General features: G+C 72.9%; 51 protein-coding genes and 1 riboswitch (2 of these 52 only partly in view). Of the genes, 26 read left to right on the forward strand and 25 right to left on the reverse strand.

Annotated elements, in window-relative coordinates:
- On the forward strand, positions 1-640 hold the 3' portion of the coding sequence (locus ACZ5WG_RS20685) for a hydroxysqualene dehydroxylase (protein ID WP_468724916.1). Its footprint begins 1,157 nt before the window's first position; the window shows 640 of its 1,797 coding nt (coding positions 1,158-1,797); its start codon lies beyond the left edge, outside the window; its stop codon occupies positions 638-640.
- A gap of 25 nt (positions 641-665) precedes the next feature.
- The gene (locus ACZ5WG_RS20690; RefSeq protein ID WP_468724917.1) at positions 666-1,457 is read left to right on the forward strand and encodes a helix-turn-helix domain-containing protein; all 792 of its coding nucleotides are present in this window, start codon (positions 666-668) and stop codon (positions 1,455-1,457) included.
- Here the strand turns inward: ACZ5WG_RS20690 and ACZ5WG_RS20695 are convergent.
- The gene (locus tag ACZ5WG_RS20695; RefSeq protein ID WP_468724918.1) at positions 1,443-1,865 is read right to left on the reverse strand and encodes a hypothetical protein; all 423 of its coding nucleotides are present in this window, start codon (positions 1,863-1,865) and stop codon (positions 1,443-1,445) included. The two genes, ACZ5WG_RS20690 and ACZ5WG_RS20695, sit on opposite strands and share 15 nt — an antisense overlap.
- Positions 1,866-2,176: 311 nt before the next feature.
- Here ACZ5WG_RS20695 and ACZ5WG_RS20700 point away from each other — a divergent pair, with 311 nt between their 5' ends.
- The 4 genes from ACZ5WG_RS20700 (at position 2,177) to ACZ5WG_RS20715 (ending at position 6,580) form a co-directional block, all read left to right on the forward strand.
- Complete coding sequence (locus ACZ5WG_RS20700) at positions 2,177-3,211, forward strand: hypothetical protein (protein ID WP_468724919.1); 1,035 nt, start codon at positions 2,177-2,179, stop codon at positions 3,209-3,211.
- Positions 3,208-3,771, forward strand: coding sequence for a toxin-antitoxin system, toxin component (locus tag ACZ5WG_RS20705; protein ID WP_365951578.1), 564 nt, complete (start codon positions 3,208-3,210; stop codon positions 3,769-3,771). Before ACZ5WG_RS20700 ends, ACZ5WG_RS20705 begins: the two co-directional genes overlap by 4 nt.
- 107 nt (positions 3,772-3,878) lie before the next feature.
- Positions 3,879-5,366, forward strand: coding sequence for an NAD(P)/FAD-dependent oxidoreductase (locus ACZ5WG_RS20710; protein WP_468724920.1), 1,488 nt, complete (start codon positions 3,879-3,881; stop codon positions 5,364-5,366).
- Positions 5,363-6,580: an MAB_1171c family putative transporter gene (locus tag ACZ5WG_RS20715; RefSeq protein WP_468724922.1), complete on the forward strand. Its 1,218-nt coding sequence runs from the start codon at positions 5,363-5,365 to the stop codon at positions 6,578-6,580. Before ACZ5WG_RS20710 ends, ACZ5WG_RS20715 begins: the two co-directional genes overlap by 4 nt.
- Positions 6,581-6,601: 21 nt before the next feature.
- On the opposite strand, the gene ACZ5WG_RS20720 is transcribed toward ACZ5WG_RS20715, so the two are convergent.
- The gene (locus ACZ5WG_RS20720) at positions 6,602-7,891 is read right to left on the reverse strand and encodes an NADH:flavin oxidoreductase/NADH oxidase family protein (RefSeq protein ID WP_468724923.1); all 1,290 of its coding nucleotides are present in this window, start codon (positions 7,889-7,891) and stop codon (positions 6,602-6,604) included.
- A 345-nt stretch (positions 7,892-8,236) separates the two neighbouring features.
- Positions 8,237-9,142 carry a bifunctional 5,10-methylenetetrahydrofolate dehydrogenase/5,10-methenyltetrahydrofolate cyclohydrolase gene (locus tag ACZ5WG_RS20725; protein WP_468724924.1) on the reverse strand — a complete coding sequence of 302 codons (906 nt, stop codon included), beginning with the start codon at positions 9,140-9,142 and terminating at the stop codon, positions 8,237-8,239.
- A gap of 28 nt (positions 9,143-9,170) precedes the next feature.
- A riboswitch (ZMP/ZTP riboswitch) is annotated at positions 9,171-9,286 on the reverse strand.
- Between the two features lie 107 nt (positions 9,287-9,393).
- Here ACZ5WG_RS20725 and ACZ5WG_RS20730 point away from each other — a divergent pair.
- Positions 9,394-10,155 (forward strand): methyltransferase domain-containing protein, encoded by a 762-nt coding sequence (locus ACZ5WG_RS20730; RefSeq protein WP_468724925.1) that lies wholly within the window; start codon positions 9,394-9,396, stop codon positions 10,153-10,155.
- Between the two features lie 226 nt (positions 10,156-10,381).
- Positions 10,382-11,971, forward strand: coding sequence for an RNA polymerase sigma factor (locus ACZ5WG_RS20735; RefSeq protein ID WP_468724927.1), 1,590 nt, complete (start codon positions 10,382-10,384; stop codon positions 11,969-11,971).
- Between the two features lie 14 nt (positions 11,972-11,985).
- Here ACZ5WG_RS20735 and ACZ5WG_RS20740 read toward each other — a convergent pair whose 3' ends face one another.
- The 6 genes from ACZ5WG_RS20740 to ACZ5WG_RS20765 all read right to left on the reverse strand — a co-directional run bounded on the left by ACZ5WG_RS20740 (position 11,986) and on the right by ACZ5WG_RS20765 (position 19,815).
- Entirely contained in the window at positions 11,986-13,788 is a 1,803-nt protein-coding gene (locus ACZ5WG_RS20740) for a vWA domain-containing protein (RefSeq protein WP_468724928.1), read from the reverse strand.
- 93 nt (positions 13,789-13,881) lie between these two features.
- Positions 13,882-14,943, reverse strand: a complete 1,062-nt coding sequence (locus ACZ5WG_RS20745; RefSeq protein WP_468724930.1) for an ATP-binding protein — start codon at positions 14,941-14,943, stop codon at positions 13,882-13,884.
- Between the two features lie 101 nt (positions 14,944-15,044).
- Complete coding sequence (locus ACZ5WG_RS20750) at positions 15,045-15,485, reverse strand: SRPBCC family protein (RefSeq protein WP_468724931.1); 441 nt, start codon at positions 15,483-15,485, stop codon at positions 15,045-15,047.
- Positions 15,486-15,549: 64 nt separating this feature from the next.
- Complete coding sequence (locus tag ACZ5WG_RS20755; RefSeq protein ID WP_468724932.1) at positions 15,550-16,941, reverse strand: amino acid permease; 1,392 nt, start codon at positions 16,939-16,941, stop codon at positions 15,550-15,552.
- A 76-nt stretch (positions 16,942-17,017) separates the two neighbouring features.
- Entirely contained in the window at positions 17,018-19,246 is a 2,229-nt protein-coding gene (locus ACZ5WG_RS20760) for a phage holin family protein (RefSeq protein ID WP_468724933.1), read from the reverse strand.
- A 164-nt stretch (positions 19,247-19,410) separates the two neighbouring features.
- Positions 19,411-19,815 carry a hypothetical protein gene (locus ACZ5WG_RS20765; protein ID WP_266634823.1) on the reverse strand — a complete coding sequence of 135 codons (405 nt, stop codon included), beginning with the start codon at positions 19,813-19,815 and terminating at the stop codon, positions 19,411-19,413.
- Positions 19,816-19,984: 169 nt separating this feature from the next.
- Here ACZ5WG_RS20765 and ACZ5WG_RS20770 point away from each other — a divergent pair, with 169 nt between their 5' ends.
- Both ACZ5WG_RS20770 and ACZ5WG_RS20775 read left to right on the forward strand, forming a co-directional pair.
- Complete coding sequence (locus tag ACZ5WG_RS20770) at positions 19,985-20,761, forward strand: MBL fold metallo-hydrolase (protein WP_468724934.1); 777 nt, start codon at positions 19,985-19,987, stop codon at positions 20,759-20,761.
- Positions 20,758-21,399 (forward strand): DedA family protein, encoded by a 642-nt coding sequence (locus ACZ5WG_RS20775; protein WP_468724935.1) that lies wholly within the window; start codon positions 20,758-20,760, stop codon positions 21,397-21,399. Before ACZ5WG_RS20770 ends, ACZ5WG_RS20775 begins: the two co-directional genes overlap by 4 nt.
- A gap of 25 nt (positions 21,400-21,424) precedes the next feature.
- Here ACZ5WG_RS20775 and ACZ5WG_RS20780 read toward each other — a convergent pair whose 3' ends face one another.
- The 3 genes from ACZ5WG_RS20780 to ACZ5WG_RS20790 form a co-directional block, all read right to left on the reverse strand.
- A complete protein-coding gene (locus ACZ5WG_RS20780) occupies positions 21,425-22,705 on the reverse strand; it encodes an MBL fold metallo-hydrolase (RefSeq protein WP_468724937.1) in 1,281 nt (426 codons plus the stop codon).
- A 56-nt stretch (positions 22,706-22,761) separates the two neighbouring features.
- Positions 22,762-23,979 carry an aminotransferase class I/II-fold pyridoxal phosphate-dependent enzyme gene (locus ACZ5WG_RS20785; RefSeq protein ID WP_468724938.1) on the reverse strand — a complete coding sequence of 406 codons (1,218 nt, stop codon included), beginning with the start codon at positions 23,977-23,979 and terminating at the stop codon, positions 22,762-22,764.
- 161 nt (positions 23,980-24,140) lie between these two features.
- Complete coding sequence (locus ACZ5WG_RS20790; protein WP_468724940.1) at positions 24,141-24,713, reverse strand: TIGR03086 family metal-binding protein; 573 nt, start codon at positions 24,711-24,713, stop codon at positions 24,141-24,143.
- A gap of 193 nt (positions 24,714-24,906) precedes the next feature.
- Between ACZ5WG_RS20790 and ACZ5WG_RS20795 the strand changes: the two genes are divergently transcribed.
- The gene (locus ACZ5WG_RS20795; protein ID WP_468724941.1) at positions 24,907-25,725 is read left to right on the forward strand and encodes a methyltransferase domain-containing protein; all 819 of its coding nucleotides are present in this window, start codon (positions 24,907-24,909) and stop codon (positions 25,723-25,725) included.
- A gap of 46 nt (positions 25,726-25,771) precedes the next feature.
- On the opposite strand, the gene ACZ5WG_RS20800 is transcribed toward ACZ5WG_RS20795, so the two are convergent.
- From ACZ5WG_RS20800 to ACZ5WG_RS20810, 3 genes are all read right to left on the reverse strand, one after another.
- Positions 25,772-27,748 (reverse strand): DUF5107 domain-containing protein, encoded by a 1,977-nt coding sequence (locus ACZ5WG_RS20800; RefSeq protein WP_468724943.1) that lies wholly within the window; start codon positions 27,746-27,748, stop codon positions 25,772-25,774.
- Positions 27,749-27,874: 126 nt separating this feature from the next.
- Entirely contained in the window at positions 27,875-28,774 is a 900-nt protein-coding gene (locus ACZ5WG_RS20805) for an arginase family protein (RefSeq protein ID WP_468724945.1), read from the reverse strand.
- A gap of 4 nt (positions 28,775-28,778) precedes the next feature.
- Entirely contained in the window at positions 28,779-29,357 is a 579-nt protein-coding gene (locus tag ACZ5WG_RS20810; protein WP_468724946.1) for a GNAT family N-acetyltransferase, read from the reverse strand.
- A gap of 35 nt (positions 29,358-29,392) precedes the next feature.
- Between ACZ5WG_RS20810 and ACZ5WG_RS20815 the strand changes: the two genes are divergently transcribed.
- Positions 29,393-30,100 (forward strand): hypothetical protein, encoded by a 708-nt coding sequence (locus ACZ5WG_RS20815; RefSeq protein ID WP_468724947.1) that lies wholly within the window; start codon positions 29,393-29,395, stop codon positions 30,098-30,100.
- Positions 30,101-30,109: 9 nt separating this feature from the next.
- Here the strand turns inward: ACZ5WG_RS20815 and ACZ5WG_RS20820 are convergent, their stop codons facing one another.
- The 4 genes from ACZ5WG_RS20820 to ACZ5WG_RS20835 all read right to left on the reverse strand — a co-directional run bounded on the left by ACZ5WG_RS20820 (position 30,110) and on the right by ACZ5WG_RS20835 (position 35,187).
- Positions 30,110-32,104 carry a prolyl oligopeptidase family serine peptidase gene (locus tag ACZ5WG_RS20820; RefSeq protein ID WP_468724948.1) on the reverse strand — a complete coding sequence of 665 codons (1,995 nt, stop codon included), beginning with the start codon at positions 32,102-32,104 and terminating at the stop codon, positions 30,110-30,112.
- A gap of 13 nt (positions 32,105-32,117) precedes the next feature.
- The gene (locus ACZ5WG_RS20825; protein ID WP_468724950.1) at positions 32,118-33,503 is read right to left on the reverse strand and encodes a M20/M25/M40 family metallo-hydrolase; all 1,386 of its coding nucleotides are present in this window, start codon (positions 33,501-33,503) and stop codon (positions 32,118-32,120) included.
- 1 nt (position 33,504) lies between these two features.
- On the reverse strand, positions 33,505-34,338 hold the full coding sequence (locus ACZ5WG_RS20830) for a M55 family metallopeptidase (RefSeq protein WP_468724951.1): 834 nt from the start codon (positions 34,336-34,338) through the stop codon (positions 33,505-33,507).
- Between the two features lie 405 nt (positions 34,339-34,743).
- Positions 34,744-35,187 carry an SRPBCC family protein gene (locus ACZ5WG_RS20835; RefSeq protein ID WP_468724953.1) on the reverse strand — a complete coding sequence of 148 codons (444 nt, stop codon included), beginning with the start codon at positions 35,185-35,187 and terminating at the stop codon, positions 34,744-34,746.
- Between the two features lie 203 nt (positions 35,188-35,390).
- On the opposite strand from ACZ5WG_RS20835, the gene ACZ5WG_RS20840 reads away from it, so the two are divergent.
- Both ACZ5WG_RS20840 and ACZ5WG_RS20845 read left to right on the forward strand, forming a co-directional pair.
- Positions 35,391-36,431: an Rv2578c family radical SAM protein gene (locus tag ACZ5WG_RS20840; protein WP_468724955.1), complete on the forward strand. Its 1,041-nt coding sequence runs from the start codon at positions 35,391-35,393 to the stop codon at positions 36,429-36,431.
- Between the two features lie 112 nt (positions 36,432-36,543).
- Entirely contained in the window at positions 36,544-38,148 is a 1,605-nt protein-coding gene (locus ACZ5WG_RS20845; RefSeq protein WP_468724956.1) for an alpha/beta hydrolase, read from the forward strand.
- 160 nt (positions 38,149-38,308) lie between these two features.
- Here the strand turns inward: ACZ5WG_RS20845 and ACZ5WG_RS20850 are convergent, their stop codons facing one another.
- Complete coding sequence (locus ACZ5WG_RS20850; RefSeq protein ID WP_468724958.1) at positions 38,309-38,482, reverse strand: hypothetical protein; 174 nt, start codon at positions 38,480-38,482, stop codon at positions 38,309-38,311.
- Between the two features lie 392 nt (positions 38,483-38,874).
- Here ACZ5WG_RS20850 and ACZ5WG_RS20855 point away from each other — a divergent pair, with 392 nt between their 5' ends.
- Positions 38,875-39,054 carry a hypothetical protein gene (locus ACZ5WG_RS20855; RefSeq protein ID WP_468724960.1) on the forward strand — a complete coding sequence of 60 codons (180 nt, stop codon included), beginning with the start codon at positions 38,875-38,877 and terminating at the stop codon, positions 39,052-39,054.
- A gap of 19 nt (positions 39,055-39,073) precedes the next feature.
- On the opposite strand, the gene ACZ5WG_RS20860 is transcribed toward ACZ5WG_RS20855, so the two are convergent.
- Both ACZ5WG_RS20860 and ACZ5WG_RS20865 read right to left on the reverse strand, forming a co-directional pair.
- Positions 39,074-39,499 carry a RidA family protein gene (locus ACZ5WG_RS20860; protein ID WP_468724961.1) on the reverse strand — a complete coding sequence of 142 codons (426 nt, stop codon included), beginning with the start codon at positions 39,497-39,499 and terminating at the stop codon, positions 39,074-39,076.
- A gap of 13 nt (positions 39,500-39,512) precedes the next feature.
- Positions 39,513-40,064 carry a HEAT repeat domain-containing protein gene (locus tag ACZ5WG_RS20865; RefSeq protein ID WP_468724962.1) on the reverse strand — a complete coding sequence of 184 codons (552 nt, stop codon included), beginning with the start codon at positions 40,062-40,064 and terminating at the stop codon, positions 39,513-39,515.
- Between the two features lie 392 nt (positions 40,065-40,456).
- Between ACZ5WG_RS20865 and ACZ5WG_RS20870 the strand changes: the two genes are divergently transcribed.
- The 11 genes from ACZ5WG_RS20870 to ACZ5WG_RS20920 all read left to right on the forward strand — a co-directional run bounded on the left by ACZ5WG_RS20870 (position 40,457) and on the right by ACZ5WG_RS20920 (position 54,327).
- Positions 40,457-42,259, forward strand: a complete 1,803-nt coding sequence (locus tag ACZ5WG_RS20870) for a 3-hydroxyacyl-CoA dehydrogenase family protein (RefSeq protein ID WP_468724963.1) — start codon at positions 40,457-40,459, stop codon at positions 42,257-42,259.
- 175 nt (positions 42,260-42,434) lie between these two features.
- Positions 42,435-43,256, forward strand: coding sequence for a TetR family transcriptional regulator (locus tag ACZ5WG_RS20875; protein ID WP_468724964.1), 822 nt, complete (start codon positions 42,435-42,437; stop codon positions 43,254-43,256).
- 416 nt (positions 43,257-43,672) lie between these two features.
- Entirely contained in the window at positions 43,673-45,010 is a 1,338-nt protein-coding gene (gene ccrA / locus ACZ5WG_RS20880) for a crotonyl-CoA carboxylase/reductase (protein WP_468724966.1), read from the forward strand.
- A 32-nt stretch (positions 45,011-45,042) separates the two neighbouring features.
- Positions 45,043-47,121, forward strand: a complete 2,079-nt coding sequence (locus ACZ5WG_RS20885; RefSeq protein ID WP_468724968.1) for a protein meaA — start codon at positions 45,043-45,045, stop codon at positions 47,119-47,121.
- Positions 47,118-48,092 (forward strand): HpcH/HpaI aldolase/citrate lyase family protein, encoded by a 975-nt coding sequence (locus ACZ5WG_RS20890; protein ID WP_327265232.1) that lies wholly within the window; start codon positions 47,118-47,120, stop codon positions 48,090-48,092. Before ACZ5WG_RS20885 ends, ACZ5WG_RS20890 begins: the two co-directional genes overlap by 4 nt.
- 5 nt (positions 48,093-48,097) lie before the next feature.
- A complete protein-coding gene (locus tag ACZ5WG_RS20895) occupies positions 48,098-48,610 on the forward strand; it encodes a MaoC family dehydratase (RefSeq protein ID WP_468724969.1) in 513 nt (170 codons plus the stop codon).
- Positions 48,611-48,612: 2 nt separating this feature from the next.
- Positions 48,613-49,818 (forward strand): acyl-CoA dehydrogenase family protein, encoded by a 1,206-nt coding sequence (locus tag ACZ5WG_RS20900; RefSeq protein WP_030868030.1) that lies wholly within the window; start codon positions 48,613-48,615, stop codon positions 49,816-49,818.
- Positions 49,819-50,004: 186 nt separating this feature from the next.
- Positions 50,005-50,661: a phosphatidylserine decarboxylase gene (locus tag ACZ5WG_RS20905; RefSeq protein ID WP_030868027.1), complete on the forward strand. Its 657-nt coding sequence runs from the start codon at positions 50,005-50,007 to the stop codon at positions 50,659-50,661.
- 34 nt (positions 50,662-50,695) lie between these two features.
- Positions 50,696-51,520, forward strand: a complete 825-nt coding sequence (gene pssA / locus ACZ5WG_RS20910; RefSeq protein ID WP_468724970.1) for a CDP-diacylglycerol--serine O-phosphatidyltransferase — start codon at positions 50,696-50,698, stop codon at positions 51,518-51,520.
- Between the two features lie 794 nt (positions 51,521-52,314).
- Entirely contained in the window at positions 52,315-53,796 is a 1,482-nt protein-coding gene (locus ACZ5WG_RS20915) for an AlkA N-terminal domain-containing protein (protein ID WP_468724972.1), read from the forward strand.
- Positions 53,797-53,811: 15 nt separating this feature from the next.
- Complete coding sequence (locus ACZ5WG_RS20920) at positions 53,812-54,327, forward strand: methylated-DNA--[protein]-cysteine S-methyltransferase (RefSeq protein WP_468724974.1); 516 nt, start codon at positions 53,812-53,814, stop codon at positions 54,325-54,327.
- 61 nt (positions 54,328-54,388) lie between these two features.
- Here ACZ5WG_RS20920 and ACZ5WG_RS20925 read toward each other — a convergent pair whose 3' ends face one another.
- The 3 genes in view from ACZ5WG_RS20925 to ACZ5WG_RS20935 are tightly spaced (at most 35 nt apart) and all read right to left on the reverse strand, a layout consistent with a single transcriptional unit that may run on beyond the window.
- On the reverse strand, positions 54,389-54,817 hold the full coding sequence (locus tag ACZ5WG_RS20925) for a hypothetical protein (protein WP_468724975.1): 429 nt from the start codon (positions 54,815-54,817) through the stop codon (positions 54,389-54,391).
- A 35-nt stretch (positions 54,818-54,852) separates the two neighbouring features.
- Entirely contained in the window at positions 54,853-55,353 is a 501-nt protein-coding gene (locus tag ACZ5WG_RS20930; protein WP_468724976.1) for an NUDIX domain-containing protein, read from the reverse strand.
- Positions 55,354-55,388: 35 nt separating this feature from the next.
- Positions 55,389-55,551, reverse strand: partial view of a BCCT family transporter gene (locus tag ACZ5WG_RS20935; RefSeq protein WP_468724977.1) — the 3' portion only. Its footprint extends 1,535 nt past the window's final position; the window shows 163 of its 1,698 coding nt (coding positions 1,536-1,698); the start codon falls outside the window, past its right edge — the gene reads right to left on this strand; its stop codon occupies positions 55,389-55,391.

Raw genomic sequence — 55,551 nt, forward strand, 5'->3', positions numbered from 1 at the left:
ACCCCTCGTCCACGGGCACCTCAACTGCATCGACTCGCCCTGGTCGTTGACGGCGATCCAGCAGGCCGAGCACTGGCCGGCCCGCGACTTCCCGGCCGACTACGGCGACGGGGTCGCGGTGGACTGCCTGTCGGTGGACATCTCGGACTGGGACAAGCCGGGGATCCTGTACGGGAAGACGGCCAAGCAGTGCACCCGCGAGGAGGTCGCCCGCGAGGTGTGGGCGCAGCTGAAGGCCTCCCTCAACGACACCGGGAAGACGCTGCTGACGGACCGCACCCTGCACTCCTGGTTCCTGGACCCGGGGGTGGACGGGCTCGGCACCCCGAACCCGACCAACCAGGACCAGCTGCTGATCCACCCCACCGGCACCTTCCACAACCGGCCGAGCGCGGACACCCAGGTCCCCAACTTCTTCCTGAGCGGGGACTACGTGGCCGTCGACATCGACCTGGCGACGATGGAGGGCGCGAACGCCTCGGCCCGCGCCGCCGTCAACGCCCTGCTGGACAGGGACGGTTCGAAGACCGAACGGTGTGCGGTCCTGCCGATGTACCGGGCTCCGGAGGTGGAGTCCTTCAAGCGGCACGACCTGTGGCGCTACCGGCTCGGCCTGCGCAACGTCTTCGACCTGGGCTGACCCCCTCTGGGCTACCGTCGTGGGCATGACCTCCATCCCGTCCGTCGGAGCCCTGCTGCGCACCTGGCGGGAGCGGCGCGGCATCAGCCAGCTGGAGCTGGCGGGCCGCGCCGACTCCTCCTCCCGCCACATCAGCTTCATCGAGACCGGCCGGTCCCGGCCGAGCGAGGAGATGCTCCTGCGCCTCGCGGACCGCCTCGACGTACCGGTGCGCGAGCGCAACGCCCTGCTCCTCGCGGCCGGTTACGCCCCGCGCTACGCGCAGACCCCGCTGGACGACCCCTCCATGGAGGCGCTGCGCGAGGGCCTGGAGCGGCTGCTGACCGGCTACGAGCCGTATCCGGCGCTGGTCGTGGACGCCACGTACCAGGTCGTCGCCGCCAACCGCGGCATCGCGATGCTGCTCGACGGTCTGCCGGAACACCTGCTGGTCCCGCCGCTGAACGCCATGCGGATCACCCTGCACCCGGAGGGCCTGGCTCCGAAGATCCGCAATTTCGCGCAGTGGCGCGGGCATCTGCTGGCCCAGATGGAGCGGCAGATCGCACTGGCCCGTTCCGCGCCGCTGCGCGCGCTGTACGAGGAGGTGTCCGCCTATCCGGTCGCCGACCGGCCGGGGGACGCAGGACCCGAGGAGGCCGTCCCGTACATCGCGCTGCCGCTGGTGATCGAGCACGACGGGCACCTGCTCTCCTTCGTGTCCTCGATCGCGACGTTCAACACGCCGATGGACGTGACCGTCGCCGAGCTGGCCGTCGAGACCCTCCTGCCGGCCGACGCGGCGACGGTGAAGTACCTGCGCTCACTGGGGCCCTGAGGCGGAACGCACCGCCAGCTGCTGGAGGAAGGCGAAGGCCGCGACGGCGAGGGCCTGCACCGGGATCCACACCAGGCCGGCGGTGGTGGGCGCGTCCCAGAGGAGGAGCGAGAGCAGACTGAGGACCGCCCAGGCGCAGTTGGCCCCGATGACGCCCTTCACCGCAGGGACCGGCGGCCGGCGGCGCGAGGCCAGCCAGCCGACGCCGGCCCCGTAGAGGGTCAGGAACAGGCCGAGTTCGAGCAGGGTGGCCTGGCCGACGCCGAGGAACCGGCCGAGCGGGGCGGAGAAGGCGGCGTACGCGAGGCCGTTCCCGGTGGTGACCACGGAGTCGAGGGCGAGGAAGCGGCGCAGCGCGGTCTGCGGGACGGTGGTGCGGGCGACGCTGCCGAGCAGGGTTGCGGACATGGCGGATCAGCCTCCGTCGAAGGTCGGGTCGGGGCACGGCCGGACGGCCACGCGCTCGAATGCGCTGGTGGGGAGGGGTTCCGAGGCCGAGTGCGCGGACTCGGAACCCGATGGCTCCACTGTGCCCACCGCTGCGCGCCGGGGTCGATTACCTCGGGGGTCATGCCGGTTCCGTCGGCGCTCGTGCCAACCTTCTTTGACTCACATCGCAAGAAAGGTGGGGGATCGCCTGTTTCGCAGGGGGGCTGCGGGCTACGCTGCGCGGAGCTGAAGCTCTCGAACGTCCTCTCGGCATTACGGAGAACCTCACGGTGTTATCCGGCGCCCGACCCGACCTGGCCTCGGCCTGGGCCCGCGTCGCGGCGTCGGCGGAGCGGAGCGGCCGGGACCCGGCCGAGGTGCTGTCCCCGGAGCGGCTGAGCCGCCTCTGCGGGGTCGAACCCGCGCTCGTCCCCGAGGTCGTTGCCGGGACCGCGCCCGAAGTGCCGCTGTGCAGGCGGGTGCACCGGCGCTTCCTGCGGCTGCGCGCCACTCGCCGCGACAAGCACGGCCGGGAGTGGTCCCTCGCCGCCATCGCGGAGGACTTCCAGGCGCCCGGCGCCTCCCTCGGACCCCTCAACGCGGGCACCGGGATGCCCCGGCTGGGCCACGCGGCGGGCGTGCAGCGGTTCTTCGGGGTCTACGCCGGCTTCCTCCTCGCCGACAGCCAGTGCGCGGTGGAACACGCCCTCGCCGGCCCGGCCGCCGGCGTCGCGGACGACCTCGAGCACCTCTCGTACCTGACGGGCATGCCCCCGCACGACATCCGGCTCACCCTCGACGGCGCACCGCCCCGGCTCCCGCTGAAGGAGCAGGTGCACCAGCGGTTCGAGCACCTGCGCCGCACCAGGCTGCGCGCGGACGGCCAGGCCCACTCCCTCGCGGCCATCGCCCATTCCTTCGACGCTTCGGGGCAGTCGCTGACCCGTCTCGCACGCGGTGAGGGCCTGCCCAACCTCGCGGCGGCCGCCGGGATCCAGCGCTTCTACGGGGTCGACGGCGGCTTCCTGCTGGCCGACGACACCGAGGCGCTCGCCAGCGCGCTCTCCGCGATCGAGCACGAGCTGGAAACCGCCGGAAGGAACGCCGAAAACCCGATGCTCGCCGTGCTGCGGGCGCACGATGTACGGAGCATCGTCACGCGGGCCGGACGGCTCTCTCCGGCGGGCTGGAAGTCGCTGGCCGACCACCTCGACGACCTGCTGGCCCGCGAGGGCCGGCTGGGGCGCCCGGGCGCGGAAAGCGAACGCCCGCTCCACGCGGCGGTGCCCGACGACCGTAAGGCTGCCGAGGGGGGAACGCCATGAGGACCACACGGACCATGCGGAAACTCGGCGGAGATCTGCTGGCGGATGCGCGCCTGGCGCAGCCGGCCGATGCCGCCGAGATCATCGGGAGCCTGTGCGCCGCGTACGGCCGTCGGCGCGGCGGCCGGCCGGTGGAGTTCCGGTTCGCCGGATTCCCGCCCGACACGGCCAGCGGACTGTGGCTGGAGATGGAAGAGCGCGACCTGCTCGTCATCGAGGAGCGGACCCGGCCCGAGCACCAGCTCGTCATCGCCTGCCACGAGTTATGGCACTTGGAGGAAGGCACCTGTGACAGCCACGGCCCGGGCATGGCCGTGGCGGCCCGGCTCACGGGGCACCGGGGCGATCTCGCCGAACTGCTGCACTCGGAGGCCGGACTGGGCAGCGTGGTCCGGCAGGCGGCCGCCCGGGCGGACCGGGAGGATCCGGCGGAGATCCGGGCCGAGACCTTCGGGCTGTACCTCGGTCAGGTCCTGAAGGCGTACCTGCCGGGGCCCCGCGAGGAACGGTTCCCCGAGGCGATCGAACGCATCAAGACCTCGCTCGGCTGGGGTCGTTGAGTGCACGTCCCCGCGGCGTACCGATGACGCCCCGGTGACCACCGCCTTCCCCGCCGACGCACCTCACGTGCCGCTGCCCTCGCACGGCCCCGACAGAGAGCACCACGATGACCCAGTCTTCCCCGCCCCGCCACGCCGTCGTCATCGGCGGCAGCATGGCCGGCCTGCTCGCTGCGGCCGTGCTCGCCGAGCACGCGACGGTCACGATCATCGACGCCGACACACTGCCCGACAGCCCTGCGCCGCGGCGCGGACTGCCGCAGGCCCGGCACGTACACGTCATGTGGTCGGGCGGGGCCCGCGCCATCGAGAAGATACTCCCGGGCATCACCGACGACTGGACGGCGGCGGGCGCGATCCGCCGCAGCCTGCCCACCGACCTGGTCACCAAGACCGCCCAGGGCTGGATCCCGCGCTGCGGGGAGAAGCAGTTCAACATCTCGTGCAGCCGCGACCTCCTCGACTCGGTGGTCCGCGCCCGGGTGACCGGCCTGCGCGGCGTCACCACGCTCCAGCAGAGCCGCGTACAGGCCCTGGAGGGGACGGCGGCCCGCGTCACCGGCGTCCGCGTCGACACCCCCGGCGAGGCGGGCCGGCTGCTGACCGCCGACCTCGTGGTGGACGCGAGCGGGCGCGGCTCCCGGGCCCGGGCCTGGCTGCGCGAACTCGGGGTCGGCGGGATCAGACAGGCCCAGGTCGACTCCGGCCTGGTGTACGCGACGCGGATCTTCGAAGCCCCTGCGGGAGCCCACGAGATGGGCTTCCCGATCGTCAACGTGCAGTCCGATCCACGGGTGTACGTACCCGGGCAGACGGCGACGATCGTGCCCATCGAGGACGGCCAGTGGCAGGCCACCCTGTCCGGCACCCGGGGCGGCCAGCCCACCGGCGACCCCGAGCAGTTCATCCCGTTCGCCAAGGGCATCCGCGATCCCGTCGTCGGCGAGCTCCTCGAGGGCAGGAAGCCCCTCAGCGACGTCGCCGTCACCCAGGGCACCGCCAACCGCAGGGTCTACTTCGAGAAGGCGGACCTGCCCGACGGCTTCTTCGCCGTCGGCGACTCCGTCGCCACCTTCAACCCGCTGTACGGACAGGGCATGACGGTCGCCGCCCAGGGCCTGCTGGCCGTACGCGCCCTGCTGCGCGCCAGGGGCCTCGCGCATCCCGGCTTCGGGCGCGAGGCGCAGCGCGCGCTGGTCCCGCAGGTGGCCACCGCCTGGGAGCTCGCCACCTCGCAGGACATCCTGTATCCCGGGGCCACCGGTATGAAGCCGCGGGCCGGCGCCGGGCTGCTCAACGCGTACGTCAGCCGGCTGATGACCGGGGCCACCACGCGGGAGGCGCTGACCGCCGCGTTCCTCCAGGTCATCACCATGAGCAGCCCGCCCACGTACTGGCTGCGCCCCTCGGTGGTCTGGCACGTGCTGCGCGCCTCGGACCGGGGCGCGCTGAAGGCGCCGCCGCTGACCGCGGCCGAGCGGGCCGTCGCGGGGCTCGACCAGGGGTCCGGCCCCGTCGGCCCGGTCGGCCCCGTGGACCCGGTCGACCCCGTGGACCCGGTCGGCCCGGTCGGTCCCGTCGGCCAGGCGCGATGACCGACGGTCTCATCCTGTACGTACCGGGGTCGGTGATGATCCTGGCGCTGCTGATCAAGGCGCCGACCCTGCGCCGGGGCTGGGACCAGCCGCTCATGCGGGCCGTGTGCACCCTGCTCGTCGTCGGCTGCATGGTCATGTTCCTGGCGGCTCCGCCGACGATCTCCGCGGTCAACCGGCTCACCGGCGTCGTCAACTTCTCCGCCCCGCTGGTGTACAGCGTGCTCACCGCGTTCTCGGGGTCGTGCATCGTGCTGGTCCTGCAGTGGGGCGGCGGCCCGCCCGCCGTCGTGCGGCGGGCGACCCGGCTGACGGTGGCCGCGTTCGGCGCCGTCACGCTGCTCATCGTCGTCCTCTTCGCGATCGGCGACGCGCCGGTGGAGCGGCTGCGCGACCTGGACACGTACTACGCCAACACGCCCTGGCTGCGCGAGATGATCGTCTGCTACCTGCTCGCGCACACCGTGGGCAGTTCGACGCTCACCGTGCTGTGCTGGAAGTGGCTGCTGCGCGTGCGCCCCTCGCTGCGTCCGCTGCGCACCGGACTGGCCCTGATCGTGCTCGGCGGGGTGCTGGACCTCGGCTACCTCGTCACGAAGTGGGCGGCGGTGGGCGCCCGCTGGACGGGCCGCGACTGGGACGGCCTGTCGACGTACGTGGCCCCGCCGTTCGCCTCCGCGGCGGCCCTGATGGTGGGGTCGGGGTTCATCGTGCCGCTGGTCGGCGGCTCGGCCGCCTGGCGGGACTTCAGCCGGTACCGGCGGCTGCACCCGCTGTGGAAGGCGCTGCGCGGGTTCGCCGCGTCGAGCGTGACGATCGTGCCGCTGACCTGGTGGTCGCCGATCGGGATCCGGCTGATCCACCGCGAGTCGGTGATCGACGACGGGATCCTGGCGCTGGGCCGCTGGTTCGACCCGGCCGTACGGAGCGCCGCGTACGAGGCCGCGCTCGGCCAGGGCATGTGCGAGTCGCAGGCCTCGGTCGTGGCCGACGCGGCCATGCTCGCCGCGGCCTGCCGGCGCCGGGAGGCAGCCGAGGCCGCCGAAGCTCTCGGCCCGGCGGACGCGGACGACGCCGGGGAGCACTCCGCCGAGGCCGATGAGGGGCTGCCCGAGCCGTACCGGCTGGACTCACGGCCGCTCGCGGCACTGGCCCGCGAGTTCCGCGCCTCCCCCATCGTGGCGGCCGTACGGCGGGACCCGGCGAGCCTGTGAGCGGCCCGCGCGGGGTCGGCGTCAGCCGGCGAGGGCGTCCTCGGGCTCGGGATTGCGGGCGAGCCAGGCCCCGTACGCCCGCACCTTGCGCCAGTGCTGGAGCTGGTCGAGGGCGAACGTCGCCCGCGGGGAGGCCTCCGGGCGCGGTTCCAGGCCGCGGGCCAGCCGGTGCATCTGGAAGCGCACGAAGGCCAGCAGCCCGGCGCCGGCCAGGTCCCGGTCCTTCCAGCGCAGCCGCTCCACCGTCACCCGTACGTCCTCCCCGGCGCGCCAGCGGGCCGGCAGGTCGGGGCGGAACGCCAGGGCCGAGGCGAGCCCCACGACGGACACACCGCGCTCCAGGACCTTCTGCGCGGTCTCCTGGCGGCCTATCCCTCCGGTCAGCATCAGCGGCATCGTGGCCGAGCCCAGGAACTGCTCGGCGAAGGAGAGGAAGTACGCCTCGCGTTCGAGGGTCCGCAGATCGGCGGTGCGGCCCAGGGTCGCGGGGCTCTCGACGCTGCCGCCGGACAGTTCGACCAGGTCGACGCCGAGACCGCCGAGGACCGCGAGGACCTGCGCCGCCTCCTCGGTGTCGAAGCCGCCGCGCTGGAAGTCGGCGGTGTTGAGCTTGACCCCGACCGCGAAGCCGGGGCCCACCTGCGCGCGGACGGCGCCGACGACCTCGGTGAGCAGCCGGACCCGGTTCTCCAGGCTGCCGCCCCAGCGGTCGGTGCGCCGGTTGACGAGCGGGGAGAGGAACTGGCTGAGGAGGTAGCCGTGGGCGGCGTGGATCTGCACCCCGTCGAAGCCGGCCTCCTCGGCCCGCCGGGCCGTGACCGCGAAGCGGCCGACGGTGGCCTCTATGTCGGCCTCGGTCATCGCGGTGGGGCGGGCGAAGCGCTTGGTGTGCCTGCCGAGGCTCACCCCTATGTCGGAGGGCGCCCAGGCCGTGCCGGGCATCTCCGAGCCGACCTGCCGGCCGGGATGGTTGATCTGCATCCAGACCCGGCCGCCGCCGCAGGACGCGGCTTCGGCCCAGCGGCGGAAGGGGTCGAGCGGGGAGCGGGCGTCGAGGACGATCGTCCCCGGCGCGGTCAGCGCCCGGCGGTCGACCATGACGTTCCCCGTGATCAGCAGCCCGGCGCCGCCGCGGGCCCAGCGGTGGTAGAGCCGTTCGATGCGCTCGTCCGGCAGCTGGCCGGCCCCGGCGAGGCCCTCCTCCATGGCCGCCTTCGCCAGGCGGTTCGGCAGGGCCGTCCCGTTGGGCAGCTCCAGTGGCGTGAACAGGTCCATCAGCAGTTCCCCCAGGAAACGTGTTGCACGTGTCATCTCGCGCCCCGGCGCAAACATACCGCTCCCTCCCCGGCCCCCGTCAGGCTGCTGCACCAACCGGTTCGCAGGCCCCTCGGCCGGGTGCTGCGCACCCGTGGGTCCCTTGAGGCGCTTGGTGAGGAAGGCCGGGGAAGGCCTCCGCCGCACCGCCGCGACGAGCTGGCCGGCCGCCTCGGGACGTCGGGGCTCCGGCCGGTCACCGCGCCGGTCATCGCGCCCGGCGGGACGGCTGCACACCGGTCGCCCCACCGGTGGCGGGCGTACGAAACCGGACACCCGGGGATGCGGAACGCCCCGGACCGAAGGGCCCGGGGCGTTCACCGTGCGCGGGTGCGGGGCGGATCAGAGCTCCGCGAGCGCCAGTCCGGCCTGGGCGGCGGCCGCCTGGACGGTCTGCTCCAGCAGGACGGCGATGGTCATCGGGCCGACGCCGCCGGGGACCGGGGTGATCAGCGAGGCGCGGGCGGCGGCGGACTCGAAGTGGACGTCGCCGACGTTGCCCTCGTTGTAGCCGGCGTCCAGGACCACGGCGCCCGGCTTGATGTCCTCGCCGCGGATGAACTCGGCCTTGCCGACCGCGGCGACCAGCACGTCGGCCTGGCGCACGATCGAGGGCAGGTCCACGGTGCGGGAGTGGCAGTAGGTGACGGTGGCGTTCTGCTCCAGCAGGAGCATGCCGGCCGGCTTGCCCAGGATCGCGCTGCGGCCGACGACGACGGCGTGCTTGCCGGTCAGGTCCACGTCGTACTCCGCGAGGAGCCGCATGATCCCGCCGGGGGTGCAGGAGACGAAGCCCGGCAGCCCGAAGCCCATGGCGGCGAAGGAGTGCATGGTGACGCCGTCGACGTCCTTGCCGGGCGCGATGGCCTCGAAGGCGGCGCGCTCGTCGATGTGGTGCGGGACCGGGTGCTGCAGCAGGATGCCGCTGATCTCCGGGTCCTCGGAGAGGGCCGTGAGGGCGGCGACGAGCTCCTCGGTGGTGGTCTCGGCCGGCAGCTCCACGTGGCGGGAGGTGATCCCGGCCTTGGCGCAACGGTTCTGCTTCATCCGTACGTACGTGACGGACGCCGGGTCCTCACCGACCAGCACGGTCGCGAGGCAGGGAGCGGTGCCGGTGCGCTCGGTGATCTTCGCCGCGAGGACGGCGGTCTGCTCCGAGATGCGGCGGGCGAGGGCGGTGCCGTCCATGAGCCGGGCAGCCTGCGCCGGCCGGGCGGTCTGGGCAGTCGTCGTCTGGGCAGTCGTCATGGGGTCTCCTGAGCGTCGCTGCGGGATCGCGGTTCGCCCAGGCGCGCGGCAAGTCGGCGTACCCGCGGTACGCCGGGCGCACGGGAGGTGCGCCGGGCCGCTCCCCGGTGGTGATCCACCCGAACGCCAGTCACGGCCCGCCCCCACTCTAATGGACCTCGTCGGCGCGTCCGGAGTGCACGGCGGCCCCGGGGCGCCGGGATCCGGTCAAACCGGTGGATCACCGGCGCCCGGCCTGGGACGATCGAGACATGACGCGCACCTTCGACCATCTCGTAGCCGAGGCCGAGTCCGTCTCCGTCGACGGCTGGGACTTCTCCTGGCTCGACGGCCGGGCCACCGAGCAGCGCCCCTCCTGGGGCTACCAGAGACTCATGGGCGAGCGGCTGGCCCGGGTCGACGCCGCCCTCGACATCCAGACCGGCGGCGGAGAGGTGCTCGCGGGGGCGGGGACCCTGCCCCGGCTGATGGCCGCCACCGAGTCCTGGCCGCCGAACATCACGAAGGCGACCCGGCTGCTGCACCCGCTGGGCGCGGTGGTGGTGGCGGACGCCGACGAGCCGCCGCTGCCGTTCGGCGACGAGGCCTTCGAGCTGGTCACGAGCCGGCACCCGGTCACCATCTGGTGGGAGGAGATCGCCCGGGTCCTGCGTCCGGGCGGAACGTACCTCTCGCAGCAGGTCGGGCCGGCGAGCGTCTTCGAGCTCGTCGAGTACTTCCTCGGGCCCCAGCCGGAGGAGGTCCGGCGCGGCCGGCACCCCGACGATGCGGTCGCCGATGCCGGCAAGGCCGGTCTCGAGGTCGTCGATCTGCGCTCCGAAAGACTGAGCACGGAGTTCCACGACATCGGAGCCGTGATCTACTTTCTCCGGAAGGTGATCTGGATGGTGCCCGGCTTCACGGTCGGGCAGTACCGGGACCGGCTGCGCGAGCTCCACGAACAGATCGAACGCAACGGTCCGTTCGTGGCGCACACCGCCCGTTTCCTCATCGAAGCCCGCAAAACGGGCTGACGGGAAAGGGGGCGGAGGCGCGGACGGATCCACGGCCGATCGGTTGCGCGCCCACAGCGTGGCGCAGGTCACTCAATTCAGCGCGTAACGAATCGACTCGGGCATGCGATGAACCGACAGGTGTCCTCGCGCGGCCCCGGAATACAGACCCCCCTCGGGTCTGTTTCCCGAGTCCGCGCGATGATGTCCCGCCCACTCCCTATCTGTTCGCAACGAGAGGCTCCTTGTGTCGCTCAGCCCGTCCCGTACGTTCCCTCCGGAGATCGCCGAATCGGAGGCCCTCGTCGCGCTCGTAGAGCGCGGCCGCGAGCAGGGTCACATCAACGGTGACGACGTGCGCCAGGCCTTCGAGGCCGGCCGCATCCCGGTGGACCAGTGGAAGCGGGTCCTGCGCAGCCTGAACCAGGTCCTGGACGAGGAGGGTGTCGCGCTGCACGTCAGCGCCGCCCCCGCCACGAAGGCTGCCGCGAAGAAGCCCCGCAAGGCGGCCGCCGCGCCTGCCCGCACCGTGACCAAGAAGGCGGCCGCCGCGCCGCGCCCCATCGGTGCGCGCAAGGCCTCGGCCACCAGCCCGGCCACCGCCACCGCGGCGGCGATATCCGCTTCGCCGGCCGCGGCCACCGAGGACGAGGTGACGGCCGACACCGCCGCCGAGCCGAAGAAGCGGACGGTCAAGAAGACCGCCGCGAAGAAGACCGCGGTGAAGAAGACCGCCGCGGCCAAGAAGACCAGCGCCAAGGACGCCGACGAGGGCGAGACCCCGGCCGCCGAGGGCGAGGACTGGGCCGCCGAGGACCTCGTCGACGACGTCGAGGAGGAGGCCCCCAAGGCCGGCGGCGCCCAGGGCTTCGTCCTGTCCGACGACGACGAGGACGACGCCCCGGCGCAGACGGTCATGGTGGCCGGCGCCACCGCCGACCCCGTCAAGGACTACCTCAAGCTCATCGGCAAGGTGCCGCTCCTCAACGCCGAGCAGGAGGTCGAGCTCGCCAAGCGCATCGAGGCGGGCCTCTTCTCCGAGTACAAGCTCGAAGAGGAGGAGGACCACAAGCCCGCCTTCAAGCGCGAGCTGGAGATCCTGGTCGAGGACGGCCGCCGCGCCAAGAACCACCTGCTGGAGGCCAACCTCCGCCTCGTGGTCTCGCTGGCCAAGCGCTACACCGGCCGCGGCATGCTCTTCCTGGACCTGATCCAGGAGGGCAACGTCGGCCTGATCCGCGCCGTGGAGAAGTTCGACTACACCAAGGGCTTCAAGTTCTCCACGTACGCGACCTGGTGGATCCGCCAGGCGATCACGCGCGCCATGGCCGACCAGTCGCGCACCATCCGCATCCCCGTCCACATGGTCGAGATCATCAACAAGCTGGCGCGCGTCCAGCGCCAGATGCTCCAGGACCTCGGCCGGGAGCCCACTCCGGAGGAGCTGGGCAAGGAACTCGACATGACCCCCGAGAAGGTCATCGAGGTCCAGAAGTACGGCCGCGAGCCGATCTCCCTGCACACCCCCCTGGGTGAGGAGGGCGACAGCGAGTTCGGTGACCTGATCGAGGACTCCGAGGCGGTCGTCCCGGCCGACGCGGTGAGCTTCACCTTCCTCCAGGAGCAGCTGCAGTCGATCCTGGGCACGCTCTCCGAGCGTGAGGCGGGTGTCGTCTCGATGCGTTACGGCCTGAACGACGGCCAGCCGAAGACCCTGGACGAGATCGGCCGCGTGTACGGGGTCACCCGTGAGCGCATCCGCCAGATCGAGTCCAAGACCATGTCGAAGCTGCGCCACCCGTCGCGTTCGCAGGTGCTGCGCGACTACCTGGACTAGGCAGGCCCGCGCCCTCAGGCCAGTCGGAAGACCGGCCCACGGGGCGTGAACGGCAGGGAAGCACCCTGCGGAACCAGATAGGCGTGCTCGCGCCGGATCCGCAGGGTGTCGCACCACCCGTCCGTGATCACCAGCACCGGGGCCTGCGGAGGGAAGTCCTCCGCGCGCTGGAGCAGGTCGATCGCGGGCTGGAGCACGGTCCCGCCCCGCCCGCGCACCCTTACTCGCCCCGCGATCTCGGTCGGGGGCAGATAGCCCGCGTCGTACGGCGCCGCGTCGCAGAACACGACGCGTGCCGCCGGTACGTCGCGGGCTTCCGCGTACGAGGCGATCGCGCCGAGCGCCTTGCCGAGCAGGGCGGCGGGCATCGACCCCGAGGTGTCGAGGACCACGCCGAAGGTGCAGCGGGCGATCTCCTCGGGCGGGAAGTACCGGCCCGCGCGGGGGATGTCCGGAGTGGAGGCCTGGCGGCGTGCCGGGCGCGCGTAGGAGCGTACGGGCTCGGGCCTGGGGACGTACTCGTCGAACCAGCGGGCGAGCTGCGCGTCCCAGGGCACGGGCGGGTGGGCCAGCGCCCGGATCTCCTGGACCAGCCCGGCGGGCAGCATCCCTCGCTCCCCGTAGGTGTGCAGGTCGAAGCCCTGGACGAGGCCACGCCGGTAGAAATCGTCCAGATCGGTGTACGGGAGGCTGCCCGCATGCGGCAGCGCCTCGCCCAGGACGTCCCCGAGGCCCTTGCCGCGCAAGGTCGACAGTCGGCGCAGTCGGCGCAGGTCGGTGGCGATGCGGTCGTAGACCTCCTCGACGGAGAGGTCCTTCAGCTCCGGGTCGTACAGCAGCCCCTCGGGCATCTCGCCGACGCCCATCTCCACGAGCCAGCCGTTGACCACGTAGTCGGCGGCCACGTTGTGCAGGTACGGATCGCGGGCGCCGCAGCGCTCGCCGTGGCGCAGGGCGGCGTGCAGCATCTCGTGGGCCAGAACGAAGCGCCACTCCGCGTCGGTGAACGTACGCAGCGGGTTGACGTAGATCTCCCCGGCGCTCGCGCTGACCGCGGCGACGGCTATGTCCTGGGCGCGGGCGAGCTCGGCGTCGGCGACGATTCGCAGGCCGGCGGCGAGCCCGCCGAGCAGCGGGTACGAGGAGACGAACCAGTTCAGGGCCCGGTCCCAGGGGTGCTGCCGGAGCCGCTCCCCGGTGATCCGGTCGCGGCGGCCGCCGGCCACGTCCATGGCGGCGGAGACGCTGCGGGTCAGGGCGTGCGAGAACGAGGTCTCCCAGTCGGGGACCTCCGTCGTCAGGGTGCGCCAGCCGGCCAGGACCTGGTCGGGGTGCTCGCCGGAGGTGCCGCAGTGCTCGTACGCGGCGGGAACGCCGTCGCGGTGCCAACGGGCGGCGAGCTGCTCTTCGTCCCCGCCGGGGTACTCGGCGGGGAGGTGGTCGGGGGCGCGGCCGACGGGGAAGGTCAGCAGGAAGCGGTTGACGACGACGCAGCGGGCGGCGAGCTGGGCGGGGGCGGGCTGCGGGCGGTCCTCCTCCTTGGCGGCGGGTACGTGGCCGAAGCCGAGGTGGAGCAGGCAGTGGGCCAGCGCCCAGGCCCACTCCTGCGGTTCGGCACGGCGGGTGGGGTGCGCGTGGATCACCCCGTTGGAGGTGACGAGGGCGAGCCCGGCGCAGGTGCACGAGGCGCACCGGGGGTCGCGGCAGTGGGTGGCGGAGAGGGCGCCCAGGGCCGGGTTCTGCCGGATCGCGGCCCGCCCGGCCTCGTAGGCGAGGGTGGCAGGGTCCGGGGCGGCGGGCTTCTTCTTGCGGGTCACGGGTGGCTCACTTCCGGCTTGCTTGCGGCTCACGGGCAGGGCTCCGGCGGGGCGGGCGCGCAGGGGTGCCCGGGACGGGCCGGCCCGTACGGCTCACCGGCGCGCCGCGACCAGCCTCGGCATGTCGCGGGCGGCCTCCACCAGGAACCAGGCCGGCAGCACCGGCAGGCCGTCGGCGTCGTCGGCGATGACCGTCTGGGCGACCTCGACGGAGATCTCGGCGAGCTGCACCAGCAGGGACTTCGCGCGGTACGCGGTCTGCCGGACGGCGGGCGAGACGTGCTCCTTGCGTTCCGGGAGCTCCTTGACCAGGCGTCCGCGGAAGGCCTCGGCGAGGTAGTAGAGCAGATCTCGGTCGGCGGGGCGGGTGGGCCAGGAGGCATCGCCCTTGATGATCGCCTCGATGCCGAAGGTGTGGCGGACGATCTTGGCGTAGCCGCAGAAGGAGACGGCGTGCGCCGGGGTGAGGGTGCCGTGCGCGACGATCTTGAGGGTCTGCTCGTCCAGGCCGGTCCCGAAGGAGTGCAGGGCGTCGGAGAGCATGTGCCAGGAGCGCGGGGTGGAGAAGGGCTCCTCGGTCTTGGGCGGCGCGGACCACAGGTGGTCGGGGCGGTCGGTGAGGTAGTCGGTGATCCACGGGTGGATGCCGTTCTCCCCGGCCCAGACCAGCCAGTCCTGTGCGGAGGCCTGCAGATGTACGTGGGTCAGCCGGTTGACCAGCGCGGAGGCGATGGGCCGGGCCAGCGCGTTGTCGGTGGCCCGGTTGCCCGCGCCGATCACGATGGAGCCGGCCGGGAGCTCGTAACTGCCGATCCGGCGGTCCAGGATGAGCGAGTAGAAGGCCTTCTGGACGTCCGGGGTCGCGGCGTTGAGCTCGTCGAGGAACAGGCAGTACGGCTCGTCGCGGGCGATGGCCTCGGGCGGGCAGAAGACCGACCGGCCGTCACGGATCTGAGGTACCCCGATCAGGTCCTCCGGCGCGAGCTGCGTGCCGAGCAGGCTGACGCACTCCAGGCCCAGGGAGTCGGCGAACTTCCGTACCAGCGAGGACTTGCCGATCCCGGGTGCCCCCCAGAGGAACACGGGCCGCACGGTGGCGAGGCCCAGCAGCAGTTCGGGGATCTGGGCGGGGGTGACGGTGACGGCAGCCTGCACGAGAAGCGGTCCTCAGGGGTGGGGTACGTGGCGCGCCCAGTGTGGGTGCACCACGTACCCCGAGGCATCCGGTTTTCCGCCGCGGGCGGTTGCCGGGTGTTTCAGTGCTCCAGCAGGTGCTTGAGCTTCTCCTCGTTGCGCGGCATCTCCTTGCGGGCGTACGGCTTGACCACGAGCGGTGCGATGACCCTGCCGATGCCGTGGCCCTCGAATTCGAGGTCGAGGGTCACGCGCGAGCGCTTCCCGCCGTCGAGGGGTTCGATGGTCCCGCGCACATCGCCCCGTACGGGTCCGTCGAGCCCGTGGAGGCGCCAGCTGCGCGGTGGGTCGAGCTCCTTGACCTCCATGGTCATCGGGAACTCCCGCTTGCCCATGCGCCGGGTGACCTTGACCTTCGAACCGACGTGGAGGGGTGCGCCGTCGAGCGGGCGGGCGGAGACGGCGCTGTCCTGCCACTCCGGCAGATGCGTGGGGTCCGTCACGTAGTCGAAGACGTCTTCGGGACTGCGGGAGATGTCGATGCTTTCTCTGATCGCGGACATGGCGACCTCTTTACTGCCCCCTGCTTGTCCTCTCTCTTCCTCTCGTTCCAAACTACCGCGCAGGTCAGGCGGTCGCGCGGTGCTTTCGCGCGGACATCGCGGCGTAGACGAGGACGCCCGCGAAGAGGAACAGGACGCCCTGGTAGACGGCCGCGTAGCCGGAGCCGGCGACGAGCCACATCGAGAAGCCGAAGGCCAGGCCGGCGAGGACGCCGTCGCGGACCAGGCGGCCGCGGTGGACGCGCCCGGACTGCCCGGAGAGCAGGAAGTAGATCTGCGCGGCGGTGGAGAGCAGGTAGGGGACGGTCGCCGTGAAGGTGGTGACCAGGACGAGGACCTCGAAGACCCCGTCCGAGCCGGCGGTGTAGTTGTAGACGGTCAGGCCGGAGGCGAGGGCGACGGTGACGAGCACGCCGATCACCGGGACTCCCCGCTTCTTCGTCTCGAAGACCTTAGGGAAGAGCCCGTCGCGGGCGGCGGCGTACGGGGTCTGCGCGCTGAGCAGGGTCCAGCCGTTGAGGGCGCCGAGCATCGAGATCACGGCCGCGCAGGCGACGAGGGTGCCGCCCCAGGTGCCGCCGGCCCCTCCGTCGACGGAGAACATGGCGTTGACGGCGTCGGTGAACGGGGCCTCGGAGGCGACCAGCTTCTCGTGGGGGACCAGGCCGAAGACGGAGAGGGTGCTCAGCAGGTAGACGGCGGCCGCACCGGCGGTGCCCAGGATCGTGGCCCGGCCGACGTTGCGGGCCGGGTCGCGGACCTCGCCCGCGCTGACGGCGGCCGATTCGACGCCGAGGTAGCTGAAGAGCAGGATCGCCGCAGCGGCGGAGACCGCGCCGACGGGGCTCTGGCCGGTGGCCTGGAAGGGGCCGAGGTTCGCCGGGTCGAAGAAGAACAGCCCGCCCACCGCGACCAGCAGGAGCGGGGCGAACTTCAGTACGGTGGCGACCAGTTGGACGGCGCCGACGTAGCGGGTGCCGGCCAGGTTGGCGAGCGCCGGGAGCCACTGCACGGCGAGGGCGGCCAGGCACATCGCCGCCTTGTGCTCCCCGATGGCCGGGAAGAGCACGGTGATGTAGCCGACGGCCGCCACGGCGAGGGCCGCGTTCGAGACCCAGGCGGTGATCCAGTAGCTCCAGGCCGCGAGGAAGCCGGCGAAGTCGCCGAACGCGGCGCGGGCGTAGACGTAGGGGCCGCCGGTCTGCGGGAGCCGCTGCGAGAGCCGGCCGAAGACGAGGGCGAGGGCGATCGCACCGGCGGTGAGCACGCCGAAGGCAACCAGGCTGATCGTGCCGAAGGGCGCCACCGAGGCGGGCAGCAGGAAGATCCCGCCGCCGATGATGTTGCCCATGACCAGGCAGGTCGCGATCGGCAGGCCGAATCGCCGGGCGTGGGGGCCCGAGCCCTGCCCGGGGGGTGCGGCGGCCTCGGCGGGCAGGGTTGCGGTGCTGGTCATCGGTGGTGCGCCTCTGGATGTCTCACATGCTGGGCAGGGTCAACACATGGTTGACCAGCGCGGAGGTGCCACAAAATCAGCGGATTTCGTCCCGCGCGGGCACCCCTGCGGAAGGAAGGCTTCCGCCATTTGCGCCCCCGGGCCGGGGTTCCTCCACCGGCTGTCCCGCGGGCCTCGCCGCGGGCTGCCCCGCGGGGTGCCCTTCGGGGTGCCCCTCGGCCCGGACCGCAGGCCGCCCCGCGGGGTCCGCCACCGACCCGCCCACCGCCGACCCGCCCACCGGCGGAGCCACCGGCACCTGGGGCCCGTCCGCCTCCCGCAGCCAGCGCCGCAGCACCTCGTGCACCGCCTCCGCACCCACCAGGTCGGCGGCCGGCTCCGACAGCTGCGTCGGCCACATCAGGAACGGGTGCCCCTGCTCCCCGCCCAGGCCGCCGTGCGAGCCGATCTGCTCCTCGAAGGCGTGCACCGACCCGGTCCGCGGGTCGTACGCCGAGTTCACCATGACGTCGGCCACGTGCGGGAAGGCGTCGGTCCGGCGGACCGCCTGCGCCGCACCCGGTCCGAACCGGGCCAGCAGCTCCTGGGCCGCGCCCGGCTCGTCGAGGCGGGCCGCCGCCCCGCCCGGGCCCAGCACCTGCCCGTCCACCAGCAGGAACCCGATGCCCGGGTGGTTGACCAGGGTGGCCAGCAGGGCGGGGTGCGCCCGCTCGATCCGCTCCCGCGAGGCCCGGCCCGGCACGTCCGGGAAGGAGATCAGCCCGAGGTTGCCCGAGGCCAGCACCACCGGGTCCGGGCCCCGCTCGGGGTGAGCCTCCGCGCCCTCCTCCACCGGCCGGTGCAGGGCCGCCAGCACCGCCGCGCGGGCCTCGGCGCCGCTGCGGGTGCCCCCGGCCCGGCGGGAGACCGGCAGCCCGCAGCCCGCGCGGACCAGGTCCTTCAGCGTCAGCCCGTACCGGCCCAGGAAGGTCTCCCCCGGGCTCTGGCCGTGGTCCGACAGCAGCACGATCCGGTACTCCCGGGGTGCGTGCTCGGCGACCCGGGCGATCAGCGCGAGGCTCCGGTCGAGCCGGGCCAGCACCTGGTCGGTGTCCCGGCCGTGCGGCCCCGAATGGTGCGCGACCTCGTCGTAGGCGACCAGGTCCGCGTAGATCGCGGCACGCCCGGCGAGCATGTCGCCGATCACCGCCGCCACCACGACGTCCCGTTCGACCACCGTCGCGAAGGCCCGGATCAGCGGGTACAGCCCGCCCCGGGCGACCCGCGGCCGCTCCCCCCGCAGCCGGGCCCGCAGCGCCTGGCCGAGCTCCCGGGCGACCTCGGCGACGAAGGAGAGCGCGGTGCGGACGGCATTGGCCGGGTCGGAGAAGTACGCGAAGTAGCCCGCGCGGGAACGGTTCGCCCGGCCCCGCCGCGCCGAGACCGACAGGACGAGGGCCAGCTGGTCGGCGCCGCCGCTGAACAGGTTGCCCCGGCTCGCCCCGTCGAGGGTGAGCAGCCCGCCGTCCCCGGTGCGGGTGATGGCCCGGCGCTGGAGTTCGGCGGCGCTGGTGGGCCGGTTGCAGACCACCACCTCGCCGGTGTCCTTCTCGTACCAGCGGAAGGCGGGCACGTCGAAGTTGGAGCCGTGCAGGATGCCGAGCTGGCTGGCGCCGGTCTGGCTGGACCAGTCGGTGCGCCAGGACGTGATGCGGTGGCTCCCGTTCAGCCAGCCGGCCACCGTGGGCATCAGGGCGCTGCCCGCGGCGCGCCGCAGCGCCTCGTACCCGACCCCGTCGAGCTGGAGGAAGACCAGTCCGGGGGCGGTCTCCCCGCCGCCGGACGCGCCCTTGTGCCGCAGTCGCCGGCGGCGGCGGTCGGCGAGCCGGTAGAGCCTGCGCCGGTACGCCTCGTCGTCGCGTACGGCGAGCGCGGTGGAGGTCGCCGAGGCGACGGCGGACATCACCGCGGCCACCACCACGGCGGTCTCCGGGGCCACTTCGCCGCGCCCGGACGGGATCAGGCTGAGCGCGAGCAGCAGCAGCGAGCCGTTGAGGAAGAAGACGAGCAGGCCGAGCACCAGGGCGGGCACCAGCAGCAGCGCCCGGACCAGCACCGGCCACACCAGCGCGCTCAGCAGGCCGAAGGCTCCGGCGCCCCAGGCCGCGGTCAGCCCGATCTCGGTGACGCTGTCGCCGTCGCCGGACTGCAGCCGGAAGTCGGGGAGGATGCCGGCCAGCGCGAGCATCGTGAGGGTGGACACCGCCCAGACGATGATCACCCGTGCCAGGGCGCTGCCCGTGGTCCGCCACCGTCCTCGCCACACGCCGTACCGCCTCGTGTCTCCCCCGGACCCGCGCCCCGCGCGCGGCCGCGCCGCACCCTCCAGCGTCGCACAGGGCGGCGGAGGAGGCCGGGTGACAGGGGTGGCGCACGGACGTACGGAAGGCGCGGCGCGGGGAGCCGGGGCGCGGGGCGGGAGTGGGGCTGCTACGTGCCGTCGTATCCGGCGGTCGGCATGGACAGCCGGCGGTGCACCTCGGCCTTCATGGCGGAGGTGTACTGCGGCTCGGCGAGTCCGGCGGTCTCCAGCCGTACGCCGCGCCGCTCGCACTCGGCGGTGAACTCCTCGACGGAGCGCAGCGCGCGGGCCAGTACCCGGTGGTTGGGGGCGACGAACAGGTCGACCTGCCCGGCGTCGACGTCGCACCAGAGCCCGCAGTGGTCGGCGCGCAGCCCGTAGAAGAGCAGCTCCCGCGTCACGACGTAGCCCTGGCCGGCGGCCCAGCGGGCGCACATGGCGTGCTGGCTCCGGGTGTCGACGACGAAGGGGTCGGTGTCCAGATCCTCGAGCGGGGCCAGGCTGGCGATCGCGGCCACGCGCAGCTCATCCATGCCGCCCGACCCTACTCCGATCCGCCGCCCGGGAGGAGGGGGCTGCGGCCTTCGGTTCCGGGCGCAGCGACGGGGCAGGCTCCGAGCGGCGGCGTGGAGGCGTGCCCCATTTCGCCGGGGCCGCTTAGGCTCGAGAGGTCCGGGGATACGAGGGCGACGGGGAGGCCGGGTGTCGGTGGAGATCACCTGGTGGGGGCATGCCACGTGCACGGTCGAGGACTCCGGGGTGCGACTGCTGACGGATCCGCTGTTCGCGCGGCGGCTCGCGCATCTGCGGCGGCGGCGCGGGGCGCTGCCCCCGCCGGAGGCGGCCGAGGCGGACGCGGTGCTGGTGTCGCATCTGCATGCCGACCATCTGCACCTGCCGTCGCTGGCCCGGCTGGCGCCCGGGACCCGGCTGCTGGTGCCGCGCGGGGCACGGCGGGCCGTGCCGGGGCTGGCGCGGGTCGCGGGGGTGCGCGGGCTGGCGGTCACGGAGATGGCTCCGGGCGACGAGGTCGGCGTACGGGCCGGCGTTCGGGTTCGGGCGGTCAGTGCCCGGCACGACGGGCGGCGGCTGCCGTTCGGTCCGCATCTCGCGCCGGCACTCGGGTACGTGGTCCAGGGCTCGGCGCGGACGTACTTCGCCGGGGACACCGGGCTGTTCGACGCGATGGCCGAGGAGGTCGGGCCGGTGGACGTGGCGCTGCTGCCGGTCGGCGGCTGGGGCCCGTACCTGGGGCCGGGGCACCTGGACGCGGGCCGGGCGGCGCAGGCACTGGCCGCACTGGCGCCGGCGGCGGCGGTGCCGGTGCACTACGGGACGTACTGGCCGATCGGGCTGGACGCGGTGCGGCCGCACGAATTCCACGCGCCGGGCGAGGAGTTCGTACGGCGGGCCCGGCAGCTGGCGCCGAAGGTGACGGTTCGGGTGCCCGGCCACGGCGAGCGGGTGCGGCTGCCGTGACGTGGCGCGAGCTGGCGGCAGCGGCGGCGGGGGCGGGGGTCGGCCAGGCGCCGCCGGAGACGACCCAGCAGGCGGTGGGCTACCCGGCGCTGTTCCTGCTGGTGGCACTGGGGGCGCTGGTGCCGGTGATCCCGACGGGGGCTCTGGTGAGTACGGCGGCGGTGGTGGCGTTCCATCACCAGTCGCTGCCTTTCGGGCTGTTGATGGTGTTCGCGGTGGGGGCGGTCGCCGCGTTCACCGGGGACGTGGCGCTGTACTGGCTGGGGCAGCGCGGGGTGCGGTCCCGCAACGGCTCGCGCTGGCTGGAGGCGCTGCGCGGGCGGGCGACTCCCGAGCGGCTCGCGCAGGCGCAGCACAAGCTGGACGAACACGGGGTCCTGGTCCTGGTGGTCTCCCGACTGGTGCCGGCGGGCCGGATCCCGGTGATGCTGGCCTGCCTGCTGGCCCGCCTCCCGCTGCGCCGGTTCGCCCGCGGCGACGCCCCGGCCTGCCTGGCCTGGGCGGCGACGTACTGCCTGATCGGCATCCTGGGCGGCTCCCTGTTCCCGGAGCCCTGGAAGGGCGTGGCCCTGGCGGTAGCCCTCACTCTCCTGATCAGCGCAGCCCCCGCCCTCTGGCGACGCTTGCGCAGCCTCTGACCCGCCTGCTCCCCGGCCCCGGGGGCTATACGGCCCGGGAGCCGCCGATCGGCAGATCCCACAGGTCCTCCCGGACCAGCCCGGCCCGCGCCCACGCCGCCCGCACCCGCTGCAACGGCTCCATCACCGGCTCCGCAGAGAGCACGAACGTCCCCCAGTGCATCGGCGCCATCCGCCGCGCCCCCACGTCCAGGCAAGCCTGAACGGCCTCCTCCGGATCCGCGTGGACATCGCTGAGCCACCACCTCGGCGCGTACGCGCCAATCGGCAGCAGGGCCAGGTCGATCCCCGGATGACGCCGCCCGATCTCCCCGAACCAGTGCCCGTACCCCGTGTCCCCCGCGAAGTACACGCTCCTCGGCGTCGCGGCCCGCGTGTCGGTCAGCACCCAACCGCCCCACAGGGTCCGGCAGGTGTCGAGCAGCGACCGCTTCGACCAGTGGTGCGCCGGGACGAAGTCGAAACGTACGCCGCCCAGTTCCGCGCACTCCCACCAGTCGAGCTCGGTGACCCGGGTGAAGCCGCGCCGCCGGCACCAGCGGGCCAGGCCCGCCGGGACGAAGAGCGGGGTGTGCCGGGGCAGCCGCTTGAGGGTGGGGGCGTCGAGGTGGTCGTAGTGGTTGTGGCTGATCACCACCGCGTCCACCGGCGGCAGCTCCTCCCAGCGGACTCCCACCGGGGTCATCCGCGCCGGTGTGCCGAGGATGCGCCGGGACCAGACGGGGTCGGTCAGTACGGTCAGCCCGCCGACCCGCAGCACCCAACTGGCATGTCCCGCCCAGGTGGCGCAGAGCGTGCCGGCGCCGGCCGCGGGCAGCGGGGCCGGGGCGTACGGGAGGTCCGGAATGCCGCGCAGCCCGTCGGGACCGGGCCGGAACGCACCCTCGCGGGCAAGCCGCGCGAAGGCCCGCACGCCGGGCAACGGCGTAGTGAGCCGATCGGCGAAGGACCGCGGCCAACTCCGCACCTCCCCCAAAGCCCGCGGCGCACCGCGACCGAGGTCAGGGCCCGCAGAACCCGGACCGGGGCGCCCGAAACCGGGAGCCGCTGGGGCCGGACCGGGACCGGGACCGGGGCCGGGGGCCGGACCGCGGCCGGGACCGGGGGCGGGACCAGGGGCGGGGGCGGGACCGGGGGCGGGGGCGGGACCGGGGGCCGCGAGGCCGACGCCTGAACCGGCGGAGCCGGAACCCGAGCCGCCACGGCCGGAGCCGGGGGCCGCGAGGGCGGGGGCTGCCGAGTTGGGGGCTACCGGGTCGGGGGCCACGGGGGCTGGGGCCGTGGGGGTGTCCGTCTGGTGCCTCATCAAGAGCTCTCCGTTCACCGCACAGCGGGCTCGTCGCGACGGTCGGCGAAAGTCGGTCAGGAGGTCAGCCCGGCCAGGACCGATCCGAGGAGGTCCAGGGAGCGCCGTACGTGCGGGAGCGCGAGCGGGTCGCGCGCGGTGAGCGCGGCGAGCCGCTCCTCCGGAGTGGCACCGAGCAGCGGACCGGTCGACAGACGGACCCGCAGCGCGCCCAGGTCGTCCGCGAAGCGCTGCCCGCCGGGGGTGGGTGCGCCGAGCCGGCCGCCCAGGTAGTCCTCCAGTTCCATGGCGTCGCGGACCCCCTGCCGCGCCAGACCGGCGCGCAGCGGGTTCAGGTCCGCGTACAGGTGCCGCCCGGCCTGCGGCGGCCGCGCGAGGGCGCCGACGGCCAGCAGCTCCCGGTGGGCCGCGGCGGCGACCACCCCGTGCAGCGCGGCCGCGGCGTAGGCCCGGCCGACGACCGCGTCGGGCTCGTCGAGGGCGTGCGCGGCAGCCCCGGCGACCGGGCCCGCGACCAGGGCGCCGGTCGCGGTGAGGATGTCGAGGGTCCGGGCCCGCAGCCAGGTGCCGCGCGGGGTGCCCGGGAAGCGGACCACGGCGGCGGGCCACCCGGCGGGCAGCAGCGCACCGGACAGGTCCAGGAGTACGGCGGCCGAGTCGGGCAGCATCTCGGCCGGGCTCAGGACGAGGGTGTCGTGCGGCCGGTGGACGGTGTCGCGCCAGCTCTCGTCGCTCACGACGAACAGCCCGGCGTCCCCGGCGGCCTCGCAGGCCTCGCGCAGCAGTTCGGGCGGGGGCACCGTCGCCGTCGGGTCGTCGGCCACGGAGAGCAGCAGCACGCGCGGGTCGCCGCCCTCGGCGCGCACCCGCCGTACGGTCTCCAGCAGGGCGTACGGGTCCGGGATGCCGCCGCACTCGGCCGGGGTCGGTACGTGGTAGGCCCGCCGTCCCAGCAGCCGGACCTGCGGCGTCCACCAGGCGGGACAGGGCCGGGGCAGCATGACATCGCCCCCGTACGCACCGAGCAGCGCCAGCAGCAGGCCGGGCGCGCCGGGCCCGGCGGCCACGTTCTCCGGCTCGGTGGGGAGCCCGCGCCGCCCCCAGTGCCGGCACGCGGCCTCGCGTACGGGGTCCCCGCCTCCCGGGGGTTCGGGGGCGGACCGTTCGGCGGCCGCGGCGATCACGGCGGTGAGCTCGGGCAGCACGGGCAGGCCGGGCTGGGGCGCGGGCGGCCCGTACCGGACCGGACCTCGGCCCTCCGCCGTGCGCTGCATCCCCGACACCTCGCCGCCCTGCCTTCCCCGTTCCGTACGTACCGCCGACTCCGTACGTGCCGCCGACCGGCCATGCCCTTGACCATGCCCTTTATACGGTTATTTGCGGGGGTACGCCTGTTGTCGCCCTGCGGGGGGTCAGAGGGCCACGGGCTCGGGGATCAGCCCTGCCGGCCCACCAGGGCCAGCAGCCGGGTCTGGGCGTCCGCGCCCGCCGGCACGTCCAGCGGCGCCGCGAACAACCCGCTCGCCGCGAGCCCGTCGGCGTACGGCATGACCTCCTTGAGCGAGAACTCGACCAGGCCGTCCGGGAGCCGGTCGTCGGCTCCGATGGCCCGGGAGAGGTCCCAGGTGTGCACGACGCAGTCGGCGGTCAGCTCCGCGCAGTACGCCCGGCCCAGCGCGGGCCCGTACGAGAGCCTGACCGTGCGGTCCAGCGCACCGGGCGCGGTGAACGCGGCGTGCGCGGCGGCCGCCGCGCGGTCCCAGGTCCCGGCCGGGTCCTGGCCGAGCACGTCGCCGGAGAACGCGTCGCCGATGTCCTCGACGGTGCGGCCGTCGGAGATCATCGGCGGGATCCAGAGCTGTTCGCCGGTGACGTGGTTGACCAGGTCGCGCACGGTCCATTCCGTACACGGGGTCGGGGCCTCCCATTGGCCGACCGCGACGGCGTGCACCCGCTCGCCGAAGAGCCGCAGGGCCTCGGCGTGCTGTTCGAGCAGCGTGTCCGGCATGGCTTCCACCGTCCTCTGCCAGCGGGTCCCGTCTCTGGAGCCCACTGTCCTCGCACCTGCTCTGCGCTGCCACCGACCTGCCCGACCTCCTTGCAGCACAAGGAGGATGTCCACATGTCAAAACACATATCTCATATCCCGAACCATCCCCTACGGTGATCACAACGCTTCAACGACGAGGAGGAGCCGGGCCATGAGTGCCAGGGAAACGGCCGTCTACACGCACGGGCACCACGAATCCGTTCTGCGCTCGCACCGCTGGCGCACCGCCGCGAACTCGGCGGCGTACCTGATCGCCGAGCTGCGGCCGGGGATGTCCGTCCTGGACGTGGGCTGCGGCCCGGGCACGATCACGGCGGACTTGGCAGAACTGGTCGCGCCGGGCGGCCGGGTGACGGCGGTCGACGCCGCGCAGGACGTCCTGGAGCAGGCCGCGGAGTACGTGCAGGAGCGCGGCCTGGCCGGGTCGGTCACCTTCGCCACGGCCGACGTCCACGCACTGGACTTCCCCGACGACTCCTTCGACGTGGTCCACGCCCACCAGGTGCTGCAGCACGTCGGCGACCCGGTGCAGGCGCTGCGCGAGATGCGGCGGGTGTGCCGGCCGGGCGGCATCGTGGCCGCCCGGGACGCGGACTACGCGGCGATGACCTGGTACCCGGCGGAGCCGGGCCTGGACGAGTGGCTGGGCCTGTACCGCCGGGTGGCCCGCGCGAACGGCGGCGAACCGGACGCCGGGCGCCGCCTGCTGTCCTGGGCCAAGGCGGCGGGCTTCACGGAGGTGTCCTCGTCGGCGACGGCCTGGTGCTTCGCCACCCCCGAGGAGATCGCGTGGTGGTCCTCCCTGTGGGCGGACCGTACGACCGCCTCGGCGTACGCGTCCCGCGCGACGGGCGGCGGTCATGCGACCGCAGCCGAACTGTCCGCCGTCGCCGAGGCCTGGCACCGCTGGGCCGCAGCCCCGGACGCCTGGTTCTCGGTCCTGAACGGCGAAATCCTGGCACGGGCCTGACGGGACCGAAGGCTCGCCCGCCCCCGCCCCCGCCCCCGCCCCGGCCCTACGTCGGCGGGCGCATGCGGAAGTTGTACGACGGGGGGAGCGGGCGGTCCGTCACGCGGCTCCAGACCTCCGAGAGGATCTCGTCGCCCTCGCGGAGGTCGGGCAGTTCGAAGCCCTCCTCGAACACCCGGCGGGCCGCGCCCACATGGCCCTCCGCCGCCAGCAGCCGGGCGGCCAGCAGGCGGAACCGGCCCTCTTCGCGGAGCGCCGGCCGCAGCCGGTCCCACACCGCCCGCGCCGCCGGCAGACGACCGGCCGCCAGCAGCGCCGTCATCGCCTCCCGCCCCAGCGCGGACTCCGCGGCCGTCCACGGCTCGCCGCCCCGGCTCTCCTCGGCCAGGTCCTCGAAGGCCTCGGCGAACCGCTGCGCGGCCCGCGCCGGGTCGCCGGCCAGCGCGTCGGCCACCGCCAGGCAGCGCAGCAACGGCCACCGCGAGGGCGCCAGCGCCAGGCCGCGCTCCCAGCTGCGCACCGCCTGGGCCACATCGCCCGCGTGCCACTGGGCCACGCCCAGGTGGTATTCGGTCAGCGGATCCGCCGGGGCGGTCTCCAGCATGTCCCGCCAGTGCGGGGCCACCAGGCTGGGCCCCGGCGGTGCGACCCGCCGCGGGGCGGGGAAGACCCCGGTCCGCCAGAGCTCCAGCCAGGGCGCCTGCGCCTCACCGAGCCCCGCTTCCCCGAACGGGGTGCCGGGCAGCTTGTGCCCGCCGCACAGCACCTCCAGCGCGCCCCACCCCGAGCCCGCCGCCAGCCGCTCCCCGGGCTCCGTATCGGCGGACCCGCGCCACGCCTCGTACGCCTGCTCGACCCGCTCCCGGGGCAGGGCCGCCGCCAGGGCCGTCTCCGCGGCGGACCGGGCCGCCGCCCAGTCGGGGCCGTGCACCGACGCCGGGTCCGCGGCCAGGGGCCCGTAGGCCTCCAGCCAGCTGAACTCCGCCCCGGCCTCGAGCCGTACGTGCTCCAGCTGGGTCCGGGCGAGGCCGGCCTGGATCTCGGCGTAGCCGCCGGTGCCGGGCTCGGTCAGCCACTCCTGCCAGCGTCGGCCGCCCTCCCCCGCGCCCCAGACGAACAGCTTGCGTCCGCGCAGCCGGGCCGTGGACGTCTGGACGAGCCCGTGCCCCCCGGCGTCCAGCGAGGCGATCCAGGGCCGGGCCCCGGCCGGGACCTCGTAGAAGAAGTCGGCCGGGTACGTGCTGCGCAGCGGGTACGTGCGGTCCTCGCCCTCCCACTGCGGTACGCCGATCCGCCGCAGGGCCCGCTCGTACCCGAAGTGCCAGGCCTCGTCGGCGGGGGCCAGCACCCGCGTGCCGGGGTCCTCCGGGACGGCGATGTTCGACCACCAGTAGACGGGGGCGGACCGCTCGTGCGGGTTGCGGATGCGGACTCCGGCGTACAGGAACTCCGAGTCCTCCGGCAGCCACAGGTCCACCTGGAACGGCAGGTCGCGCAGCCGCTCCCATTCCCAGAGCCGGACCATCACGCCCCCGTCGGGCGCCGGTACGAGGGCAGCGTGCAGCGGGGCGCAGGAGAGGGTGGTGTGGCCGGTGGCGCCGATGTTCCACTCGATGCCGCCCGAGAACCAGGCGCCGTTGAGGGCGAAGTTTGCGGGCTGGAACACCGGGTTGCGGTACAGCAGTTCACGACCGGTGGGCACGTGCACGAGGGAGTGGACCCGGCCGCCGAGTCCGGGCAGCACGGTGACCCGCAGGTGTGCGTTCTCGATGACGACTGCCTCGAACTCGCGTTCCTGCCTGCGCCGTTGGTACCCGTCCAGCAGGCGTACGGGCAGCAGCGAGCGCAGCGGCCCATACCCGATCTGCCGGGCCATGTCGCGCGGCAGCCCCTCGCGCCTGGGCTGGGGGAGCTCGTCCGATGCGTGCGCGTCGGCGGGCGAGCGCAGGACGGGCAGCGGGTTCTCGGGCCCCAAGGGGGCGGCGGGCAGGGTCAGTACGGCGCGGCGGACGGTGGTGGCCATGCAGGAAATGGAACACGCCACGGCGGCCGGTGCACAGGGGTTCCGCGGATCACCACCGGTCAGGATTACGCAAAGCCCTGGCCGGAGCGCTACCCGAACGGCCCGGCCGCCCGGGACGATCCCCGGCTACGCGAACGCCCCCGCGACCAGGTCGGCGAGCAGCGCCCCGGCCCGCAGGTCCGGATCCAGGTCGGGATCGTAGATCGTGACGTTGAGGCCGACGCACCGCGGGGAGCCCACCAACACGGCGAGCAGCTCGGCCAGTTCGCCGGGGAGCAGTCCGCCGGGGTCGGGGCTGTCGACGGCCGGCATCACGTCCGGGTCCAGTACGTCGGCGTCCAGGTGGACCCAGAACCCGGCGGTGTCCGGCGGGTGCAGCCCGACCAGCGCGGCACGCGCCACCGGGGCGGCGCCGCGTGCGCGGATGTCCCCGACGGTGGCCGCGGAGATCCCCGCCGCGCGCAGCTCCGGCAGGTCCTGGTCGCCGTCGCGCAGCCCGAAGAGCCGTACGTCCTCGTCCCGGAGGTAGGGCCCGAGCCCCTCCAGGTCGGCGAGGCCGGCCTGGCCGCGGCCGGTGGCGAGGGCGAGCTCCTCCCCGGCGGCGGCCCCGACGGGCCCGTTGACGGCCTCGTTCCCGGGGTGGCGGAAGTCGGCGGAGCCGTCGATCGCGGCCAGCCCGTACCGTCCGAGACGGCGCATGGCGAGGGAGGCGCCGAGCTGGATCGAGCAGTCCCCGCCGAGGACGACGGGGAACTCCCCGTCGCGCAGGTGCGTCTCGATCCGGTCGGCGAGGGCGACGGTGTACGCGGCGAGCGGGCCGGCGTGGAAGACCCCGTCGCCCTCCTTCCAGCTGCCGCGGTCGTAGCGCGGCGGCACCACGACCCCGCCCTCGCGGGCGCCGAGCCGGCTCAGCAGGCCCTGGTCGCGCAGGGCGCCCGCCAGTTTGTAGACACCGGGGACGGTGCCGGGCGCGGACGGGCGCAGGCCCAGGTTGGACGGGGCGTCGAGGAGCACCAGGCTTCGCATGCCATCATCCTGCGCGATCGGCGCCCGCAGGACCACACATCTCGGCGGTGATCGCCCAGCGCTCGTGATCGCGCCAGGCCCCCTCGACGAAGAGGAAGTCCGGCGAGAACCCCTCCAGCCGGAACCCGGCCCCGCGCACCAGCGCGAGGGACGCGGCGTTGCCCGGCTGGATGTTGGCCTCCAGCCGGTGCAGTCCCGGGCCGCCCTCGTCCTCGGGGGTGAAGGCGAACTCCACGACCAGCCCCAGCGCCTCCCGGAACAGCCCGCGCCCGGCGGCGTGCGCGAAGGCGCCGTAGCCGAGCGCCCCGCAGTCGAAGGCGCCGCGGACGATGTTGTTGACGTTGACGAACCCGGCGATGGCCCCGGTCTCGCGCTCGCAGACCAGGAACCCCGCGCGGCTCCCGCCCTCGATCAGGCGCGTCGCGTACGGCTCGTACTCTTCGATCGTCGCCGGCGGGGACAGCCACGGCCGGTGGAGGTCCCGGCTCTCGTGCACGCGTGCGGTGAACTCGGGGCCGTCGGCGAGCCGGAACGGCCGCAGGCCGACGTGCTCCCCCTCGCGGAGGTACGTGGAATATGACATCCGCCCAGGCTATGAGGTGTGGCAGGATCCCCGGCATGATCATCGACGAGGACACCGGAGAACTGCTGCGCGCGGCGGTACGCAACAACGCCGAGTGGTGCGCGGCGGTCAGCGGCGTCGGCTCGTTCGCGGCCGACGCGTGGACCAGTGCGCGCCGCACCCCGCCGTACTACCCCGACGGCGTGACCCTGACCCCCGAGGCCTCGGCGGACGCGCTGCTGGCCGGCATGGACACCGACTCCCCCGGCTGCTCGGTCAAGGACAGCTTCGCCGTGCTCGACCTGGCTCCGGCGGGCTTCGAGATCCTGTTCGCAGCGCAGTGGATCCACCGCCCGGCGCAGGCCCCGGCTCCGTCCGCGTCCGCCCTGGCCTGGTCCCGTGTCACCGACGCCGGGGAGCTGGCCGTCTGGGAGGCGGCCTGGGACGGCGGGGAGAGCACCGGCCTGTTCCACCCGGGCCTGCTCACCGAGGAGATCGCCTTCTTCGCCGGCCGGTCCGCCGACGGCCGCGTCGTCGCCGGCGCCGCGGCCAACCGGACGGGCCGGGTGGTCGGCCTCTCCAACGTGTTCACCGCGGACGGCACCCCGGACGACGAGGCGTGGACGGGCGCCCTCACGGCGGTCGCGGACCTCTGGCCCGGCCTGCCGGTCGTCGGCTACGAGGCCGGGGACGACCTGGACACCGCCGTCCGCCACGGCTTCGCCGCGCTCGGCCCGCTCCGCGTCTGGCTGCACACCGCCTGACCACACGCCCTACATGGGCCCCGGCGCCAGCACCACCTTCGGGACGTCCGTCCGGTCGATGCCGAACACCTGGGTGTACAGGGAGAGTTCGGCCTCCAGCGCGCGGATCATGGTGTCCGCCCGCCGGAAGCCGTGGCCCTCGCCCTCGAACGCGACGTACGCGTGCGGGACCGGCCGCCCCCGCAGGGCGGCCAGGAAGCGCTCCGCCTGGGCCGGCGGGCAGACCGGGTCGTCCAGGCCCTGGAGCAGCACGAAGGGGGCGGTGATCCGGCCGGCGCGGGCCACCGGTGACCGCTCGCGGCAGCGTACGGCCAGGGTCTGCGGGGGTCCGGCCAGGCCGTCGATGTACCGGGACTCCAGGTCGTGGGTCTCCTCGGCGAAGCCCAGCAGGTCCAGCACGGGGTAGATGATCGTCCCGCAGGCGTACAGGTCGGTGGCGGCCAGCGAGGCCGCCGCCGTCCAGCCGCCCGCGCTGGCGCCCCGGATGGCGAGCCGGTCCGGGTCCGCGGTGCCCTCGGCGGCCAGCGCCCGGGCCACCGCGGCGCAGTCCTCCACGTCGACGACGCCCCACTGCTCGCGCAGCCGCTCCCGGTAGGCGCGCCCGTAGCCGCTGGATCCGCCGTAGTTCACCTCGGCCACGCCGATGCCGCGCGAGGTGAAGTAGGCGATGTGCAGGTCGAGTACGGGCGGCACGTGGTCGGTGGGGCCGCCGTGCGCCCACACCACGTACGGGGGCAGTTCGTCGGCGGGGGCCCGCCGCGCGGGGTGGTGCGGCGGGTAGACGTGGGCGTGGATCTCCCGGCCGCCCGGACCGAGGAAGGTCCGGCTCTGCGGTTCCGGGTAGTACGAGGGGTCCACCGGGTCCACCCCGGCCGCGCCGACCACCCGGGCGTGGCCGTCCACGGTGTCGAGCTCCACCACCTCGTAGGCGCTGCGCGGACTGGCGGCGACCCCGTAGACGCGGCTGCCGTGCGCGGCGAGCGTGGGCTGCCAGGCCGTCCACGGCCCGGCGGCGTCCACCAGGTCGCCGCTCTCCGGGTCGAGGACGCCGAGCACCGAGGAGCCCTGGCCGTGCAGGACCGCGAGGAGCCCGCCGGGAAGCGGGGCCAGCCAGCTCAGCCCGGGCTTCCACAGGGGGCCGCCGAACTCCTCCTCGCGCGGGCACAGGTTGACGGCCTCGCCGGTCGCCGCATCCACCCGGTACGGGTTCCACCAGCCGCTGCGGTCGCTGACGGCGAGGAGATCCCCGCCGGGGGTCCACTCCACCTGCGCCACGGACTCCTCGGGACCGCCGAGCACCGTACGGGCCCCCGTCAGCGTCCCGTCGGCCGCGACGCCGGCGAGGCGCACCTCGGTGCCGTCCCACGGCATCCGGGGGTGGTCCCACACCAGCCAGGCCGCGTGCAGCCCGTCGGGGGACAGCCGGGGCCCGGTGGTGAACCGGTGCCGGTCGTCGGTCAGTTCGCGTACGAGGGACCGGTCCTCTGCGGCCGAGCCGTCGAGTGGTACGGCGGCCAGGACACGGCGTACGTCCGTCGGCGCCGGGCCGGTGAACTCCTCGAGCACGCACCAGACTTCACCGTCCCGCAGGACGGGGTCGGCCCAGCGCAGCCCGCCGCCGACCGCGGATACGGGGGTGAGGGGCCGCGGGGCGGGGCCGCCGGGCGCGTCGGGCTCGTACGCGTACATCCGCTGGTCGGCGAAGTGGACGAACACCACCAGGGGCCCGCCCGCCGGCCGTTCGGTGCCCGCCCAGGGCCGGCCGCCGTACTCGGTGACGCGGCTGCGGACGTTCCACGGGGCGGGCAGCACGGAGGCCTCGGGGCCACCGTCGGCGGGCCGGCGCACCAGGGTGCGGCGGCCGCCCTCGGCCGGCCGGGGCTCGGTCCACCACACCTCGGGGCCGACGGTTCCGAGGTACTCGGGCCGCCCGTCGAGCGAGGCGGCGACCGCCGCGTCGATGGGCGAGGGCCAGCTGCCGTAGGGCCCGGTCGGCACCGCCATCACCGGCTCCCCCTCACAGGGTCCGCAGGGCGTGGTCGAGGACGCGCACGCCGAAGTGCAGGGCGTCGACGGGGACCCGCTCGTCCACGCCGTGGAAGAGGGACCAGTAGTCGAAGCCGGGCGGCAGTTTCAGCGGGGAGAAGCCGTATCCGGTGATCCCGAGCCGGGAGAACTGCTTGGCGTCCGTGCCGCCCGCCATGCAGAACGGCACCACGTGCCCGTCGGGGTCGAAGCGCTCCACGGACTCGCGCAGGATCGCGAAGGTCCGTCCGTCCACGGGGGCTTCGAGGGCCACCTCGCGGTGGTGGAACTCCCAGGTGACGTCGGGGCCGGTGAGTTCGTCGAGGGTGGCGATGAACTCGGCCTCGCTGCCGGGCAGCATCCGGCCGTCCACGTAGGCGGTGGCCGTACCCGGAACGACGTTGAGCTTGTAACCGGCGCTGAGCATGGTCGGGTTGGCGCTGTTGCGTACGGTCGCCTCGACGAGGACACCGGCCGGGCCGAGCTTGCCGAGGACGGCGTCGAGGTCGAAGCCGCGGGCGCGGGGGTCGACCGACAGGCCCTGGAGGGCGGCGAGTTCGGTGATGCAGGCGGCGACCGTGCCGGTGAGCCGGACGGGCCAGCGGTACTCGCCGATCCGGGCCACGGCGGCGGCGAGCCGGCTGACGGCATTGGCCCGGTTGGGCTTGGAGCCGTGGCCGGCCGTGCCGTGGGCGGTCAGCTTCAGCCAGGCGGTGCCGCGTTCGCCGGCCGCGATCGGGTAGAGGGCCTGGCCGGGGCCGTTGTGCACGGTGAAGGCGCCGGATTCGCTCAGGCCCTCCGTACATCCCTCGAAGAGGTGCGGGTGCTGGTCGGCGAGGAATCCCGAGCCGTCGACCGCACTGTCCTCCTCGTCCGCGGTGTAGGCGATCACGATGTCGCGGCGCGGCTGCACACCTACGCGCGCCCAGGCCCGTACGACGGCCAGCACCATCGCGTCCATGTTCTTCATGTCGACGGCGCCGCGGCCCCAGACCACCCCGTCGCGGATCTCGCCGGAGAAGGGGTCCACGCTCCAGTCGGCGGCCTCGGCGGGGACCACGTCGAGGTGGCCGTGGACGAGCAGGGCCTCGGCACCGGGGTCGGTGCCCTCGATCCGGGCCACCACGTTGGTGCGGCCGGGCGTGCGTTCCAGCAGGACCGGCTCGAGGCCGGCTGCGGCGAGCCGCTCGGCGACGTACTCGGCGGCGGGGCGCTCGCGGCAGTCGCCGCCGCCCCGGTTCGTGGTGTCGATGCGGATCAGGCCGGAGGTGAACTCGACGGCCTCGTCGAGCGCCACCCGGTCGACGGGGGATTCCCCGGCGGAGGGCTCCCCGGCGGGGGTCTCCTCGGCCGGGCGCTGGGAGGTGACTGCGGGCATGTCAGCCATACTGCTCCTCCACGGCTGCCGAGACGACCGTCGTGACCGCCTTGAAGGTGCGGATCCCCTCGTACATCGTCTCGCTGGTGTACGCGACCCTGCGCTCCCCGGAGCGTTCGACGCCCGGGACGACGGTGGCGGCCATCGCCAGGTGCTCGGCGTCGAACTCCAGCTCCACGGTGTACGGCCCGCCGGGCGCGGGTTCCCGGCGTCCGGCGAGGGCCGCGGCCTCCTTGGCTGCGGCCCGGATGTCGGCGGCGGTACGGGCCGGGGTGCGGCAGACGGCGGCGTAGCGGGAGACGTGGTCCTTGACGGCGACCTTCACCGCGTCGGGGGCGTAGCCGTCGGCGTCGACGCAGGTCAGGTCGTCGCCGGTGACGAGGACGACCGGCACTCCGTACTCGGCGACGACGTGGGCGTTGAGCAGTCCCTCGCTCGCACGGGTCCCGTTCAGCCAGACCCCGGTGATGGAGTTGGCGAGGTAGGTGTGGGCGAGGACGCCCGGCGTTCCGGCACCGGTGTGGTAGCCGACGAAGGCGATGCCGTCGACGTCGCCGTGCTGGACCCCCTCGACCATGGTGAGGGACTTGTGGCGGCCGGTGAGCAGCTCGGCCCGCTCGTCGAGCTGTTCGAGCAGCAGGTTCCGCATGCTCCAGTGGGCCTCGTTGATGAGGACCTGGTCGGCGCCGCCGTCGAGGAAGCCGAGTACGGCGGCGTTCACGTCGGAGGTGAAGAGGTGGCGGCAGCGCTGCCACTCGGGCGTGCCGGGCAGGACGTCAGCGGGCCAGGTGACGCCCGTGGCGCCTTCCATGTCGGCGGAGACGAGGATCTTCATCGGGCTCCCTGGGCGGTCGGCTGCCACGGCGCGGCCGACACGGACGGAGCCGTCCACGCAGGCTTCCACCCTAAGGGCTGTCCCGCAATCCCCGGCGGATCAGCGCGCGGCGTCGGACGCGGTGCATCGCAAGGCGCAGGAGCGTCCCCATACCGGGCGCACCCGGGCGCTGGGCGTATCCGGGCGTTCCGGCAACGCGGCGAGGTGCCGTGGCCGGCGTCGTGCGCCCGCCGGGGATGACGGGACGGCCCTTGGCCGCCCGGGCCCGCTGCGGCCGGGGGCCACGCCTGGGCGCCCGCCCGCAGTGTCGCCGGGAGGTCACGCCCGGGCCGGGGGCTCACCGCCGCCGGGAAATCCACCCGATCCGGTGAGCCGCCCGGCGTCGCTGCCGGGCAACGGCCTTGCTCAGCCCTCGACTTCGGCGGCCAGGTTGGCCAGCAGGGTGTCGTAGATCCGGCCGAGGCCCTTGGGGGCGAAGGTGCGCTCGAAGAAGCCGCCGATGCCGCCGGCGCCGTTCCAGACGGTGGTGACCACGGCCTTGGACTTGCCCTCGCCGGCCGGGGTGACGACCCAGGTGGTGACCATGGTGGAGTTGCGGTCCTTCTCCACGAGCTGCCCGTCGGTGGGCTCGGTGACCTCCAGCAGGCAGTCGCGTACGCGCTTGCTGGTGGCCTGGAGCTTCCAGTGGACGAGGGTGCCCTCGCCGTCGCCGCCCTCGCGCACCTCGTACTCGCTGAAGTGCTCGGGCAGCACCTTCCCCCGGGTCCCGGTGTAGTCCGCCAGCGCGTCGAACACGGTCTCCGCGTCAGCCGCGATGATCCGCTCCGTGGTGGCCTCGACCTGCGCCATAGCTGTTCCTCCAGCAGTTGTCTTCGCTCGTCGGCGGCAAGCCAACCACCTCCGGGGCAAGGGCCCAAATCCGGGTCCCGGGCCGCCCGGTCCGGCTCATGGAGCCTCCCACCGGCCCTCGGCGGCGATCGGGCGGGTCACGGGCCGCACGATCATGGGAACGTTTGTTCTATTCTCGGGCCGAGCTACCGAGGGAGGCGCTGATGCGCTGGGACAATCTGACCGACGGACCCGGGACCGCGGCGAACGCTGGGGCGCTCTTCGGGGCCGGCTCCGTCGTCACGCGGACCTTCGACACCCCCGAGTTCCGCGGGATCACCTTCCACGAGGTCCGCGCCCGCTCGGTCCTCAACCGGGTGCCCGGGGCCTCGCGGATGCCGTTCGAGTGGACGGTCAACCCGTACCGCGGGTGCAGCCACGCCTGCGTGTACTGCTTCGCCCGCAAGACCCACGGCTACCTCGACCTCGACACCGGCATCGGCTTCGACTCCCAGATCGTCGTCAAGACCAACGCCCCCGAACTGTTGCGCCGCGAACTCGCCTCGAGCCGATGGACCGGCGCGCACATCGCCATGGGCACCAACGTCGACTGCTACCAGCGCGCCGAGGGGCGCTACCGGCTGATGCCCGGGATCATCGAGGCCCTGACCGAGCGGGCCAACCCCTTCTCCATCCTGACCAAGGGGACGCTCATCCTGCGCGACCTCCCCCTCCTGCAGCAGGCCGCCGAAGTCGCCGACGTCGGCATCTCCGTATCCGTCGGCTTCACCGACACCGCCCTGTGGCGGACCGTCGAACCCGGCACGCCCTCCCCCGCCGCCCGGCTGGCCGCCGTACGGGCCCTCGCCGATGCAGGGATCGAGTGCGGGGTGCTGATGGCCCCGGTGATCCCCTTCCTCGGGGACTCCCCCGAGCAGCTGCGGGCCACGGTGCGGGCCGTCGCCGAGTCCGGGGCGACCTCCGTGACACCCCTGGTACTCCATCTGCGGCCGGGCGCCCGCGAGTGGTTCGCGGCGTGGCTGCGGGCCCACCACCCCCACCTCGTCGAACGGTACGAGCGGATGTACGCCGGCGGCTCGTACGCGCCCACCTGGTACCAGCGGCAGATCACCCGGCAAGTCCACGAGCTCGCGGCGGAATTCGGCATCGGCCCCTCCCGGCAGACCGCGGCCCGCAGGATCGCCGTCCCCGAACGCCCGGCCGAGCCCGCGCCCGCCGGCCCCACCCAGCTCAGCCTCCTGTGACCTCGTACGGCCCCTGAAAGCTCATCACATCGGGCCAATCAGCAGCCCAATACCGCCTTCCAGGCATGGTTTCCGGGACGATTCCGCCCAGAACCCTCGGCTGGGAGGCCCCATGCTGCACCCCGCGAAGAAGCGCGGCCCCTTCACGAAGCGCGCCGCCGTCCTGCTCTCGATCGCCACCGCGACCGTGGCCGCCGTCGTCACGAGCCCGGCCGGCGCCACGCCGACGGCGGCGGCGGCGCAGGCCCGCGCCGCCGCCGCGCCCGCCGCGCTGCGCTGGACCGGCTGCGCCACCCAGCGCTACCCGACGCTGCAGTGCGCCTCCCTCAAGGTCCCGCTGGACCACGACCGGCCCGCGGGCCGCCAGATCTCCCTGGCCCTGACCCGGGTCCCGCACACCGCCGCCACCTCCCAGGGCCCGCTGCTGGTCAACCCCGGCGGCCCCGGCGGCAGCGGCCGGGCCCTGGCCGGGTTCATCGCCTCCGCGCTCCCCAAGGACGTCGCCGCCCAGTACGACGTGATCGGCTTCGACCCGCGGGGCGTCGGCAAGAGCGAGCCCACCCTCGACTGCGGGCCCGGCCACTTCACCCCCGTACGCCCGGACTCCGTCCCGCGCGACCTGCAGACGGAGCAGGCCAACCTGGAGCGGGTGAAGTCCTTCGCCGAGTCCTGCCAGGCCAAGCACGCGGACGTGCTCCCCCACATCGGCACCGTCTCGGCCGCCCGCGACATCGAGGTGCTGCGCACCGCCCTCGGCGCGGCGAAGGTCAGCTACTTCGGCTACTCGTACGGGACCTACCTGGGCGCGGTGTACGCCAAACTCCACCCGGACCGGGTGCACCGCCTCGTCCTGGACTCCGTGGTCGACCCGGGCGGGGTCTGGTACGAGGACAACCTCGCGCAGGACCAGGCCTTCGACGCCCGCCACAAGGCCTTCCTGGCCTGGGTGGCCCGGTACGAGGAGAAGTACAAGCTCGGCGACGACCCGGTGGGGGTCGAGGAGCGCTGGTACGCGATGCGGGACGCCCTGCGCACGACACCGGCGGGCGGCAAGGTGGGCCCCTCGGAGCTGGAGGACACCTACATGCCGGGCGGCTACTACAACGGCTACTGGCCGGTCCTCGCCGAGGCCTTCTCGGCGTACGCGGTGGCCGGGGACCCGAAGCCGCTGGTGGCGGCGTACGAGCGGTTCGGGGCGGTGGAGCCGTCCGCGGGCAACAGCTACAGCGTGTACACGGCGGTGCAGTGCCGCGACTCGGCCTGGCCGAAGGACTGGAACCAGTGGCGCACGGACATGTGGCGCACCCATGCGAAGGCTCCGTTCATGACCTGGAACAACGGCTGGTACAACGCCCCGTGCGCGTTCTGGCAGACGGAGCCGCTGGCGGCGCCGGACGTGACCAACGCCGACCTCCCGCCGGCCCTGCTCCTCCAGGCGACGGACGATGCGGCGACCCCGTTCGAGGGGGCTCTGAGCATGAAGGGGAAGCTGAAGGGCTCGGCGCTGGTGGTCGAGGAGGGCGGCGGCAACCACGGGGTCGCGCTCAGCGGCAACAAGTGCCTGGACGAGAAGGTGGCGGCGTACCTGCGGACGGGCGGGGCCTCGGACGCCACCTGCCCCGCCCAGGCGGCCCCGGAGCCGACCGCGGCCACCCGCGCGGTGCCCCCGTCGGCGGGCGGCACGGCGCTGCACGGCCTGCTGGGCTTCCGCGGCTAGGGGCGGTTCGCGAGTTCGCCGATTCGCCGGTTTGCCGGAGTTTGTGCCGGATCGGCGCCACTCGTACCGGCTCCGCCCGGCCCGTCCCCGACGCTGCGGTGAACAGGGGCGGGCCGGACGGGTATGAGCCAGGGTCCCTGCGGTGAAGCAGCACATACCCCTACTCGCCTGGCGGAGGACCGCCGAGGCCCCGGCCGCCACCGGTGCGCGGCTCGGCTGGCTCGACGCGCTGCGCGGCTTCGCCGCCCTGGTCGTGGCCCTGCACCACTTCGGCGTACTGCGGATGCTGCCGTTCGGCGAGCCGGTCCGGCGGAACTTCGACCTCGGCGATCATCCCGGCCTCGCTGGAGCGCCGGGGCGACGTCCGGGCCTTCTGGATCGGCCGGATCTTCCGGATCTACCCGGCCCTCGTCGTCGCCCTGGCCGCCTCGATCGTGATGCTGCCGGCCGGGGACGGATCGACCGCGCTGCTGCGCACCGGTGACAACCTGGGCCTCGCTGGTCGCGAACGGCCTGATGCTCCAGGACCTGCTCGGCGTCCGCACGGCATGAACGTCACCTGGACCCTCTGCTACGAGATGGTCCTCTACTTCTTCTTCACCGCCCTGTTCACACGTGGCCTGCACCGGCACAGCGGCGCGATCGCGGCGGCCTTCGCCGACGCCGCGCTGGCGATCGGCACGGCCCTGGCCCCGCAGCTGCTGCTGACGGAGCTTGGCTCGGTCCATGCCGGCGCAGCGTCTGGGCCGGCGGGTCCAGCGGGCGGCGGAGCGCCGCCGGCCGTCCGCGCCGGCCACGGCTGCGGCCGGTCCCGATGTGATCCTGGTGCCCCGGCAGCCGGACGGCGCGGGCCGCGGGCCCGCCGCCGTCCACGCGCAGGGCGAACCGCATTCGGCGTCCCGCTGACCCCGCCTACTGGCCCTGCCTACTGGCCCGCAGGTATCGGCAGCACCGCGAACGCCTCCACCTCCAGCAGGAGTTCGGGCCGGAAGAGGGCGACGACCTGGACGGCCGAGGAGGCCGGCTGCCGGTCGCCGGGGATGACGGCGTCGCGCGCCTCCCGTACCGCCGGGAGGTGCGCGACGTCCGTGACGAAGTAGGTCAGCTTCACGACGTCGTCGAAGGTCGCCCCGGCCGCTGCCAGGCAGCGCCGCAGGTTCTCGAACACCTGGCGGGCCTGCGCGGAGGCGTCGCCCGCGCCGACGACCTCGCCCTGCTCGTCGAAGGCGCACTGGCCGGAAATGGCGATGAACCGCCCGGTGCCCCAGGTGACATGGCTGTAGCCCGTACCGGGGTGGACGCCCTCCGGCGCGGCCAGGCGGGTGATGTGGCTGTCGTTGCGTTCGCTCATACGAGCGATCATGTCAGCCGAGCGCGCGCAGCGCGGCCGTCGCCGCCACGGCGAGGCGCGGATGGGACTGGGCCCGGGTCAGCACCTCACGGGACCGGGGGTCGCCGAGGGCGCCCAGCCCCTCGACACAGGCCAGGGCCACCCGCCAGTAGGGATCGTGCGGGGACAGCAGGCGGGCCAGGGTAGCCGTCAGGACCGGCGCCGACTCAGGGGCGCGCAGGGCCGTGAGCAGCCGTACGGGCTGGAGTGCGTAGGCCGTGCGCAGGGTGTTGGTGGCGAGGGCGGCCGCCGCGCGGGCGGTGCGCGGGTCCCCCAGTACGGCGAGCGCCTCGGCGGCGGCCGCGCAGCGCGGCGGGTCCCGGTGGTTGAGCAGCAGCACGAGCGGCTCGAAGGCCCGCCGGTCCCCGGCCAGGCCGAGGCGGTAGGCGGCCAGCTCGCGGGCCCACAGGGGCAGCCCGGCGGTGGTCAGGGAGGCCGCCAGCTCGTCGGGGGCCGCCGCGAGCAGTTCCTCGTACGGAGGGGACTGCCCGGATTCCGTTCGCAGGCGCTCCAGCACGTCGTTCACCCGGCCACCCTAGGGGGGTGCGGGCGCCGCCGCGGCGGGTTTCCACAGATGGGTGATCGATGATCGATGATCGGTACATTTGGGCGGTACAGGTCACATCTCCGTGCTCTGGCGCGCCAGTTACCGGCGGGTTACGCTCCCTTCAACGTACGAGGCCGGCCTGGTGACGCAGCCGCCCCGTACCAGTCGGTTCGGTACCTCGTGTTCGGTACCTCAGCACATCAGGCACCTCGTGTACCTCGACTGCCTCGAGTGCATCTCGTGTACGGCGCGGCCCCGGGACAGGGTCCGCCGCTCTCCTCGCCCGCCCTTCCCCGGGGCCGGGATCTCTGCCGCGCGTCGTGCGCCGCGCGCCGCCCTCAGTCGTCACCCTCTTCCACTGGAGTCCCGCGATGGACCTTCCGTCCACGTCCAGTCAGTCCACCCTCCAGACCATCGCCGTCGTCGGCCTCGGCACGATGGGCACCGGCATCGCCGAGGTCCTCGCCCGGGCCGGCCGCGAGGTCATCGGCATCGACGTCAGCGACACCGCCACCCGCCGGGCCACCGCCTCCCTCGCGGCCGCCACGGCCCGTTCGGTGACCCGCGAGCGCCTCACCGAGCAGGAGCGGGAGGGCGTGCTGGCCCGCTTCCGCACCTTCACCGAGCTGACCGCCGCGGCCGACGCCGATCTCGTCATCGAGGTCGTTCCGGAGAACTACGAGCTCAAGCAGCGCCTGTTCCGCGAGCTCGACGCGATCGTCCGGCCCGACACGATCCTGGCGACCGGCACCAACGCCCTGTCGGTGACCCGCCTCGCCGCCGAGTCGCAGCGTCCCGAGCGCGTCCTCGGCCTGCACTTCTTCAACCCGGCCCCGGCGATGAAGCTGGTCGAGGTCGTCTCCAGCGTCCTCACCGCCCCGACGGCCGTCGAGGCGGTCACCGCGCTGGCCCGCGAGCTCGGCAAGGAGCCCGTCTCGGTCGGCGACCGCCCCGGCTTCGTCGCGGACGGCCTGCTCTTCGGCTACCTCAACCAGGCCGCCGCGATGTACGAGTCGAAGTACGCCTCCCGCGAGGACATCGACGCGGCGATGCGGCTCGGCTGCGGCCTGCCCATGGGCCCGCTCGCGCTGCTCGACCTGATCGGCGTGGACACCGCCCGGACCGTCCTGGAGGCCATGTACTCCTCCTCCGGCGACCGGCTGCACGCCCCGGCCCCGATCCTGGGCCACCTCGCCGAGGCCGGCCTGACCGGGCAGAAGTCCGGGCGCGGGTTCTACACGTACGAGGAGCCGGGCAGCTCCACGATCGTCCGCGACGCGCAGACCCCGCTGGACGGGGCCCGGCTCGGCGAGGGCCGTCCGGTCCGCTCGGTCGGCGTGGCCGGCTCCGGCACCATGGCGAGCGGTATCGCGCAGGTCTTCGCGCAGGCCGGCTTCGTGGTGGTGCTCGCCGCCCGCAGCCAGGAGAAGGCGGACGCCGCGAAGGCCGCGATCGGCAAGTCCTTGGGCCGTGCGGTGTCCAAGGGCCGGCTGACCGAGGAGGGCGCCGCGCAGACGCTGGCCCTGATCACCCCGGCCGGCTCGCTGGACGCGTTCGCCGACGTGGACCTGGCCGTGGAGGCCGTCGCGGAGGACCTGGCGGTCAAGCAGGAGCTGTTCGCGGCCCTGGACAAGGTCTGCAAGCCGGGCGCGGTGCTGGCCACCACCACCTCCTCGCTGCCGGTGATCGCGGTCGCCCGCGTGACCTCGCGTCCCCAGGACGTGATCGGCATGCACTTCTTCAACCCGGCGCCTGCGATGAAGCTGGTCGAGGTGGTCCGGACCGTCCTGACCTCCGACGACGTGCACGCCACGGTCCGCGAGATCTGCACGAAGGTGCGCAAGCACCCGGTGGACTGCGGGGACCGGGCCGGCTTCATCGTGAACGCGCTGCTGTTCCCGTACTTGAACAACGCCGTCAAGATGGTCGAGCAGCACTACGCCAGCCTCGACGACATCGACGCCGCCATGAAGCTGGGCGGCGGCTACCCGATGGGGCCGTTCGAGCTCCTCGACGTCGTCGGCCTGGACGTCTCGCTGGCGATCGAGAAGGTCCTCCACAAGGAGTTCCGCGACCCGGGACTGGCCCCCTCCCCGCTGCTGGAGCACCTGGTGGCGGCTGGCTGCCTGGGCCGGAAGACCGGCCGCGGATTCCGTGAGTACGCCCGCCGGTAAGCAGCGCCCTGGCCAGGTGCCCCAAGAGCCGGATGCGTGGGGAGGGCTGCTCGGGTCTGCCGGACCCTCACGGCAGGCCATACCTTCCGAGCCCAGTGCGGGCTCTCCCCCGCATCCACCCCTGTCCCACCCCCCTCAGGCGCGCTCCCCTGCGCAAATGAAGTACTTTCGATCCATGTCCCAGCCCGCCAAGACCTCGCCCCGCGCCGCCACGGCCTCCGACAGCCCGGAGAGCACGGCCGGCACCAAGGCGGCCGCGCAGCGGCTCAAGATGCGCCGTGAGCTCGCGGCCGCCGCGATGGAGCTGTTCGCGACCAAGGGGTACGAGGCGACGACGGTCGACGAGATCGCCGCGACCGCGGGGGTGGCGCGCCGGACCTTCTTCCGGCACTTCCGCTCCAAGGAAGAGGCGATCTTCCCGGACCACGACGACACCTTGACCAGGGCCGAGGCGGTGCTGGACGTGGCCCCGGCGCACGAGCACCCGCTCGACACGGTGTGCCGCGGGATCAAGGAAGTCATGAAGATGTACGCCGCCTCGCCGGCGGTGTCGGTGGAGCGTTACCGGCTGACCCGCGAGGTGCCGGCGCTGCGGGAGCGGGAGATCGCCTCGGTGGCCCGGTACGAGCGGCTGTTCACCCGCTATCTGCTCGCCCACTTCGACGAGACCGACCACCACGACGGCAACGACGACCCGCTGCTGGCCGAGGTGGCCGCCTCGGCGGTCGTCACGGCCCACAACCACGTGCTGCGGCGCTGGCTGCGGGCGGGCGGTCAGGGGGACGTGGAGGCGCAGCTGGACCACGCCTTCTCGATCGTGCGGAAGACCTTCGGTACGGGGATCGGCGCGGGCCGGACCCTGAATACGGCGTCGGCCCCGGCCGCGCCGGCGGAGGTCCGCACGCAGGGCGAGGTGCTGGTTGCGGTGGCCCGTACGGACGCCCCGCTCGACGAGGTCATGCGGACCATCGAGGAAGCACTGAGGAACAAGCAGTAGTCACACCCGCCGAGTCACACACATCACAGTGGCCGCCCCCGTTCCGGGGGCGGCCGCTTTTGTTTGTCCGACTTGCCCCTACTCACGGGTAACTCTGATCGATCATCGCTCATCTGCGCAGGTCAATAGGCAAATGAGAGAAAGTTTTGGCACGCGGTGCCTTGCTGAGTGACACGGGGTGCCATACGTTGAATCTCGTCCGGATGTCCCCGCGGTCCACGCCCACTCGGCACGAACCGCGCCCCGGATGCCTGCGTCACCAGGCACCGCACGCCTCACCACGGGCGTCGCCAGCACCACAGCTCCGCCGGACCGACGGCATCTCGCAGCACCGCAGCACCGCAGCACCACACCCGTTCCACGCACCTGCGTATCCCTCAGCGCACCCTCATCAGCGCTTCGCCGGAGGCAACACCGTGAAGGACATCCTGGACGCGATCCAGTCGCAGGCCGCTACGGCCGCCGACTTCGCGGCCCTGCCGCTCCCCGACTCGTACCGCGCGATCACCGTGCACAAGGACGAGGCGGAGATGTTCGCAGGGCTCACCACCCGCGAGAAGGACCCGCGCAAGTCCCTGCACCTCGACCAGGTGCCCGTGCCGGAGCTCGGCCCGGGCGAGGCCCTGGTGGCCGTCATGGCCTCGTCGGTCAACTACAACTCCGTGTGGACCTCGATCTTCGAGCCGGTGTCCACCTTCAGCTTCCTGGAGCGCTACGGGCGCCTGTCGGAGCTCACCAAGCGCCACGACCTCCCGTACCACGTCATCGGTTCGGACCTCGCGGGCGTCGTGCTGCGCACCGGCCCCGGCGTCAACGCCTGGAAGCCCGGCGACGAGGTCGTCGCGCACTGCCTCTCGGTCGAGCTGGAGTCCTCGGACGGCCACAACGACACGATGCTCGACCCCGAGCAGCGCATCTGGGGCTTCGAGACGAACTTCGGCGGTCTCGCCGAGATCGCACTCGTCAAGTCCAACCAGCTGATGCCCAAGCCCGACCACCTGAGCTGGGAGGAGGCCGCCTCCCCGGGCCTGGTCAACTCCACCGCCTACCGCCAGCTGGTCTCCCGCAACGGCGCCGGCATGAAGCAGGGCGACAACGTCCTGATCTGGGGCGCCAGCGGCGGACTCGGCTCGTACGCCACCCAGTTCGCGCTGGCCGGCGGCGCCAACCCGATCTGCGTCGTCTCCAGCGCGCAGAAGGCGGACATCTGCCGCGCGATGGGCGCGACCGCGATCATCGACCGCAGCGCCGAGGGCTACAAGTTCTGGAAGGACGAGCACACCCAGGACCCCAAGGAGTGGAAGCGCTTCGGCAAGCGCATCCGCGAGCTGACCGGCGGCGAGGACGTGGACATCGTCTTCGAGCACCCGGGCCGCGAGACCTTCGGCGCCTCCGTGTACGTCACCCGCAAGGGCGGCACCATCGTCACCTGCGCCTCGACCTCGGGCTACAACCACGAGTACGACAACCGCTACCTGTGGATGTCGCTCAAGCGGATCGTGGGCTCGCACTTCGCCAACTACCGCGAGGCCTGGGAGGCCAACCGCCTGGTGGCCAAGGGCAAGATCCACCCCACGCTGTCCAAGGTCTACTCCCTCGAGGAGACGGGCCAGGCCGCGTACGACGTCCACCGCAACCTCCACCAGGGCAAGGTCGGCGTGCTCGCCCTCGCCCCCGAGGAGGGCCTCGGTGTCCGCGACCACGAGATGCGCGCGACGCACCTCGACGCGATCAACCGCTTCCGCAACGTCTGAGACAGCCTCAAAGGCCAAAGGGACAGCCTGAGATGACAGAGCGCCAGAAGGACCGTCCGTGGCTCATGCGGACGTACGCCGGCCACTCCACGGCCGAGGCGTCCAACGAGCTGTACCGCCGCAACCTCGCCAAGGGCCAGACCGGCCTGTCGGTCGCGTTCGACCTTCCGACGCAGACCGGCTACGACCCCGACCACATCCTCGCCCGCGGCGAGGTGGGCCGGGTCGGGGTCCCGGTCTCCCATCTGGGCGACATGCGGCGGCTGTTCCAGGACATCCCCCTGGAACAGATGAACACCTCGATGACGATCAACGCCACCGCCATGTGGCTGCTGGCGCTCTACCAGGTGGCCGCCGAGGAGCAGGGCGCGGACGTCTCCCAGCTCCAGGGCACCACCCAGAACGACATCGTCAAGGAGTACCTCTCCCGCGGGACGCACGTCTTCCCGCCGGGGCCGTCCCTCCGCCTGACGACGGACATGATCGCGTACACGGTCAACCACATCCCGAAGTGGAACCCGATCAACATCTGCAGCTACCACCTGCAGGAGGCCGGGGCCACCCCGGTCCAGGAGATCTCGTACGCGATGTCCACCGCGATCGCCGTCCTCGACTCGGTGCGCGACTCGGGCCAGGTGCCCGAGGAGCGCTTCGGCGAGGTGGTCGCCCGGATCTCCTTCTTCGTGAACGCGGGCGTCCGCTTCATCGAGGAGATGTGCAAGATGCGCGCCTTCGGCCGCATCTGGGACAAGGTCACCCGTGAGCGCTACGGCATCGAGAACGACAAGCAGCGCCGCTTCCGGTACGGCGTCCAGGTCAACTCCCTGGGCCTGACCGAGGCGCAGCCGGAGAACAACGTCCAGCGCATCGTGCTGGAGATGCTGGCCGTCACCCTCTCCAAGGACGCCCGCGCCCGCGCCGTGCAGCTGCCCGCCTGGAACGAGGCGCTGGGCCTGCCCCGGCCCTGGGACCAGCAGTGGTCGCTGCGCATCCAGCAGGTCCTCGCACACGAGAGCGACCTGCTGGAGTACGAGGACATCTTCGCCGGTTCCCACGTCATCGAGGCCAAAGTCGACTCCCTGGTCGCCGACTGCCTGGCCGAGATCGACCGGATCCAGGAGATGGGCGGCGCCATGGCCGCCGTCGAGTCCGGGTACCTGAAGTCCCAGCTGGTCTCCTCGCACGCCGAGCGGCGTGCCCGGATCGAGGCCGGCGAGGACAAGATCGTCGGTGTCAACTGCTTCCAGCAGACCGAGGAGAACCCGCTCACGTCCGACCTGGACGGCGCCATCATGACGGTCGACCCTGCAGTGGAGGCGCTCACCGTCGAGCGCATCGTCCGCTGGCGGGCCGAGCGGCAGGAGTCCTCGGAGCGGCAGGGGAACGGCGATCCCTTCGTCTTTCCCACCACCCAGCAGGCCCTGGAGCGCCTCAAGGAGGCCGCGGCGGGGACCGAGAACCTGATGGAAGCCACCCTGGAGTGCGCCCGTGCGGGCGTCACCACCGGCGAGTGGTCGAGCGCGCTGCGCGAGGTGTTCGGCGAGTTCCGCGCCCCGACCGGGGTCTCCTCGGCCCCGGTCGCGGTCACGGCCGAGCCCGGCACGCCGATGCACGAGGTCCGCGAGAAGGTGGCCCGTACGGCCGACGAGCTCGGCTCGGGCCGGCTGCGGCTGCTGGTCGGCAAGCCCGGCCTGGACGGACACTCCAACGGCGCCGAGCAGATAGCCGTCCGGGCCCGCGACGCCGGCTTCGAGGTGGTCTACCAAGGCATCCGGCTGACGCCCGAAGAGATCTCCTCCGCGGCGCTGGCCGAGGACGTGCACTGCGTGGGACTGTCCATCCTGTCCGGATCCCACAGCGCACTCGTCCCGGATGTCCTCGAACGCCTGCGCGTGGCGGGGGCGGGTGACATTCCCGTCATCGTCGGAGGCATCATTCCGAACGCGGATGCCGTGACACTGAAGGCGGCCGGTGTGGCAGCCGTCTTCACGCCGAAGGACTTCGGCATCACGGAGATCATCGGCCGCATCGTCGACGAGATCCGCAAAGCCAACAAGCTCGACCCCCTTCAAGACACCGCAAACCTTGCAAGCACGGAGGTCCCCGCATGACCACGCCCGTCCACCCGGTGAACCGTCTTCGCCCGCGTCGCTCCTGCCTCGCGGTCCCGGGTTCGAACCCGCGCTTCCTGGAGAAGGCCCAGGGCCTGCCGGCCGACCAGGTCTTCCTGGACCTGGAGGACGCCTGCGCGCCGCTCGCCAAGGAAGGCGCCCGCCACACGATCGTGGACGCGCTGAACAACGGTGACTGGACGGGCAAGACCCGGGTCGTGCGGGTCAACGACTGGACCACGCACTGGACGTACCGCGACGTCATCACGGTCGTGGAGGGTGCGGGCCAGAACCTCGACTGCATCATGCTGCCGAAGGTCCAGGACGCCCAGCAGGTCGTGGCGCTGGACCTGCTGCTGACCCAGATCGAGAAGACGATGGGCTTCGAGGTCGGCAAGATCGGCATCGAGGCGCAGATCGAGAACGCCAAGGGCCTGGTGAACGTCGACGAGATCGCCGCCGCCTCGCCCCGGCTGGAGACCATCATCTTCGGCCCGGCCGACTTCATGGCCTCCATCAACATGAAGTCGCTGGTCGTGGGCATGCAGCCGCCCGGCTACGGCGCGGACGCCTACCACTACATCCTGATGCGGATCCTGATGGCGGCCCGCATGCACAACCTCCAGGCGATCGACGGCCCCTTCCTCCAGATCCGCGACGTGGACGCGTACCGCGAGGTGGCGGGCCGGGCGGCGGCGCTGGGCTTCGACGGCAAGTGGGTGCTGCACCCGGGCCAGGTCGACGCGGCGAACGAGGTCTTCTCCCCCTCCCAGGAGGACTACGACCACTCCGAGCTGATCCTCGACGCGTACGACTGGTGCACCTCCGAGGCCGGCGGCAAGAAGGGCTCGGCCATGCTCGGCGACGAGATGATCGACGAGGCCAGCCGCAAGATGGCCCTGGTCATCGCGGGCAAGGGCCGCGCGGCCGGGATGCAGCGCACCACCAAGTTCGAGATCCCGGAGGCCTGATCCCGATGCAGTTCGGACGCACTTACGAAGAGTTCGAGGTCGGGGCGGTCTACAAGCACTGGCCCGGAAAGACGGTCACCGAGTACGACGACCACCTCTTCTGCCTGCTGACCATGAACCACCACCCGCTCCACATGGACAGCAATTACGCGGAGAACACGACCGACTTCGGCAAGAACGTGGTCGTGGGCAACTACATCTACTCGCTGCTGCTGGGCATGTCCGTACCGGACGTCTCCGGGAAGGCCATCGCCAACCTGGAGATCGAGTCCCTGCGGCACGTGGCGCCGACCTTCCACGGCGACACCATCTACGGCGAGACCACGGTCCTCGACAAGACCCCGTCCAAGTCGAAGAACGACCGCGGGATCGTCTTCGTGGAGACCAAGGGCTACAAGCAGGACGGCACCCTCGTCTGCGTCTTCCGGCGCAAGGTGATGGTCCCGACCGAGACGTACATCAAGGAGCGCGGCGGCGAGCAGCCCGGCCGCCCGCAGCTGAAGGAACAGGGGAAGTAGCCATGGCCCGACTCGCCCAGACCGCCGGGCTCACCGACGTCCAGCGGGAGATCCTCAAGACCGTCCGGGAGTTCGTCGACAAGGAGATCATCCCGGTCGCGACCGAGCTCGAACACCGTGACGAATACCCGCAGCAGATCGTCGACGGCCTCAAGGAGCTCGGCCTCTTCGGGCTGATGATCCCCGAGGAGTACGGCGGCCTGGGTGAGTCGCTGCTCACCTACGCACTGTGCGTGGAGGAGATAGCGCGGGGCTGGATGTCCGTCTCGGGCATCATCAACACCCACTTCATCGTGGCGTACATGCTCAAGCAGCACGGCACCCAGGAGCAGAAGGACCACTTCCTGCCCCGCATGGCGCTGGGCGAGGTGCGCGGCGCGTTCTCGATGTCCGAGCCGGGGCTGGGCTCCGACGTGTCGGCCATCACGTCCAAGGCGGTCAAGGACGGCGACGAGTACGTCCTGAACGGCCAGAAGATGTGGCTGACGAACGGCGGCAGCTCCACGCTGGTGGCGGTCCTCGTGCGAAGTGACGAAGGCCACCCCGAGGGCACGGCCCCGCACAAGTCGATGACGACCTTCCTCGTCGAGAAGGAGCCCGGCTTCGGTGAGGTCCGTCCGGGCCTGACCATCCCGGGCAAGATCGACAAGATGGGCTACAAGGGCGTCGACACGACCGAGCTCATCATGGACGGACTGCGCATTCCGGCCAATCGGGTCCTCGGAGGCCAGACGGGCCGAGGGTTTTACCAAATGATGGACGGGGTCGAGGTCGGCCGCGTCAACGTGGCGGCGCGTGGCTGCGGTGTCGCTCAGCGTGCGTTCGAGCTGGGTGTCTCGTATGCCCAGCAACGTCACACTTTCGGCAAGGCGATCGCCGAGCACCAGGCCATCCAGTTCAAGCTGGCCGAGATGGCTACCAAGGTCGAGGCCGCCCATGCGATGATGGTGAATGCAGCACGCAAAAAGGACTCCGGGGAACGAAACGACCTCGAAGCAGGGATGGCGAAGTACCTCGCCTCCGAATACTGCAAGGAGGTGGTGGAGGACGCCTTCCGTATCCATGGCGGCTACGGATTCTCGAAGGAGTACGAGATCGAGCGCCTCTACCGGGAGGCACCGATGCTGCTGATCGGTGAAGGTACCGCCGAGATCCAGAAAATGATCATCGGTCGGCGCCTTCTCGAGGAGTACCGACTCCAGGGCTGAAAGTCCCTTTTGCGGCGGATCCTCCATGGGTTCGTCGCAAAAGAATCACTGGCAGTCACTGGCCTGCGGCCATCGACTCGGCTTCTGGCTTGCCCAGTTGTTGCGTGCAACCGATAGCATTCCAGTAAAGCCGCCGTCCCGTCCCCCTGTTTGCGGCGCGGCAATCACCCGCTACGAAGGTCATCCATGCCCCACAGCCAAACCTCTGCACCTCGCGTCGGCATCCTCGGTGGACGTCTCGCACGCGGAGCATCGCCGTGGCTTCTGCCGACCGTCGCCACCGCTGCGCTCAGCCTCACCCGGGCCCGCAAGTCCGGGCGCTGGGCGGCAGTGGCCGTGCCCACCACCGCTCTCGCGGCGGGCATGCTGTGGTTCTTCCGCGACCCCGAGCGTGAGATCACGCAGGGCCGTGTCATCTCGCCCGCCGACGGTGTGGTGCAGAGCATCATGCCGTGGAAGGACGGGCGGACCCGGGTCGCGATCTTCATGAGCCCGCTGAACGTCCACGTCAACCGCGCGCCCCTCGCGGGCACGGTGACGTCCGTGGAGCACATCCCCGGCGGGTTCGTCCCGGCGTTCAACAAGGAGAGCGAGAACAACGAGCGCGTTGTCTGGCACTTCGACACCGAGCTCGGCGACATCGAGATGGTGCAGATCGCCGGCGCCGTCGCTCGCCGCATCGTCCCGTACCTGCCGGCCGGTACCAAGGTGGAGCAGGGCGAACGCATCGGTCTGATCCGCTTCGGCTCCCGCGTCGACATCTACCTCCCCGAGGGTGTCGAGGTCGCGGTCGAAGTCGGCCAGGCCACCACCGCGGGGGTGACCCGAATTGACCGTGACTGACCCTGAGACTCCCACCACACCGTCGGGTGGGTGGGTGCCCGAGGCCGCAGAGGAGGAGTCCGCCGAGGACGACATGCCGCTCTCGCTGCGGCTGTCGATAGCGGACACCCTCACCCTCGGCAACGCAACGTGCGGATTCATGGCGGTGTACTTCACCACCACCGGGATCCTCATCCCGCACCTCACCGGCAGTGGCGAGTCGGGCATGGCCCGCAACAGCGCCGCGACGGCAGTGATACTGATGCTGCTCGCCGCGGTCTTCGACCTCTTCGACGGCATCGTGGCCCGCAAGCTGCGCAGCTCGCCGATGGGCGCCGAGCTGGACAACCTGTCCGACCTGATCAGCTTCGGCCTGGCTCCCGCGTACTTCGTGCTCGTCTACGGCATGGTCGCCGACGACGCGGTGCAGAAGATGTCGGCGCTGGCCGCGATCGTGGTGCTGCTGGCCGTGGTCCTGCGCCTGGCGAGATTCAGCTGCGTGACCATGAAGGACGGCATGTTCCAGGGCATGCCGAGCCCCTTCGGCGCGCTGACGGTCGTCTCGATCGTGCTGCTGGAGCTGCCGTTCGTCCCGACCCTGCTGGCGATCATCGGGGTGGCCTGGCTGATGGTGAGCCGGGTCGAGTACCCGAAGCCGCGGGGTGTCCTCGCGGTGGCGATGCTGAGCTGGATCGTCGGGGCCATGGGCCTGCTGGCGGCCTGGGCGTTCGACGCCCCGGGCGGTCAGCTGCTGCTCCAGGCGGGCTGCGCGCTGCAGATCGCTCTCGCGGCGACCATCCCGCTGTTCGCGACGACCCGTCGCGCGAACACGTTCCGCCACAACCGCCGGGAGGCGCGAGCGGCGTCGCAGCTCCCGTAACACTGCTTTCGAAGGGTCCCCGGTGCCGATGCGGCACCGGGGGCCCTTTTGCGTGTACGGGGGCTGCGAAGGGGGGCGGGGCCGGTGGTGGGGCGGGGGGCGTCCGGGGTAGGCATGATTTATGGCCCCACCCGGCGCCGGAGACCTCGGCCGGGTTACGGGCCACAAATCACGTTTTACACCCCGGACGACCCCCCGCCCCACCACCGTCCCCGCCCCGGGACGCCCCTGAATCCCCCCTCGTCCGGCCCTCGAAGACCCCCGGCAAGGGATGGGGGCGCCCCTCGAAGACCACGACACCCGGCCGGGGACGGCGGCCTCGAAGTCGCCTCGGCCAGGGATGGGGGCGCGCCTCGAAAACACCCGGCCGGGGACGGGGTCGCGCCTCGAAGACGCCCGGCCGGGGGCGGGGGCGGGGTGGGGCACTGTCCGGGGTGTAAAACGTGATTTGTGGCCGACACCCCGGAATGCCTGTGTTGCTGGGCTCAGGGGCCATAAATCATGCCTACCCCGGACAGTGCCCCACCCCGCCCCCGTCCCCGGCCCACCCCGACCGGCCCCCGGCCCACCCGCCGCCGCAGCGCCCCCGCCACCCCCGAAGAGCCACGGCCCACCCGCCGCCGCAGCCCCCCGCCACCCCCGAACGGCTACAGCCCACCCGCCGCCGCAGCGCCCCCGCCACCCCCAGAGAGCTACGGCCCACCCGCCGCCGCAGCCCCCACCACCCCCGGAGGGCTACGCTTGATGTCGGAAAACCGCCAGCCCCGGCGCCACCGGGCCAGGATGCTGGAGCCATGTACACCGACACCGAGCGCTGCGTCAGGGCCGTGCAGTCGAAGGACGCCCGTTTCGACGGGTGGTTCTTCACCGCCGTGCGGACCACCGGGATCTACTGCCGTCCCAGCTGCCCCGCGGTGCCGCCCAAGGTCGAGAACATGACCTTCCTGCCCAGCGCCGCCGCCTGTCAGCAGGCCGGGTTCCGGGCCTGCAAGCGGTGCCGGCCCGACACCTCCCCCGGCTCCCCCGAGTGGAACGCCCGCGCCGACGCCGTCGCCCGGGCCATGCGGCTCATCCAGGACGGCGTCGTCGACCGCGAGGGCGTCCCCGGGCTCGCGGCGCGGCTGGGGTACTCCACCCGCCAGGTCGAGCGGCAGCTGGGCGCCGAGCTCGGCGCCGGGCCCCTCGCCCTCGCCCGGGCACAGCGCGCCCAGACCGCCCGGCTGCTCATCGAGACCTCCGAGCTGCCCATGGGCGACATCGCCTTCGCCGCCGGGTTCTCCTCCATCCGGACCTTCAACGAGACCGTCCGCGAGGTCTTCGCCCTCGCCCCCGGCGAGCTGCGCCTGCGGGCCGAGAAGGCGAACCGGCACGTCCCCAGGGTGCCCGGGACCATCAGCCTTCGCCTGCCCTTCCGGGCTCCGCTCAACCCCGACAACCTCTTCGGCCACCTCGCCGCGACCGCGGTCCCCGGCGTCGAGGAGTGGCGGGCCGGCGCGTACCGCCGGACGCTGAGGCTCCCGTACGGCACCGGGGTCGTCGCACTGACCCCGCGGCCCGACCACATCGGCTGCCAGCTCGCCCTCACCGACCTGCGCGACCTCACCATCGCCATCAGCCGCTGCCGCTGGATGCTCGACCTCGACGCCGACCCCGAGGCCGTCGACGAGCAGCTGCGCTCCGACCCGCTGCTGGCCCCCCTCGTCGACAAGGCCCCGGGGCGCCGGGTACCGCGTACGGTCGACGCGGCGGAGTTCGCCGTAAGGGCGGTGCTCGGCCAGCAGGTGTCCACGGCCGCGGCCCGTACGCACGCCGCCCGGCTGGTCACCTCGTACGGGGAACCGGTGGCCGACCCCGATCCCGAGGGCGGGCTGACCCACCTGTTCCCCTCGCCGCAGGCGCTGGCCGCCCTGGACCCGGCGTCCCTGGCCCTCCCGGCGAGCCGGCGCACCACCCTCACCACCCTCGTCGGCGCGCTGGCCGACGGCTCCCTCCCGCTCGGCATCGACAGCGACTGGGAGGCGGCCCGCACGCAGCTGAACGCGATGCCCGGGTTCGGCCCGTGGACCACGGAGGTGATCGCGATGCGGGCGCTGGGCGATCCCGACGCCTTCCTGCCGTCCGACCTCGGGGTCCGGCGGGCCGCGAAGGAGCTCGGACTGCCGTCCACGCCCGCGGCGCTCACCGCCCGGGCCGCCGGCTGGCGGCCCTGGCGCGCGTACGCCGTGCAGTACCTGTGGGCCACCGACGCCCACCCCGTCAACCACCTGCCCGTCTGAGGAGTGCATCCCGTCATGAGCACCACGAACACCATGAGCACCAAGCAGCACGCCGTTGTCGAGAGCCCCTACGGCCCGCTCACCCTGGTCGCCACGGACGGCGTCCTCAGCGGCCTGTACATGACCGGGCAGCGGCACCGGCCCGCCGAGGAGTCCTTCGGGGAGCGGGTCGCCGCGACCGAGGAGCCCTTCCCCGAGGTCGTGAGGCAGCTGACCGCGTACTTCGCCGGGGAGCTCACCGAGTTCGACGTGCCCGTCCGGCTGGAGGGCACCGCGTTCCAGCGCAGCGTGTGGGACCAGCTCGTACGGATCCCCTACGGCGAGACCTGGTCGTACGGGGAGCTCGCGGCCAAGCTCGGCAAGCCGAACGCCTCGCGCGCGGTGGGCCTGGCCAACGGGAAGAACCCGGTCAGCATCATCGTGCCGTGCCACCGGGTGATCGGTGCCTCGGGCAGCATGACCGGCTACGGCGGCGGCGTCGAGCGCAAGGTGCGGCTGCTGGCCTTCGAGGCCGGCGAGGCCACTCTTTGAATCGGACCAGCGTGATTCGGACCGGGGTGATTCGGACCGGCATGGGCCGGATCGGCGCGGGTCAGACCAGCGCGAGCGGGACGAGCAGGGCGAACGCGGCGCCCGCCTCCACCGCGTAGCCGAAGAGCGAGGGGTGCTGGACGGGGGCGGCGAGCAGGACCACGCTCTGCTGGGCGGTGGCCGCCGCCACCCAGTCGGCGTCGGCGCCGAGGTTGCCCTGGTACCAGCCCTCGCAGGCGCCGGGGCCGGTCACGGCGAGGAGGTCGTCCTCGCGGCGGTAAAAGGCCTGCCAGCCGGCGGCGGGGACGGACCAGCCCTCGAAATCGGTGAACTGGGCCCAGCCGCCCTCGCGTATCGCGGTGTCGAACAGCCACACCGGCGTTCCCTCGGCGGTGACCTCGCCGCCCGCCTGCTGTTCGGTGGTGAAGTGGACCATGGGCAGGGCGTCGGGCCCGTCGGCGGTGCTGGGCCAGGCGTACATCGTGATCATCAGATGATTCTGTTCTGCTCGAAGTAAGCCCGGTGTCACGAGGAGACCGGGCGCGTGCCGTTCTCCAGCTCCGCGGCGCCCTCGCCGGACTCGAGGACCCGGTAGGCCTCTCGGGTGCGCCGGCCGAGCGATCCGGGGAGGTACGCGGTGAGTTCGGCGGGCTCGACCAGCCGCCAGGAGAGCAGTTCCTCCTCCTGGAGCTTGATCGAGGCGAGCTGCGCCTCGTCGAGCACACCGCCGTCGTAGAGGTACGCGACCAGCGGCGGGCGGCCCTCGCCGAGCGTCCAGTCGACGGCGAGCAGCCGGCCGAGCGGCAGGTCGAGGCCGATCTCCTCGGCGCTCTCGCGGCGGGCCGCCGTGCGCGGGGACTCGCCCTGGTCCGACTCGATGGTGCCGCCCGGCAGGGCCCAGCCCTCACGGTAGTTGGGCTCGACGAGCAGCACCCGGCCCTCGGCGTCCCGGTAGAGGGCGGCGGCGCCGGCCAGCACCCGGGGCAGGCTCGCGATGTACGTGGCGTAGTCATCCGTGGTGGTCACGCCGTAACCCTACCCAGCGGCCCCACCCACCGGGATCACGCCTCCGGGGTGTCCGGGGCGGGTGGGTCTTCGCGGTCGCGGCGGGTGGATTCGGCGACGCGGTGCAGGCGGGGATGGCGGGACGGGCGCTGTTCGGTGACCGCGTCGCCGACCATGGCCGTGACCGCGTCCCGCATCCCGTGCGGGGCATGGTGGCGG

This window comes from Streptomyces sp. NPDC032745, from assembly GCF_055579465.1.

What these genes read in the sequence shown, in the direction of transcription:
- ACZ5WG_RS20720 (WP_468724923.1), bottom strand. Translation starts at nt 7,891, where the DNA reads ATGACACGTGCAACACGTTTCCTGGGGGAACTGCTGATGGACCTGTTC.
- ACZ5WG_RS20815 (WP_468724947.1), top strand. Translation starts at nt 29,393, where the DNA reads ATGATCATCGACGAGGACACCGGAGAACTGCTGCGCGCGGCGGTACGC.
- ACZ5WG_RS20785 (WP_468724938.1), bottom strand. Translation starts at nt 23,979, where the DNA reads ATGCAGCGCACGGCGGAGGGCCGAGGTCCGGTCCGGTACGGGCCGCCC.
- ACZ5WG_RS20845 (WP_468724956.1), top strand. Translation starts at nt 36,544, where the DNA reads ATGCTGCACCCCGCGAAGAAGCGCGGCCCCTTCACGAAGCGCGCCGCC.
- ACZ5WG_RS20810 (WP_468724946.1), bottom strand. Translation starts at nt 29,357, where the DNA reads ATGTCATATTCCACGTACCTCCGCGAGGGGGAGCACGTCGGCCTGCGG.
- ACZ5WG_RS20900 (WP_030868030.1), top strand. Translation starts at nt 48,613, where the DNA reads ATGGCCCGACTCGCCCAGACCGCCGGGCTCACCGACGTCCAGCGGGAG.
- ACZ5WG_RS20795 (WP_468724941.1), top strand. Translation starts at nt 24,907, where the DNA reads ATGAGTGCCAGGGAAACGGCCGTCTACACGCACGGGCACCACGAATCC.
- ACZ5WG_RS20825 (WP_468724950.1), bottom strand. Translation starts at nt 33,503, where the DNA reads ATGCCCGCAGTCACCTCCCAGCGCCCGGCCGAGGAGACCCCCGCCGGG.
- ACZ5WG_RS20750 (WP_468724931.1), bottom strand. Translation starts at nt 15,485, where the DNA reads ATGTCCGCGATCAGAGAAAGCATCGACATCTCCCGCAGTCCCGAAGAC.
- ACZ5WG_RS20790 (WP_468724940.1), bottom strand. Translation starts at nt 24,713, where the DNA reads ATGCCGGACACGCTGCTCGAACAGCACGCCGAGGCCCTGCGGCTCTTC.
- ACZ5WG_RS20905 (WP_030868027.1), top strand. Translation starts at nt 50,005, where the DNA reads ATGCCCCACAGCCAAACCTCTGCACCTCGCGTCGGCATCCTCGGTGGA.
- ACZ5WG_RS20920 (WP_468724974.1), top strand. Translation starts at nt 53,812, where the DNA reads ATGAGCACCACGAACACCATGAGCACCAAGCAGCACGCCGTTGTCGAG.
- ACZ5WG_RS20915 (WP_468724972.1), top strand. Translation starts at nt 52,315, where the DNA reads ATGTACACCGACACCGAGCGCTGCGTCAGGGCCGTGCAGTCGAAGGAC.
- ACZ5WG_RS20705 (WP_365951578.1), top strand. Translation starts at nt 3,208, where the DNA reads ATGAGGACCACACGGACCATGCGGAAACTCGGCGGAGATCTGCTGGCG.
- ACZ5WG_RS20855 (WP_468724960.1), top strand. Translation starts at nt 38,875, where the DNA reads ATGCCGGCGCAGCGTCTGGGCCGGCGGGTCCAGCGGGCGGCGGAGCGC.
- ACZ5WG_RS20695 (WP_468724918.1), bottom strand. Translation starts at nt 1,865, where the DNA reads ATGTCCGCAACCCTGCTCGGCAGCGTCGCCCGCACCACCGTCCCGCAG.
- ACZ5WG_RS20800 (WP_468724943.1), bottom strand. Translation starts at nt 27,748, where the DNA reads ATGGCCACCACCGTCCGCCGCGCCGTACTGACCCTGCCCGCCGCCCCC.
- ACZ5WG_RS20820 (WP_468724948.1), bottom strand. Translation starts at nt 32,104, where the DNA reads ATGGCGGTGCCGACCGGGCCCTACGGCAGCTGGCCCTCGCCCATCGAC.
- ACZ5WG_RS20690 (WP_468724917.1), top strand. Translation starts at nt 666, where the DNA reads ATGACCTCCATCCCGTCCGTCGGAGCCCTGCTGCGCACCTGGCGGGAG.
- ACZ5WG_RS20890 (WP_327265232.1), top strand. Translation starts at nt 47,118, where the DNA reads ATGACCACGCCCGTCCACCCGGTGAACCGTCTTCGCCCGCGTCGCTCC.
- ACZ5WG_RS20730 (WP_468724925.1), top strand. Translation starts at nt 9,394, where the DNA reads ATGACGCGCACCTTCGACCATCTCGTAGCCGAGGCCGAGTCCGTCTCC.
- ACZ5WG_RS20765 (WP_266634823.1), bottom strand. Translation starts at nt 19,815, where the DNA reads ATGGATGAGCTGCGCGTGGCCGCGATCGCCAGCCTGGCCCCGCTCGAG.
- ACZ5WG_RS20830 (WP_468724951.1), bottom strand. Translation starts at nt 34,338, where the DNA reads ATGAAGATCCTCGTCTCCGCCGACATGGAAGGCGCCACGGGCGTCACC.
- ACZ5WG_RS20840 (WP_468724955.1), top strand. Translation starts at nt 35,391, where the DNA reads ATGCGCTGGGACAATCTGACCGACGGACCCGGGACCGCGGCGAACGCT.
- ACZ5WG_RS20850 (WP_468724958.1), bottom strand. Translation starts at nt 38,482, where the DNA reads ATGATCGCCGAGGTCGAAGTTCCGCCGGACCGGCTCGCCGAACGGCAG.
- ACZ5WG_RS20725 (WP_468724924.1), bottom strand. Translation starts at nt 9,142, where the DNA reads ATGACGACTGCCCAGACGACGACTGCCCAGACCGCCCGGCCGGCGCAG.
- ACZ5WG_RS20715 (WP_468724922.1), top strand. Translation starts at nt 5,363, where the DNA reads ATGACCGACGGTCTCATCCTGTACGTACCGGGGTCGGTGATGATCCTG.
- ACZ5WG_RS20805 (WP_468724945.1), bottom strand. Translation starts at nt 28,774, where the DNA reads ATGCGAAGCCTGGTGCTCCTCGACGCCCCGTCCAACCTGGGCCTGCGC.
- ACZ5WG_RS20780 (WP_468724937.1), bottom strand. Translation starts at nt 22,705, where the DNA reads ATGAGGCACCAGACGGACACCCCCACGGCCCCAGCCCCCGTGGCCCCC.
- ACZ5WG_RS20755 (WP_468724932.1), bottom strand. Translation starts at nt 16,941, where the DNA reads ATGACCAGCACCGCAACCCTGCCCGCCGAGGCCGCCGCACCCCCCGGG.
- ACZ5WG_RS20925 (WP_468724975.1), bottom strand. Translation starts at nt 54,817, where the DNA reads ATGATCACGATGTACGCCTGGCCCAGCACCGCCGACGGGCCCGACGCC.
- ACZ5WG_RS20870 (WP_468724963.1), top strand. Translation starts at nt 40,457, where the DNA reads ATGGACCTTCCGTCCACGTCCAGTCAGTCCACCCTCCAGACCATCGCC.
- ACZ5WG_RS20835 (WP_468724953.1), bottom strand. Translation starts at nt 35,187, where the DNA reads ATGGCGCAGGTCGAGGCCACCACGGAGCGGATCATCGCGGCTGACGCG.
- ACZ5WG_RS20860 (WP_468724961.1), bottom strand. Translation starts at nt 39,499, where the DNA reads ATGAGCGAACGCAACGACAGCCACATCACCCGCCTGGCCGCGCCGGAG.
- ACZ5WG_RS20710 (WP_468724920.1), top strand. Translation starts at nt 3,879, where the DNA reads ATGACCCAGTCTTCCCCGCCCCGCCACGCCGTCGTCATCGGCGGCAGC.
- ACZ5WG_RS20875 (WP_468724964.1), top strand. Translation starts at nt 42,435, where the DNA reads ATGTCCCAGCCCGCCAAGACCTCGCCCCGCGCCGCCACGGCCTCCGAC.
- ACZ5WG_RS20895 (WP_468724969.1), top strand. Translation starts at nt 48,098, where the DNA reads ATGCAGTTCGGACGCACTTACGAAGAGTTCGAGGTCGGGGCGGTCTAC.
- ACZ5WG_RS20885 (WP_468724968.1), top strand. Translation starts at nt 45,043, where the DNA reads ATGACAGAGCGCCAGAAGGACCGTCCGTGGCTCATGCGGACGTACGCC.